Genomic DNA, 56,529 nt, shown 5'->3' on the forward strand with positions numbered 1-56,529 from the left:
CCGCAGGCACGATATCTTCAGGGCGAATGGCGGAAAACGGCGGCAGGGAAAAGGGTGTCAGCAACGGATTTGTCATAGGGCAGTCCTGATTAGCGTTGGGGCCCGCCGCAGCGGGCAGGCCTTAAAATGCGGATGAATATCTAACATGGAGCCAAGCAGCGGGAAAATCAATGGCCGGGCGTTGATAGATAGTGCCTTGGTCGGCAGAGTCAGGCGGTTAGCGGCTGCTTCTCATCCTGTTTGATCAGAGAGACCAGTTCGCGCAGCAACTCGCGAGAACACAAATCCAGACAGTTATCGTAAACCACTACAGATGCCGAAGGTATTTTTGGCAAGTTAAACCGTTCGGTGACGTCTATCAGCTCCAGCCGATCCACCGGGCTTAGCAAGCCCAGAGGCAAAGGTGCAATACCTAACCCCATTTTTGTCGCAGCAAGAATAGCGTTGAGCCCTCCCCCCTGGAAACTGTCATACCAATCTTTCCCATGTTCAAGAAGCAGATCGATAATGAGTTTTCTTAAACGACACGATTCCTTTAGCGTAATTAATGGCAATTTTTTTATTTCTGCCATCATATTTATGGCACCATACCAACCATAACTTTCCTGGCGCAAATATTCGCCACCTTTTTTATCACCATCTTGGGTGATTATTGCAATGTCTATTTTTTTATTTTCAAATTGCTGAAGAATGGAAGAGGAACCGTCTACAATTACTTTAATTAAAATATCAGAATAACGCTGTCTTAATTGGGTCAGAATAAACATAAATTGATGGTCAATAACATGATCGCTGATACCAATGTTAATTTCTTTATTCTCATTAGCCATATTTATAGATCTGATCGCAATAAAATGCGCATCCAGCAATGCCCTGGCTTTGGGCAAAAAACTTTTCCCCTCCTGAGAAAGGTAAACATTCCTGGGTGTTCGGTGGAATAACGGCTGACCCAGAATTTTCTCAAGCCTTTGAATTTTAATGGTAACACCGGCCTGAGTGATGCAAAGCGACTCCGCAGCCAAAGTAAAACTGCTCAACTCCGCCACCTTAAGAAATGCCTCGACGGTATGTATATCAAGGTAATACCCCATGATCCATAACCTCTCATTATTTCTGAAATTACATTAACGAAATTGTATCACACGAATCGTTTTGGTAAACATAGCTAGCGGTTAAATCAACATTTCTGGATATTTTTTATTACATTTATTTTACGCGATGGCGAAATGCTATCGCCTTTTTGGGCAAAGTGATGAAGGTAGATGTAAATGAAAACCATTACCAAATTTCAACCTTATACGCTACGCAATATTAACCAAGCACCACAATGGCAGAATTTCACTTCTGAAATGCGTCATTCTGTCGAAGTATTGAGCCACGTTCTTCCTTTTCGTGTGAACCAGTACATTCTTGATGAACTGATTGATTGGGATAACATCCCGGATGACCCGATATTTCGCCTGACCTTCCCACACAAGGACATGCTAAGAAGCGAAGAGTTTTCTCAGCTAAGTGATGCAATAACTCGCCAAGCTGGTGATGCAGAACTTCAAATGCTAGTGAACAAAATTCGCATGCGAATGAACCCACATCCAGCGGGTCAACTAACCCACAACGTCCCCATATTGGATAATGAGCCACTGAGCGGCCTTCAGCATAAGTATAAAGAGACCGTGCTTTTCTTCCCCTCAGCCGGTCAAACCTGCCATGCTTACTGCACATTTTGCTTCCGCTGGCCCCAATTTGTAGGCATGGATGAGCTCAAGTTCGAGGCACGTAACTCGCAGATGTTGGTGGAGTATCTCAAACGTCATACTGAAGTCACGGATATCCTCATTACCGGTGGTGATCCGATGATCATGAATGCTCGCGCATTAGGTGATTATATTCGACCATTGCTCGTTCCTGAGCTGAGTCATATAAAAAATATCCGAATCGGAACCAAATCTGTATCTTATTGGCCACAGCGTTATTTGACGGACAAAGATGCGGATGACGTATTACGTATTTTTGAGGAGGTAGTGGCTTCCGGGCGGAATCTGGCTTTGATGGCGCATTATAACCATCCACACGAAATCCAACCAGAGGTAGCACAACGCGCTCTGAAACGCATTATTTCAACCGGGGCCACCGTTCGCATGCAATCCCCTTTAATTCGCCACATCAATGATAATCCCAAAGACTGGGCGACGTTATGGACAACAGGAGTCCGATTAGGCGCAATTCCTTATTATATGTTTGTGGAGCGCGATACCGGACCTAATGATTACTTTGGAATGCCGTTAATTCGAGCATGGGAGATTTTCCAAGAAGCGTACAAATCCGTTTCTGGGCTGGCGCGTACGGTACGGGGCCCGTCAATGAGCGCATTCCCAGGCAAGATAATGATCGACGGCGTAGTCGACATAGCGGGCGAAAAAGTCTTTGCATTACAATTTCTGCAAGCACGTAATCCAGATTGGGTACGTCGACCATTCTATGCAAAATATGATCCAACCGCCTTATGGTTTGATGACTTAAAACCTGCATTTGGCGAATCTCATTTCTTTTTCGAACAGCAAACCAATACTCAGATAATGCCAGAATCTGAAGTAAGGATCGCCGTCACCTCAATCTGATTTTTTATTAATAGAAAGTAATATTATGAAAAAAATAGACTATGAAGTTTATGCATTACGCTATGCTGAGCACAAACAACGCTCGCGTAATGAAAACTTCATTTCAAGCGATGAACACGATAACAGTAACATGCCATTGGACTTTTACTTGTGGTTAATAAAGGATGGTGACACTTGCATTCTTGTTGACACAGGATTTAATGCAGAAATGGCAATAAAAAGAAACCGCCATTATCATGCTTCGCCAGAATCTCTGTTGGCACAACTAGGTATTAATGCAGAAGATATCCAGCACCTGATTATTACACATATGCATTATGACCACATTGGCAATCTTGCCGCGTTTCCTAATGCGGTGTTGTATGTGCAAGAGAAAGAGATGCATTATTGCACGGGTCGGGCCATGAATCATGAATTTATCCGTGCGCCCTACGACCCGGATAATATCGCCAATGCCATATATCGCCTGCATGCCGGCAAAGTTCGCTTTGTAAACGCCAATGAAGAAATACTGCCCGGTGTCAACATCCATCATATGGGAGGACATACCGATGGAATGCAAATCGTTAGTGTTAATACCGAACGAGGCACAGTCATTCTCGCCAGTGATGCGGCACATTATTGGCACCATTTGCGTAAAGGGACTCCCTTCCCAATTGTTATGAGCATTCCCGATATGCTAACGGCGCACCAGCGTATCATTCAGTTATCCTCAGGCCCAGACCATATTATTCCCGGTCACGATCCTGCTGTCAGGCAGCGTTTTCCGAAATGGAATGATAATCCCAATATCGTTCAACTCCACCTATCTCCACGGGATTGAAAATGAAGACAATGCAAATTGCTATCGTAGGTGCTGGTCCAAGAGGTTTAAATGTTCTTGAACGCTTTGTCGAACTGATACATAGAGAAAATTTTTCAGAAAATATAACACTGCATCTTATCGATCCGGGTATTCCAGGAGAGGGATGCCATCCTTCAATACAGCCGTCGCATTTATTGGTGAATACCGTTTCATCGCAAATTACTCTGTATGCACCGGAAAGCCTGGCTCTGGCACAGGGAGGGGAATCATTTATCGACTGGGCTAAGTCACAGAATTATCGCCGGTTGGAAAATGAATTTAAGCAAATACCTGCTGGAACCCTATTGAACGATATGGATTATTTACCCCGCAATCTGCTGGGTAAATATTTGCATCATTTCTACCAGCGCCTGTGCTCAATGCTGCCAGCATCAGTCAATCTCGTGGTGCATCGTACCGAAGTCCTGGATATCGTTCATGATGGCATCTATAAATTGACACTAAAAAACCGTCAGCCCTTGGTGGCGGATTTTGTCTTTTTAACCACGGGTCACGGCTATCGTAAACCTACAGAGGCAGATTTGGCCTTTCGCAAATTTGTCGATTCTCATCAACAACAGAACCCTCTTCTTGCGTACTACCCCACGCCATATCCGATTGCAAATCTGGATAGCGTGAAGCCTCAAGCCACTGTTCTTATTCAAGGGTTTGGCTTAACGGCGCATGATACGATCTCGGCCTTTACCCTCGGACGTGGAGGGCGTTATCAGCAAACCCCAAACGGCTTGATCTACCTCCCTTCGGGGCGGGAACCAAAACTAAGGCTTATTTCACGGCAATGCCTACCCTTCGCAGGTAGGGGCATTAACCAAAAAGGTCTGACTGGTCGCCATCAGGCACAATTTTTCACTCCACAAGCCGTCGATATCATACGCCAACAAACATTGCTGAAAACAGGCGATCCACGCCTGAATTTTGAGCAAGACCTCTTACCGCTGCTCTTGAAAGAAATGGCCTATGCCTGGCGCTGCGCCGTCGTCAAAAAAAAGGTGAGCACACAGACATTCACGCCGACTACCGAAGAGATTGCGTCAGTCCGAGCTATTATTTGGCCGCTGGAAGGAAAAACCTTCAACAGCTTCACTGAGTATGCTGCATTCTTTCGCCTGAGCATTGAACATGACTTGCAGGAAGCACTTAACGGTAACATGAACAGTCCGGTCAAAGCCGCCACAGATACTCTTCGTGACGTGCGTGAATCCTTACGCAGATCTGTGGAATATGGCGGTTTATTGCCGGCATCGCACCGTTATTTCATCGAACAATTCAATCCCATCATTAACCGTATTTCTTTCGGCCCCCCTGTCCGACGCAACCAAGAGCTGTTGGCTCTGATGGATGCGGACATTTTGACATTGGCCGGTGGCCCGGGCTCATCTATCACCAGTGATGAAAGAACAGGTAAATTCATTGTCCGCAGCATCTTTAACCAGGGGCATTGGTTGGAGCAGGCTGATGTGATTATTAGCGCTCGTTTAGACAATTATTCTCCTTTGACTGATGCTAGCCCACTCAGCTCGCAATTATTGAAACGCGCGATTATTCATCCTTTTCGTAATGGTGATTACCACCCTGGAGGTATCGCTATAGATGAAAATTTGAACCCGCTGGATGCTGAGGGCAATCCACAGAAGCAACTGTGGGCCATGGGTTTTTTGGTTGAGGGGCCGCATTACTACACTCATGCACTGCCAAGACCCCATATGGATTCACGCCAGGTCACTGATGCCGAAATAGGTGTCCGCAGTTGCTTGCGGCAAATCAGGCAACATATTGAACAAAAAAATCAGATGGTTACCTTCTTATGAAACCAACAAACTCTTCACTTGGCGCAGCCATTCATGCCGGCAATCTGCTGCCCTTCGAGCAATACCTTACGCAGAGCCGTAATGCTAAAGAAGTTGCCCTTCACTGGGATATCAATGTAATAAACCAAAATCTCGGTCAGCGAACCAATACCAGAGGGGCTCTTAACCTTAATAATCCGGCACGACGTATGGTGGGAGAAATGGCTTCAGGTATTTCCATGGCCGTTCAAATCATTGCCCCCCGGGAAAAAACTCAATCTCATGCACATTCTTTCTGGCATATTTATATTGTGGTATCAGGCCAGGGAGAAGTTTTCATTGATGAGAAAGAAAATATGAAAATACAGTCTGGTGATGTCATTTACATTCCCGCATGGAGCCACCATCAATTTATCAATCCCCATAACGACGCCCCTCTAATGTTATATGCAATGCAGAATCTTCCCGCCATGGCGGAGATGGGCACATTAATGCGGAAGGAGAGTAATGATGTCACCAACATTTACTCTGAGTAAACACTCTATATTAAAAATCCTTATTTTACGGATGGTGGAAAATGTCTGATATTTCATCACAAACAGCGCTAAGCACTACAAAAGTAATGACGCGAGTTTTTTTACCCTTTGCGTTTGGTCATTATACTTCGTTTATATTTCGTAATATCAACGCGGTATTAACCCCTTTTTTAGTCTCCGCCTTGAGTTTATCGGCCGGGCAGTTGGGTATTTTATCCAGCGCCTACTTCTTTTCTTTCTCGCTGGCACAATTACCTGTTGGCTTGGCGCTTGACCGTTATGGCCCAAAACGCGTGCAGCTCTTCCTGCTAGGTATTGCGGTAATAGGAGCCATTCTTTTTGGTGTCGGGCAGGATTTTTCAACACTTTTAATTGCACGTATTTTAATTGGCCTTGGTTTAGCCTCCTGTTTTATGGGATCTATCAAGGTGCTTTCTTTCTGGGTACCGGACAAAAAGCTACCTTCCATCCACGGTTATCTGCTCGCTGCCGGCGGTCTGGGAGCCATGACATCCACCTTACCGGTAGCCTGGCTGGCCGGATTCGTCTCCTGGCGCATGCTGTTCTTCGCTATGGCAGGCGTAACAGTCATTGTCATGCTGGCTATTGCACTTTGGGTGCCTAAAGATCCCGTTGAACACCGTATGGTTAAATGGCCAACCCTGGCTTCACTGATGGAGGTTTACCGCGATCGCGCTTTCCGTCGGGTAATCAGCCTTCTGTTATTGCCACATACCGTTGCTTTCGGTCTGCAGGGATTATGGATGGGAAAATGGCTACAGGACATTGGTCAATATGATAATAAGACCACGTCAATTTATCTGTTTATTGGCATGGGCGCCGTCGTCGTGGGTTCATTATCCGTAGGGGCTATCACCGAATGGGCCGGCAAGTACGGTATTAAACCCATGGAAGTAGGCGGTCTGGGCGTCGCGCTATTCCTGCTGGTGCAAATACTGTGCATCTTCAATATCGTTCCCTTGCTACCGGCACTGTCGATCGCCTTTACCCTCATTGGCACCATAGCAGGCCTGGAGTATACCATTGTCGCGCAAAGCGTCTCCCCCGCCATGACGGGGCGTGCTGCAACCTGCCTCAACCTGCTGATTTTATTTGGCGCTTTCTTAACCCAAACCGGCTTTGGCGTCATCATTGGCTTCTGGCCTGTCGACAAACTGGGTCATTACCCAGCGATCGCCTATCAAGTTGCTTTCGGCATAATGGTATTACTGCAGTTACCCGGGCTGCTGCGCTGGGGGTCGCGTATGGTTGTTCGGGGGACCTTACGTACACCTGAAGGTCAAGAATAATGGCCGTCCACAGGGTTTTATATGCCGGGCAAGTCTCCTCCGCATCTGCCCGTGTGCGTATTGCACTAAAAATAAAACGATTGGAATTTCAAGAAATTACTATTGGGCTGGCTGAAGGTGAGCAGCATCGCCCCGCTTATTTGCTGTTACAGCCCCAAAAGTTGGTGCCTGTACTGGTTGATAAAAACGGGACGTATATACAGTCACTGGCGATTATTGAATATTTGGATGAATGCTACCCTTTGCCCCGCTTGTTACCCAATACGCTCAGTGAACGGGCCTGGGTTCGTGCATTTGCGCAGATTTTCTGTGCCGACACGCATCCCTTACTCACGCGCCGTGTGTTCTCACTGCTGAATCAGATGAGTATGGGGGAAGAGGAAATACAGCAATGGCGGATGCATTGGCTCAGAGAAAGCTTTATCGCCGCAGAGGAAATGTTGTCGCAAAGATCGCAGAGCATGACCTATTGTCAGGGTGATCAACCGGGATTAGCCGATATTTTTCTAATACCTCAATGTGATGCAGCACATCGTATGGGATTTTCGCTCGAACTTTATCCTAACATCTGGCGTATTTATACGCATTGCAAACAATTAGAGGAATTTAAAATGGACAGGAGCAAAGAATGATCGTTGCAATTAGTACGTTTTCTTTACTACCGAATCAATCTAAAAAAGATATTGAGGCCATTTTTGTCAACTCGGCAGAAGAGTGGGCTAAAAACCCACATCTGATTTCAAAACAGTACTTTATCTCACCAGATTTAACTCATGCAGGTGGCATTTATTATTGGAAAACCATGCAAGATGCAAAAAATTGGTTGGGAGAGTCTTATAGTAAAATGATCTTGAGTTCGTACGGTAGCATCCCTCAGGTAACATTCTATGAGACGAGTTTTTTTGTTGACGTACCAAATAAAAATATAACCCTGAAGTAACTATTCGGAGAGCAGTAAAACCATGTCGTATTTGTTCAATAAGAAATACACCTGTTGGTTAATGGGTTCACTATTTTCCTGGATGACTCTGTCCGTACAGGCAAATGATACAGTAAAAGGCAATAATCCACTGAGTTGGCCGTCGCAATGTGCCACTGTTCACTATTCTGCTGAAGAAAAAGCCTTGACGCGTTTGCCAGACCTTACTCGCCAGCAGGTTACACAAGAACAATTACAAGCGATAAAAAAAATTACAGAAGGTCCTCGCGGTTGTATTTTTGGCCCTTTCGCCGTGTTATTACGCAGCCCTGAATTACTGAACCGAGTTCAGGCGTTAGGCGAACATATTCGCTTCATGTCCCAATTACCACTGCGCATAAGGGAGTTTGCCATCCTCATAACCGGGCGCGAGATTCAAGCGCCTTACGTATGGTATATCCATGAACCCATCGCATTGCGTGCCGGCATTACTCTCGAAACAGCCGGCTTCTTGGCCAAACAGCAGCATCCTCCACATTTAACGGAGGATGAACGCATCGTATATGATTTTCTGACGGAATTACATCATACCCACATGGTACAGGACGCCACCTATCTGGCTATGCGGCAACGTTTTGGCGATGCAGGTATCGTCGAACTAACGGCGCTAGACAGCTATTTTGCCTTGCTTGGCCAACAGCTCAACGTCGCCAGAACGCCCGTTCCCGAAGGGGTCATTATCCCTTTTAATCCGCCCTGGAAGGCTTAACTATCACTTACCGTTTTCTGCCCCTACACGAGAGGTTCCTCCATGGCTTTGTTTATTACTGACGAATGCATTTATTGCGATATTTGCCGTCCAGCTTGCCCGAATAGTGCCATTTCCGCAGGCAGTGATTATTATCAAATAGATCCTAATCTCTGTACCGAATGCATAGGACATTATGACGAACCGCAATGTCAGCAGATTTGTCCCGTAGATTGCATTCCCTTATTGCCTGAAAACACCGAGACGCACGAGCAATTATGGAATAAGTATCTGCGCATTTCCGGCCAACGGACTGCCTGAGTCGACAAAGGGATCGGTCGTAGCGGCTTGCCGCCGACCCATTTGCCGGGAGAAAATGGGAACGACTTCATGTCACCCCATAGGATGGGACACAAGGACGTGTCCCATAATGGCCCCCCGGTGCACCTGGCCCGAGTCTCTAAGGCAATGTTGTCAGCATCCTTAGGGCCGATCACTGCCTTTTTACTCCTCCATTCCACGCTGACAGCGACGGATTTTCGCCGCCAGCGCAGCCAGATGCTCATCGTCGGCGCGAGCGGCGTCGTGCGAGGACAGATACCCCTCGTAACGATCGAAAAACTTGGTCGATTTGGACTCTATCGGCTGCCATTGATCCAGCCCGGCGGTGCCGTGCATCGGGATCAGTTTGGCATGCACGTGATCGACGCCAAAGCCTTCGAACACCATGCCGCAGCGGCCCACGTCGTCAAACGCCCGGTCGAGCAATTGCGCCACCCGCTTGGTCGCCAGCATCAGCTCGCTGAGCGCCGCGTCCGGCAGCGCAAAGGCGTAGCTGTCAAAATGCGCCTTGGGGATCACCACGCTGAAACCTTCGGTATTCGGGTAAATGGAGAGAAACGCCATATGCGCGTCGTCCTCCCAGATTTTATGGCACGGCACTTTGCCTGCCACCATGTCGCAAAAGATGCAGCTCATCATTTCTCCTTGTGATTCACAGCGTTTCGACCAATTCGAATTCTTCAAACACCAGCCACATATCCGGTGCGAAGCTGCCTTCACGGGTGAAAAACGCCTGGTGCCCCTGCTGCCAGAACGCCAGGCTTTTATCCCCTTCACCCTCTTTGGCCGCCATCTCGGCGGTGACGTCACAGTAGCGGATCAGCCGCAGGGAGAGCGTTCTGATCACGCAGGCGGGTTCCCCACGCCCATCAAGGATGACGCTGTAATCGCCCAGCAGAGGCGACTTCTCTTGCCGGTAACTGGCATAAGAACCGCAGGTCGCGGTTTTATCCCCGCTCAGCACCCGCTGCAGCAGTTCATTGGCCAACTCGGACCCATCGCCGAATGCCCAACGCGCAGCGCCGGGGTAGCGGTTCAAAATCGCGTTTTCACTCATCGTCTTATCGCTCCCTTTAATTAGCTGCGGCAACGCAATTCAGTTTTTCCCTGCCAGACAGTTTATACTGTGCAGATTATAAGCCTTCATTCTCTTCAGCACGCTCCGCAGGAGCACAAGGAATTACCACCAGCCATGTTAAGTTACCGTCACAGTTTCCACGCCGGCAACCACGCCGACGTGCTCAAGCACACCGTTCAGAGCCTGATCATTGAATCGCTGAAAGAAAAAGAAAAACCTTTCCTGTATCTGGATACCCACTCCGGCGCAGGGCGCTATCAGCTGAGCGGTGAGCACGCCGAACGCACCGGGGAATACCTGGAAGGCATCGGCCTGCTGTGGCAACGTGACGATCTGCCGGAAGAACTGGCGGCTTACATGAGCGTGATACACAACTTTAACCGCACCGACAGGCTGCGTTACTACCCTGGCTCCCCACTGATTGCCCGTCAGTTGCTGCGCCCGCAGGATAAAATCCACCTGACCGAACTGCACCCGAGCGATTTCCCGCTGCTGCGCAGCGAATTCCAGAAAGACGAACGCGCCAAGGTGCAACGTGCCGACGGCTACCAGCAACTGAAATCCCAGTTGCCGCCACTGTCGCGCCGCGGGTTGATCCTGATGGACCCACCGTACGAGATGAAAACCGATTATCAGGACGTAATCAAAGGCTTGCAGGAAGGCTATAAACGTTTTGCCACCGGCACTTACGCGCTGTGGTATCCGGTGGTGATGCGCCAGCAGATCAAACGCATGCTCAAAGAGCTGGAAGCCACCGGCATCCGCAATATTCTGCAGATCGAACTGGCGGTAAGACCCGACAGCGATCAGCGCGGCATGACCGCCTCCGGCATGATCGTGATTAACCCGCCGTGGAAGCTGGAACAGCAGATGAAAAACGTGCTGCCGTGGCTGCACAAGACGCTGGTGCCGTCGGGCAATGGCCACCATTTGGTGAACTGGGTGGTGCCGGAATAAGCCCCCCGGGCGCGGTACGCCGCGCCTTCACCCCACCTATCGCAGCCATCGACGCAATCTTTGCGACAAACCCGTATCAGGCGTTAAACTCTTACCCTCTTCGATTCACACAATTCATGGAAATCCCAGATGACCAAACATTACGATTATCTAGCAATTGGCGGCGGCAGCGGCGGCATCGCATCGATCAACCGGGCAGCCATGTATGGCCAGAAATGCGCACTGATTGAAGCCAAGGAACTGGGCGGCACCTGCGTAAACGTGGGTTGTGTACCGAAAAAAGTCATGTGGCACGCGGCGCAGATCGCCGAGGCCATCCACCTGTACGGCCCCGATTACGGCTTCGATACTACCGTCAACGCCTTTGACTGGAAGAAGCTGGTCGCCAACCGTACCGCTTATATCGACCGTATCCATAATTCCTACGACAACGTGCTGGGTAAAAACAAAGTCGACGTGATCAAAGGGTTCGCGCGCTTTATCGACGCCCATACGGTGGAAGTGAACGGCGAGAAGATCACCGCCGATCATATCCTGATCGCCACCGGCGGCCGCCCAAGCCACCCTGATATTCCCGGCGCCGAATACGGCATCGACTCAGACGGCTTCTTCGAGCTGGACGCAATGCCAAAACGCGTTGCGGTGGTCGGCGCGGGCTATATCGCGGTGGAGATCGCCGGCGTGATGAACGCGCTGGGGGCCGAAACCCACCTGTTCGTACGTAAACACGCGCCGCTGCGCACCTTCGATCCGATGATTGTCGAAACCCTGGTGGAAGTGATGAACACCGAAGGGCCAAGCCTGCACACCGAATCCGTGCCGAAAGCCATCGTCAAGAATGCCGACGGCAGCCTGACACTGCAGCTGGAAAACGGCAAGGAATTCACCGTCGACAGCCTGGTGTGGGCGATTGGCCGCGAACCGGCGACCGATAACCTGAACCTGAGCGTGACCGGGGTGAAAACCAACGAAAATGGCTATATCGACGTCGATAAATACCAGAACACCAGCGTAAAAGGCATTTACGCGGTGGGCGACAACACCGGTGCGGTTGAGCTGACCCCGGTCGCGGTCGCCGCCGGCCGCCGTCTGTCCGAACGCCTGTTCAACAACAAGCCGGAAGAGCACCTGGATTACAGCAACATCGCCACCGTGGTGTTCAGCCACCCGCCGATCGGCACTATCGGGCTGACCGAGCCGGAAGCTATCGAGAAATTCGGCGCCGACAACGTGAAAGTGTATAAGTCTTCCTTCACCGCCATGTACAGCGCCGTGACGCAGCACCGCCAACCGTGCCGCATGAAGCTGGTCTGCGTGGGCAAAGAAGAGAAGATTGTCGGCCTGCACGGCATCGGCTTGGGCATGGACGAGATCCTGCAGGGCTTCGCCGTCGCCATCAAGATGGGCGCCACCAAGAAAGACTTCGACAACACCGTGGCGATCCACCCGACCGCAGCGGAAGAGTTCGTTACCATGCGTTGATTTGCCTGCCCGGCGTGCAATGCCGCTGGGCTTGCGGCAACAAAAAGGTCAGGTGCCTCAGGGCCCTGACCTTTTTTATAGTTGGCGGGGTGAAGTCACCCATGCGTGTCAGACCGTTAATGCAACTACCGGCAATCGCCTTTAATCCTGTTGGCATCACTATAAAGAACCTGTTTTTAACAGTTCATCAAGCAACCAGAATCCAGCCGGCCCAGGTGGGTGGCGTTTAGACCAAACGGCATCCGAAGAGATATATCGTGGCCATGTTTTCACCTTCAATTCGACCAGTCGCCCTCTGCCGTATTGCTTTACCAGGCTGCGTGGCAATTCGGCCCATCCAAAACCTTCTTCCGCCATTTCCAGGATCATAAAGTAATCTGACGCAGACCATACATTGCCGTGCGGTTTATTTTCCGACCCCACATGCGTATTCAGATACAGATTGCGGTAGCGTCCCAGATGCGCTTCTTCAACGTTTTCCAGCCGCGTTAACGGGTGTTTACGCCCCACATACAAAGCCATCTCAACGCGCACTGGCAAACGTTCCACAATGATATCCTGTGGGTAATTCATTTGTGTGGTCAACAATCCAAGATGAGCCCGGCCACTTTGCAACAGACTCAACACATCGTCACCTTCAGCATCCAGACATTCGAGCTCAATAAGCGGATAGCACTTCTCAAACCTGTGCATTAGCTTATGATTTGGGTTGAGCTGATAGACATCGGAAATAACAATAGTCAACTTATCTTCAATTACCTTTTCGGCCGCAAGCCGCAACGTCAATTCTTCAAGCCGACCTGCTGCGGCCAGCACTTCTTTTACCTGCCCCAGCACTTTATGTCCGGCAGGCGTCAATGCCGGATATCGCGACGTACGGTCAAATAAAATTACACCAAAATCCTCTTCAAGATTAGCGATCGCCATACTAATAGCAGACTGTGATTTTCTTAACTTCCGTGCTGCGGATGAAAAAGAACCCTGTGTTACGGCTTCGACAAATGCCTGAAATGCTTCATGAGAATATCGCATAGAGGTATCAATTTCCCTGATGGTAAGTATTTTGCACAGTATGTGTTACGCCTTGATAATGAGCGAGACAAACCGAAAACTGATTGAGGAGAGGTTTATAATGAGTAGTGTAACGGCCGGCTCTAATACGCGAATACTGGCATGGCTTTGTTTAATGGCGGCCATCTTTTTTGAAGTGGTAGGAACGTCATTTATGGCCTCCGCAGCTCGTGACGGTGGGTATTTTGGTTATATCATCATGGCTGCCGCCTTGGCGGTTTCTTATTATTTCCTTGCGCTTTCCATCCGAAAAATTGGCGTCGGCGTGGCCTATGCCATATGGGAGGGCCTGGGTTTGGCGTTATTAACCCTGGTCGGTGTTTTTGTTTTCAAGGATAACCTGTCCATTAGAGAATTAATTGGCCTTGGCATTGCTGTAGTGGGCATTGTCTGCGTTGCTTTGGGTGAGGAACATTAATCATGACGACTATGGCTATTTTTTTCGTAACGATTTCCGCGTTCATTGACATCATTGCCAATATGATGATTGCCAAATCACAGGGTTTCCGCAAGATCGGATGGGGCATCGGCGCTATTATTTTGGTCTGGATTGCCTTCGCCTTGTTGGGGCAAGCGGTGAAAACCATGGATCTGGCGGTGGCTTACGCCATGTGGGGGGCGATTGGCGTCACCGGTACAGCCGCGTTTGGTCGCATTTTATTTGGTCATCGACTACGCCCGATTGGCTGGTTTGGTATTGCTGCGATAACGGTAGCGGTTATTGTTTTGTCGACGGCATAACCCGGCTTTGTAAAAAATACCGGCAGAGATTAAAAGTAAAATAAATCCAAGCAGTCACCTTTGCCTGGGTGATTTTATGACGACCTGTAATGTCGTCACATGGAGTATGTCAGCAGTTTTTAATGGCGTAAGCATGTGAAAGGCAAGCTCTTTGTAATCACTCAAAACAATAGCGACACCCAGAATTATCATTACCCCTATTGACTGCTATTGACATGCGAGTGGTGATACAACAGGCAGGTAAATTAACGTCATTTCCCATCTGGGTTTTTCTGTATTTAACGTTATATGAAAATCCACACTCACTCGTTAATTTAGAGGTACCTATGAAGAAGCCACAATTATTGCAGGATGCCAGCTTCGGGAGTTCAAACCTCTACAGGACGCATGATTGGAGTTGGTTATCTGGTAATAGCGATACCGCTAACGAACCGGCCAACTATTATGAAGCATCACTATCCCCATGGGAAAAACTGGGTTCGTTGGAACATGACGAGGTTTGTGATGTCGTTGTGGTCGGCGGCGGATTGTTAGGTACATCCAGCGCATTGCATCTTTCTGAAGCAGGGTTGGAAACGGTATTACTCGAAAAAAACAGCATAGGTTCATCCGCCTCAGGGCGAAATGGCGGCCAATTGACACCGGGTTTAGCGCGCTGGGAGGCTGAAACCATGATCGACAATCTGGTCTATGAGGAAGCCAGACGATTATGGAACTTCACTTCCCATGAAGCGATAGATCTGATTGAAGAGATTAGCGCCAAATATGCATTTGATACCGACTATTCTTCGGGACATTTAACTGCAGCGATCCATCCTGGCCACCTCTCCTCTTTGACCGAAAGCGTTGACGCTCGTCACTACCTGGGCGACCGGAGTGCCTTCATTCTTGGTCGACATATGATCCGTTCTTTAGTCAACAGCCCGCTTTATCATGGCGGTGTACTGGATACGTCAGGTGGGCAAATACATCCTCTGGCCTTAAATCGGGGGATGTGTTTTGGGATTTCTACTCAAGGAGGAAGAGTGTATGAGAACAGTGAGGTTATAGGCTTGACAGAGACATCCAAAGGCACCTTGGTGCAGACCAAAAAAGGCAATGTTCTGGCACAAAAAGCCGTTGTCATTGCAGTGCATAATCACACCTTTCGTTTATTCCCGGAGGCAGGAAAAACCACCATCCCCTTCTATTCTTATATTGGCGTAACGGAACCATTAGGCAGTGATATCGACACCATACTGCCGGGCGGATATGCAGTATATGATACCCAACTGCAAGTTGATTATTATCGTGCGGTAAGAAAGAACAGAATACTTTTCGGTGGTCAGGGAACAGGACATCGATGGCAGCCAGAAGAGGCCATTAGCTATCTTGGCGAGCGGCTACACACCGTATTTCCTCAATGCAAGGGGCTGACGTTTGAAAGCGTATGGAGCGGTAGCACCGATTTCACGCTGAATGGCGCTACAGATTGCCGTAAGTTTGGGAATAAAAATTCACATTACCTGGTGCACGGCTGGAGTGGTCATGGCATAGCTCAAACGGTAAGGATCGGGAAAGCGATTAGCGATGACATTACAAAGAGCAATAAAGACTTTGAAATGCTAATGGCCATTGAACATGCTGGGATCCTCCTTGGGCGTCAGTTATCGCCGGTGGTGATACCGATGGCAAAAACTATTTTGCAGATAGGCAATGCCATCGTGCCAGGCAAGCTCATTTCGTTTTAAACGTCGCAGCACCCTTTTTAGAGGTCTTTATGATGAGGTCATTAATCGATTACCCTGTTGAAATCAGATTATTTAATACTGCCGATGTGGAGGGGATCATGTCACTGTCGCATCGGCTGGACAACATCAATGGAAATACATTAGTTTTAGAAAACGGCCAGGATCGCGCCTATTGGCGCCTTGAAGAGTATAGAAATACGGGCACCTATTACCTTCTTGCCGCAGGTAATATTGACGGCGAGTATTGCCTTACCACATATGAAAGCCATTCGCACTGGCAGTCGGTTGTATTGGAACCTCGGTTTGACGGTGAGAGAAGACAGCTGTGGCGCATCATTGATCGTCCCGACGGGCGCTATATAATAAATAGCTTGAAATATCTGGATAAGTATTTAGCGCATGTCCCGGCAGACAGTTTAAACGATGACCAAAAAAGAGTCATGATTAGCCCACCGTACGAAGTTATTGAGATGGGCTACGTTATGATGCACTGGCATCTTGTCCCTAAAGAGGAGCCAGACAGCGTCATTGGGTAACATCACCCTCTTTATTAACGTCATTTTCGCTCACTGGCTGAGGATGTAACCTTTCTACCTGCCCGTTGGTAAAGATATAAAAAATCACCAGACCAAACCGTTATTAATCATATTTAAGTTGCATTAACGCCTGCAGAAAGAAAAAATGACATAACTTTACTCAGGAAATGACTAATTACACTCTGATTTAAAAGGACATTGACTTATATATCCCATAACGAGATGCTCCCGGAGCCATTTTATTATGGCTATTCCACAATAATCGTTAAAGAGAGCTTTGCTAAATGGAACTTAAACCTAGAATATCTTTATCTAAAAAATACCTGCTGGGTGCTTTATGCAGCCTTTCGCTGGCGGCGTGTACCTCCACCAATCCCCCGCCAAGTGAAACGCAATCCACCACGCCCGATCTTACCCCGGTGACCTTCCAGTTCTGGCCGGCAGAAGGTCCTCTTATCTCTTCGTTTTCAGACGAAAAAAATGCCAACAAGGGCATTGATATACAAGGCAAAACAGGCCAGCCCATCATTGCCGCAGCCAAAGGCACGGTAGTGTATGCGGGGGATACGTTGCGCGGCTATGGCAAATTGATTGTCATTAAACACAATGATGAGCTGCTGAGCGCGTACGCGCATAACGACACGCTTCTGGTGCATGAGCAACAAGAAGTGCAGGCGGGCCAACAAATAGCCACGATGGGAAGCAGCGATGCAGTTTCAACGCGTCTGCACTTCGAAATACGCTATAAAGGGCCAGCGGTTGATCCCATCCCTTACTTGCCGGCAAAATTTCTTAACCCAATAAAGAACGCCGATAAAAAAACATTCCAATAAGTCTGCTCCCAGCCAATAAAAAACCGTCAACCTATCACCGGTTGACGGTTGTTGCTTTGGATCAAAGTCACTCATGACGGGTGTTATTGCTGCAACAACGCATCAAAAATGTTCTTTAGATGCGTGCGTTATCACTTTTCCGCCGCGTCAGGCGGCATCGGGCTTTTATGCGCCTTGTTTAACGCCTTCAAGAATACCGCTTCCATCTGCTGAACCTTTACCAAAAACGCTTCAGGCGTGCCTGGCTCGCCATAAGCCGCCAGATAATGCAGCGCCAGTTCATGCGCTTTCTGAGCCAACATTTGCTGTCTTAACATCTCGTCACTCCTTGCCTTGGTACTTTCAGCCTTATTTGACCGGCAGCGTCACGTTATCTTGCTTAAAGCCATAGCGGCTCAGCGGCATGATTTCTACTGCCGTGGGTTTGCCTTCGACCTTCACCCTCTTTTCTTCACCGGACATCAGGTAATAGTTATCCAGCGGTACGTTTTTCCGCGCAGGCAACACCACCAGCTGCGGCGCAAGGCGCACCACTTCCCGGAGGTTCATAAGTGCGCCTGAAACCAAGCCAGTTGCACCAACAGCGCTTCATCACGCCAGGGTGAACGATACAGATCGTAATGCCGGGCGCCTGACACCGTGAACAGCGACTTGACCCCTGCCAGCGCGTCATACACCTCGCGAACCTCGGCAAGGGGCGTCAGGTGATCCTGTTCGGCGAGCACCATCAGCGTGGGCTGTACCACCGCCCGGGCAAAAGGGCGCACCTGGAAATAACGCAGCTCATGCAGCGTCAGGTAAGGCATCCGATGAGCCAGGGAGGGGCAGGCACGACGTTGCTGTTGAAAAAACTGCAGCGAGGCCCGGTCCTGTATCAGCCGGTTGACCGGCACCCACAACTCCTTCTCATCGATGCGCCGGCGCACGGCTCGCTCTTCCAGCCCCTGTAAAAAGGTCTCGCGATCGGCGAGCGACATACCGCGTGTGATCAACGCCTCACCGTTCAATACCGGCATCTGGCTGACCACGCAGCGCACCAGCACATTACGGTGTGCCACGCATAACGCATGCCCACCCCCTAACCCGGTTCCCCACAGCCCGACGCGTCGCTCATCGAGGGCCGGGTTGCTCTGCACCCAACGCAGCACCACCCGAATGTCTTCCTGCTGGCGTGCCGGCGTCAGGCGCCCACGCTCACCGCCACTGTCCCCAAACCCCCGGTAGTCAAAGGTCACCACCACAAATCCTTCCCGGGCAAAGGCCTGCGCCACCTCCGGCAACACCATCCCCTGCACCCCGCCAAAGCCGTGGCACAATACAATCACCGGCGCCGGGCAGCGCGCCACCGTCTCCTCCGTGCGGGTGTACACCCGCAGAGCCAGCACGTCGTTCAAAAAAGGCAATGCCACGTTACTTACGGTCATACACATATCCGCCCCTCCCTGGGTCGCTGTCACCCGGGCTCACCCGGCGACCGGTTAAGCGCCTTAGGTTCCCGGCGCCGCTTTGCTGTTGTCTATCCTGAGCTCATACACCATGGTGGCGTTCGGCGGCACCTTCGGCGGATATCCGTCATCGCCGTAGGCCAGCGCCGGCGGCACCACCATGGTCAGCGAACCGTGGCTTTTCAGATGGCCGATGGCCTCGCGGAACAAGGGCGGATAGGCATTGAGCGGCTGGGAAAGCACGTTGCCGCTCAGTGACATGTCCTGAATGACCGTGCCGTCCGTCAGCGTTTCCTTGACCACCACATCCACCATGTCGGTGTCGCGCAGCGGCGCGTCGCCGGCATAATCCACCCGGTACCAGAACCCCGCCGGGGACTGTTTCACCCCTTTTTGCTTTTTGAAGTTCGCAACAAAGGTTTCGCCCTTTTTATGCTGTGCCGCGGCCGCTTTCGTGCGGGCGGCATTCACCGCCGCCTCCGAGTCCGCCAGCGCCCGGGTCAGCACGTCGGTAGTCAGCTGGTACTGCCCGGCGAAGGCATCTACCACCCCGGCCAGAACCGTCTGCTGATCGGTGTCCACCCCCCACGCTTTACGCTCGTTAAGCATCGTCAGGATGTCGCGCCCCAGCGCGCCGCCGGCGGCGTAGGCCTGCTGCCCTGCCGGTTTGCTCAGCGTCTCCGGTTTCGCCAGCCACTTCGCCCGCGCCTGCAACACCTCCACGTCCGACTGCACCTGATGCAGGGTCTGCGCCTGTTTGGCCAGATCGGCTTCGGCCTTGCCGGCCTGCTCGATCAGCGCGACCTGCTGTTGTTGCAGCGTGGTATTTTCCTGCTGCAAGGCCGACAGCGTGGCCTCTTTTTGTTCGATAACCAGCTGCAGGTCTTGCGTTTTTTTCTCCAGCGCCGCCCGTTGCCGCTCGTTGGTGGCCAGCTGTGCGGCCAGTGCCGCCGTCTCTTTTTCCTGGCGGGCCGTGAGCGCCGTGCGTTTATCTTTCTGCTCTGTCTGCAACGCCTTGAGCTCCGCCCTGAGCGCATCCTGCTGCGCTTGCGCCGCCGTCAGTTGCCGTTGTGCCTGTACCAGGGCTGCCGCCTTCTTCTCGAGTTGCTGCGTCAACGCCTGCTGCTGCGTCGTTAGCGCCTGCTGCGCCCGCAGCTCGTCGGTTTTTTCCGCGTCGCCCGCCTGCAACCGGCGTTTCAAGTCGTTGATCTGCCCTTTCAATGCCTTCACCTGGCCGTGCGCTTCTTGCACGGCAACGCGCTCACGCTCGGCGCTCGCCCGAGCCTCGGTTATCAGGGCGGTGGCGCGCTGTTCATCCGGCCTTCCGGATGCCGCCTGACGCAACCCGCTGACCAGCTTTTGCAACGGCGCCCAGTTGGCGGGCTTCTGCTCCGACGCCGCCTGTTGATGACGCGCGGTTTCTGCCGCCAGCGACTGGCGCAGCCTGACCAGTTCCTTTGCCTGACGCTGCAGCAGCGCTTGTTGTTTGGCCAGCTGCGCATCGCGCTCTTTCAGCGCGCGGCGCAGGGTCGGGCTGTCCGACAGCGTGGCGGGTGCCGTTGCCGGCCTGGCGGTTTTCGGCGGTGTGGCGCGGGCCGGCGCTTCTGCCGGCTTTGCCTGTGCATCGGCCGGTTGCGTATCGCGATACTGTTCGGCGAACTGCAGCAGGGCCGGAACGCCTTCATCGGCCTGAACGCGCTCGGTACCCCACAGCAACGGCAGCAACACACCCGCCAACAGGCGGTAACGACGGGTCATTTTTGCTGTTCCCCACGGTCAGCCAAGCCATTCAGTACTGCCTGGCTCACCTGCGCGCACAGGCGGGTGACTTTGTAGCGATACAACGCATCGACCGTATCCTGCGCAGTGCTATTGACCCTGGCGCGCAACCCGGCGTACTGTGCAGCGCCGCTCATCAGCCGAGAAAATTCCGCCTGATATTCGGTGTGCTGCTTGCTGTTGATGTTTTTCAGCGCCTCCAGCTCCTGCTGGCATTGCGCCATCCGTTCAGCCTCACGCTCGGCCGGTGTAGACCCCTCTTCCGCAGCCGGGGACGACGACGGAGTCACTGCCGATTTACGCGGTGCCTCGCACCCGCTGAGCAGTAAACTCAGGGCGAGCAATGTCAGCCCACCAATAGGCAGGCGCCGAACGAAAGAAGTACTCATGATATTATCTCGCTATGTGTATTAGCCCACGTTGCCGCAGCCAGTGGTACAGTTCATTATTCCGGGTTAAATGCAGTTTGCGCATCACGGTGCATTTATGACTACTGACCGTTTTAGGGTTGATACCCAATATTTTGGCAATCTGTGAAGGTGAAAAACCTCGCCCTATTAAACGAATCACGTTCGTTTCCTGCTCAGTTAAATTACCATACCCACCCGAATAATAACGTTCCAATGGAGACTCCCACCCTGACAATAAAAAATCAAGGACATAGGTAACCTTCATCACCACATTCACCACTGAGTCATTACGATATATTACGCACCTATCTTTTGAATAATTCATTTCCCTACGAATCCCACTATGACATTCGCAAATTAAAAATATAATCGGATACTCCCTTCTTATATTATTCTCCAGAGAATGACTATAGCATGAGGTTGCCATATTATAGTCCGATTCAAAAATAAGATCTGCGCATCCATGCGAGACAACAAACTCCACATCTATACCAGCGTGTAAAAAGTAGGCGGATAGTGAGAGCATTAGCCCATTACAAAAAAATAGATCCTGGTCGAAAATTCCTATTTTCAGGACATTTTTAAACCTCATAGTATTTCACTCTAGTTATTGACACTCAGTCTATTAGGCTAGAAACAATAACTTCTTTATTATGCATATCTCATTACGATATGAAAACGTTCTATGTGCCACACACTAACTCACCACAACATGAGTATATATCAATGACGAAAACCCATTTCATAACACTCCCTGTCATCGAGACAATCGGGAGTATATTCATGGCAAGAAAATCTAGTTTACTTAATCTAATGACGTATCAAACCCTCTAAAAACAATCAAGATGGTGTTTATATTCCATAGTAAAGCACCCACTATTTCCTGCTTGGTATTTTTAAATCATTTACTGCATTACCATGCTTATTTAATATTTATGCAAGGTCAATCATAATTTATAGATAATCAAGGGTAATAATCCCTGTTCCACTAAACTCTCCCTCAGCAACACTGCCGCTAGTTTTTAATTTTGACATAAGATTTACAAAACTTAGGCCTCCAGCAGCATTCAGGATAGCGCCAGTACTCCCGGTTTGCCCATTCACCAAAAGAGATCCATATAGGCTACCATCCATCCGTAACTTAACATCTGCCCCCGCATCACCGACTGCCTTAATTCTGACGGTTGCCCCGCTTCCAGTGCAGGTTACATGTATAGTAGTTTCGGCTGTCATCCCTTCAAGTTCGTCGATAGATAGGGCTCCGTAAGCAAGATAGTAAGGACCACCAATTTCGCATTTTACATCAGTCGGTGGAAGGTATAAGCAGTCCCACCCCGGGAGAGGTTGTGAGTTAGTTACACTGGTGGTGCTGTAAGCCACAGCACTACACATTGAAACATACGGCAAACTACTCTGGGATTTCACAGTACCGGAAAGTGGGTATTTGGCTGTCCATGCCTGCGCTAATTCCCCTAAGGTCTTTGCGTTGGTCGTCACTGGTTGATAAAGGGAGTCGCTAATAGTCCACGAAATGGGCCAGCTCACCCCTCGATCTGTCTGTATAGCTGGTCCGACGCGGCAGATCGACCGACCGTAGCAAGGATTGGGTGTCGTATCATTGGGATCCCAGTCGTGGATCGTATATTCAGCGCGCCACTGTCCGTTACCGCGCACATGTTCATGAACCTCCATACGACCAGCATGGGCACCACTCGCCACACACAAGACAATGAGGAAGAGAGTAAAGCAAGCTCCTCGACCTGTAAGAGCCACTCCATAGTATATTTTTAGTGCCATATATAGTCTCCTGTCTTATCGTAGGCGGCAACATTAGCCTTCCTGACCACAACGCTTGAGAACTGATTGGCCGTATGCTCCGGCACAGCTTTCAGCATGTTATTTGCTCAAATTTTCTATGACGCTTCATACGCCTGCTGCCATTGCAGCCCAATACTTTCACTCATAGTCCAACACAAAGGTAGCAATGGCGGTAAAGGCCCCACGACCAATGGCCTTGTTCTTTATCGCTTCCGGTTCACCGCGCACATAAGCTTGCAGGCTAATTACGTTGTTGCCATCGGTGAGCGGATAGGCACCGGTTTGTTTATTCAGCGGCAGCAATTGCCCCTCCGCCGTTTCCATGCCGATGGCCACCCCGGTGGCCTGGCTGCCGCCGTCCAGTGCTAGCAAGCCGGGGAGTACGGCGCTTTCCGGGCCGTTGAAGGTCATCTTCAGGGTCTTGCCCAGACTGATGTCACAATCAATCAGATGCAGCTGAAACGCTTTTCCGTTGGTACGGCCGTTCAGGTACAGGTATTTGTCTATCACCGTGCCAAAATCCAACAGGATGTTTTCATCCTCCGGCAACAGAGTGCAGGGCTCCGCCACCAGATTGCCGCGGTACAGCACGCTGACGTCCGGGGTGGCGGCGGCCAGCGCCGTATTCAGCAAACCGCCCAGGTTCAGGCCAATTAACAGGGTGCACATCGCTTTGTTCATGCTCTTCCCTTTTTTCTACGGGTATTCAAGTTGCAAGGTTGCCGCAGCCGCAAAAGCCCCTTCCTGCAGCTCGACGCCGGTCTTTTTCACCGGGGTGGCGATAAAATCCGAGGCCCCCAGATAAGAGGGGATCGCCAGCGTGCTGCCGACGTCAAACGGGGCGGTAATCCCATCCTTTTGATGCTGCAGCCGAATGCCAAACTCCGGGATATTGCTCTGCACCGCCGCCTTGTCGAACGCAGTGGCAGCCCCCAGATAGCGCAACACCTTGTCGGTACTCACGCCTTCGCATTCGTAAATGACTCTGAACGGCTGGGCGTAATTTTGGCCATCCACCTTGTTGACCCCCACCTCGCCAAAATCAATCTCTATCGGCTGGCCGCCGTTGATGGTGCAGGGAGGGTTGCTGAGTAACGTGCCAAAAAAACGCACATCACTGTCTGCCAAAATCTGCAAACTAAACACCACCCCCCCGGCAAACAGACAGGAACATACCCAATGAGTTCTGGCCATTTTTCTTTCTCCTAGGGAAAATCGATCCTGAATGTCGCCGTTGCCTCAAAATGCCCATCAGGCAATGTAGAACCGGAGCGTTTCACAGGAAACGCAAAAAAACCCGTCCCCACATTTTCTTCCACCCGTATCGGTTTATTTAGCTCTACCGGAAGCTCCCCCGTCGTCGGTGAGGTAATCACAATTCGTATCCCCATGTCATTGATGTTGGTTTGCACCGCAGAAGCATCAAAGGCCGCAGGTGAGCCACTCACTGTCCAGAGGATGGCGGGCCTCTCTGTTTTACATTCCAGTTTTATCGGAACCATTTTCACAATTCCCCTGTCAGGATATTGACCTGGCGGGTAGATGCGGTTGGTTAATATCTCCCCGAAATCAACTTCCTGCGATTGGTTCTGATTAAGGGTGCAAGGCGGCTCTTTGATTAAACGACCGGAATACTCCAGATCAATATTGGAAGCAGCAGAAACATGACCAACCACAGATAACAATCCGTAGGCGAGCAACTTACCCGTGGTGGATAAATGATTTTTAAACCCCATCGTTTATCCTCCTAGGGATATTCAAATTGAAGCGTTGACACCCCACGAAAATCCCCCACAGGAAGCTCGGAGCCATTTTTTTTCACCGGAACGGCCCATAAACTATAATTTATCGGTTTGCCTCCATCAAAAACAATCAACGCATCGCCATTAACGGGAAGTAGTCGATCTCTAACATCTATTAACCGAATACCAAAATCTGGTATATTAGTTTGGACCGCAGCTTTATCAAAACTCGTAGCCAACCCTAAATGCTTCACTGTGACTTTCGGCCATTTATCCTCACAATTAAATGGGATGGCGATATATTTTTTATAATTATCCCCATTAATTTCAGAAATAATCACCTCACCAAAATCCACCTGTAAATTTTCGCCACCGTTAACACTGCAAGGTTGCTGCTCTATTAATCGCCCCCGGAAATTCATATTATCGGCCTGTACCTCCGGGCTGTGCAGCCCCCCAGCCAATAACGTTGCCAGCAATGCCGCACACGGCATTATCACCTTGTTATTGTTCATTGATAATCCACCATCAACGTGGCCGTCGCCGCAAAATCCCCGCCCTTCAACGTGCTGCCTGCACGCTTCACCGGCACGGCCTGCAACGCCGGCTTGTCCGGGTAGGTGAAATTCACCCAATTATTGACCGTCAGCGCACTGCCGTTGGCCTTCAGGGCAATCCCCAAATCCGCCATGTTGGTTTGTAACGCACTGCGGTCAAAGGCGGTGGCGTTGCCCTGGATTTTCATTTTCATCGCATTGCGGGTGTTGTTCTTGCACTCCAGGCTGTAATCCACCGGCATGATGTAATTGCTGCCGTCAATTTTGGTCGTGAGCATCTCATTGCCAAAATCCACATCAATAGTCCGGTCGCCGTTGATCACACAAGGCAGAGGCGCGATTATAGTGCCGGTGATGTACACCGGGGTAAACGCCTGCGCCGCTAAACTGGCCAGACTGATTGCGCCAACCCAGACCGGCTTTAAGAGAACTCGCATCATGGCCCGCCTCAGTCGTAATTCAGTTTAAAATCAACCTGAGCCCGATAAGCGCCCGCCTGCAGCGGTGCCCGGGTTCGTTCCGGGCGCACGGTATAGGTCAACGCATCCTGGCCCGGCGTCAGCAACAGTGGCTGGCCGCGGTCACCCAGCCTCACATCGTGGCCGGCCATGTCGTTCAGGCGCAGCGCCATACCGCTAACCCCATGAGCCATCACCAATTGTGGGTTGTTCATGTCCGTCGTGGCGTTAAAGCTCACGCTGACCGCCGGTTGCTTGTCGCTCCAGGCCATCGCCCCAGTGCGCGCATCCCGGTTGCTGGCGGTGGCCTGATGACAATCTTTCAGCCGCAACTGGAAAGAGACCGGTTCCCCCTGGCTACCTACCTCCGGCAAGCGCCCGGTGCCAATCTCGCCCAGCCACACATCCTGATAGGCGGACGTCATCTCCAGCCGGCAGGCGCTTTCCGTCAGGGCACCGCGCACATAGAGCACGCCGTTGGCGCCATCCACGTTCCAGTTGTCCATCGCTTTAACCGGCGGCACCAGCATGGCCATCACTCCCAGGCTCAGCGGTACCATCAGCGCCAGCAACCCGGCCGTTCCGTAATATCGCCAGTCGCTGGCGGTCATCATGCTTTTCATCTGTGCGGTCTCTTTCTTACCTGACATGTACGTTTTTACCTCCGCCCCTTCCGTACGGCGGATCCGCAAACGGTTATGACTTGCTCTTGTCCGGCACTACCTGACAGCTACTCCCGCTGCAGTTGAAGGTCAACTGTGGGCGGCCGCCGTAGTCGTTGATGTAGGTCAGCACCGGGGTGTTGCCCAGGCTGGCAGCACTGGCCTTCAACGGTGCCTGGCCCTTCGGCGGCACCATGAAGGGCTCGAACCCATCCAGACCTTTACCGTCTTTCTTGGTGGTGGCGTCCACAATGGTCACGTAATACGGCGTCGGGTTGTTCACCTGGTAGCTGTTTCCCTGCTTGGTCAGCGTCAGTTGCTCCTGCCACGGCGTCGCCATGTCAGCCTTGGTCGGCATAATCCCGGCTGGGCGGTAGAACAGTTTGATGCGCGTTTGCAGCGCTATCTGCAGGGTGTTCGGTTTGTCGCTCTTCGGCGGGATCTCGCGCAGATTGAAATAGAACACCGACTCGCGATCTTGCGGTAATTGCTTGGCCGCCGGCAGCGCCTGGATTTTCACCTGGCTTGGCTTGCCCGGCTCGATACGCTGTACCGGCGGCAACACCGTCAACGGGCTCTGGATCTTGGTACCCTTCTCATCCTCAATCCAGCCCTGCGCCAGATACGGCAATTGCTTGTTCTGATTGCTGACGTTGAGGCTAACGGAGCTGTTGCCGCCATCGAAAATGACCCGGGTGCGGTCCAGAGCAATCGCCGCGTTGGCCTGCTGGGCAATCAGGGCGCACAATAAGGCACCTGTCAGTGTTGTCGTCTTTAATGTGTTATTCAGCTTCATGGATAATTACTCATCATTCATCTAATAAGGTGTCTGTCACCACCAGCTCCGGCATCGGCAAAAGTGCCGTTTGCCCGTTATTGCTGGTCGTGTCCTGTTTCTTATCATCCCTGACGTCATGTCCACCGGCCATTGGGTGGCAAGGCAGCAGCAGATTGTCGAGCACGTTAGCCGGCAGGCTGCCTGGCAAACTCACTTCACACTGCGCTGCGCCATTCCAGTGCACCTGCATCGCTTCGCCGGCCTTAATGCCGCTCAGGTACACACTGCCGCCATCATTGACGATCCCGGTTTCTTGCTTCTTCTTGTTCAGCACCGTAGCGCCAAACGGCGGCGTACTGCCGTCCGCCAGTTTGATTACCGCCATGGCTTTTTCGCCGGAAATCACGTCAAACTGGCGGTAACCAATTGCCCCTTCCGTTAACGTTGCCTGGACCACAGACTTGGTGGCCTCGGCGTTGTCACCCAGCTTGTTCAAATCAATGCTGGCCTTGTTGCGGTAGTAGCTGTTCACATCCGCCACCACCGCCTTGCCCCAGGCGTTGGTTTTCGAAGTGCTGCCATAACCGCGCACCGGCACATCCGCCACATCGCCGGTATCCAGCAGCAGACGGGTACCCCCCATCATGCCGGCGCGGTGCAGTGCGCCGCCTTCTGCCGTCATTGTCATCCCCCCCTGCGCCGACATCGCGAAGGCGCTGTAACGCCCTTCCTGATAGCTGGCGTTGGCGGTGACGCGGGCCACATCACCATCGTGGTTCATATAGCCACTCAGGTTAGCGCCGCTGCGTGAGGTACCGGCAGCCAACTGATAAGAACTGTGTTCATCGATCCGGTCGTAATAACTCGCCCGGTGGGTGTTGTCGTTCCGGTTCACCGTGGTGTTGTAGCTGAGGGTCGCCCCGTTGCCCCATGGCATCGACAGCGACAGATACATGCCGTCATCGTTGGTCTCGTTGTATTTGTTGCGGTACGCCGACAGCGACATGCTCAGGTTCTTGAACTTGCCGATGTCGAAATAACGCGACAGCGTCAGGTTGTAACGATCGTTGGCCGGGCGGTCCCAGTAGGTCTGATGGCTGTAGTTCAGGTACGTGCTGAGCCCCAGATCCCGGAACTGCTTGTTAAAGGTGATGGTGTACATCTCCTTGTTGTTGCCCACCCGACCGCCGTTGTAGCGCGCGTCCAGATACTCCCCCATGCTCATGAAATCTTCCTGGGAGAAGCGGTAACCGGCGAAGGTCACCTGGCTGTCATACTCATCAAAGCTTTTCGAATAGCTCAGGCGATATGAGCCGCCGCTCAGCGTCCCTTCTTCCGGCAACCGCGCGCGCGATTGGGTGGCGTCAAAGGACAATGCGCCCAGCACCATCAGGTCACGGCCGATCCCCAACGACAGCGCGTTGTAATCGCCGCCGCCAATGCCGCCGCCGTACAACGACCAGCCGTTGCTGACCCCCCAAGAGAACTCACCGGTTGCAAATAGTGGGCCACGGGCATGGTGCTCCATATCGGACGGTTTACCGGTGGCAAACTTGTAGCGCACAGAACCTGGTCGGGTCAGGTACGGGATGCTGGCGGTGTTCATGGTGAACTCCTGCACGCTGCCGTCCTGCTCTTCCACCCGCACATCCAATTGGCCGGATACCGCATCGTTAATGTCCTGAATACGGAACGGACCCGAGGCTACCTGCGTTTCGTACAACACCCGCCCCTGTTGGCTAATCACCACTTTGGCGTTGGTCCTGGCTATCCCCACCACTTCCGGCGCATAACCCCGTAAATTAGGCGGCAGCATGTTGTCGTCCGACCGCAGGCTTGCCCCGGTAAAGCGGAAGCTGTCAAATATCCCGGAATCCAGGTAGTCCTCGCCCAGCGTCAACTTGGAACGCAATGCCGGCAGGGCGCGGTAGGCGTAATAACGGCTCCAGTCCAGCTTTTTGTCCGTTGCCTGGCCGCTGCCGGTTTCGTGATTCAGTTGAGCCTGCCAGTCTGCCCGCAGGCGCCAGGCACCCAAGTTGCCACCGGCGGTGCCATTACCGCTGACGTTGTACCCTTTCGACCCACTTTTTTGCTGATGGGTAGTTTGGGCGTTGACGCTGTAATCAAACAGCAACCCCGGTATCCCTTCGTCCCAACGCGACGGCGGATCCCAGTCATCCGAGGTGTATTCCAGATAGGCCTGCGGCACGCTCAGATAAAGTGAGGAAGTCCCCAGATCGCCGCGCGCTTCCATGCCTTCCAGGCTGGTCAACTCGAGGCAGCCGCCGTCGTTCCACCAGGCCAACTGTTTTGCCGCATCCGGCTTCAGCCCCAACTGTTCAACCAGGTCCGGCGACAGACAGACCTGGCTGCCTTTCGGATCGTCCGGCGGCGGATAAAACGTCACCGACTGCTCCGGCAAATCATGCTTGTTTAAATGTACCGCCATGGTGTAGGTGCCCGGCATAATGAAACCGCTGCGGGAAAACTGGCTCAGGTCAATATTTTTACGATCATTCAGATCCAGCACATCGGTATTAAACTGAATGCCTTCACTGGCATAAACCACAGTTATGGAGTTTCCCAGAGCCAGAGTTACACACAACCCCAGCACCTGAATGCGAAATAGCTTCCCAGCAGGCAAATACATGTCTGAAGACCTTTATTTATCAGTAATATTTATTGGCATTGAATACTCTGGCGATAATCAGTAATAGTCCATTTTAAAGCGTACCGTAGAGAAGTAATTCCCTGCCCGTAGCGGTTGATTATTACTGACTAACTTCATTGAATAATTAATTAGCATGCGGCCAGGAGTAATATCCCCTACCGGTAGAGGCCCGCCGGGAATAGCAACATTTCCCAGGCTGTCAGCAATTTGCAGCGCTACGCCTTTAGCCTCCCCCTGAACACCAAATAATTTCCCATCCGCATCACCGTCAAACGTCACCCGAAAATGCTTCCAGTCGGGTAATTTATTATCCGGCCGCTCCAACACACAGTTAATGAGCTCAACCGTGAACGGACGTGTTAGCCCTTGCCCATCCCGAATAATCTGGCTGACCGGCACCGTATCCATATCAATGGTCTGGTCGCGGCTACCTGCGGCAATGGCGCACGCAGTATCAATAATGGCCCCTTCCATGTTGACGCGCCCCCAGCCTTGGCTGGCGTTCGCCACCTGGCTGCATCCACTGGCCAGCATTAACGTCAACAGGGAGGGAACCACTATGCACCGTATTACCTTGCTCATACATTTTCCTTTGTCCTGACTGTCCCTGTAAAAAGCATGCGGGCTACCCCGCATGCTGTTACACCTCACACCAATAGCTGGGCTTACTGGTAAGCCAGAGTGAAGTCCGCCACAGACTGGAATGTACCCGGAACGATAGTTGCACCGGTAGCTTCAGAGCCTTCTGCGCCCTTGATCATGTCGCCCTGCAGGTAAGCCGCGAAGCTCAGGGTGTTGTTACCGTTCTGCAGTTCCTGCACGTCGGTTGGTTTGCCCAGTTCAATCACAGTGCCGGCACCGTCAGTAATGGCAATGCTGGCGCCCTGCGCAGTACCGGTGATGCCCAGGCGGCCGTCGTTAGCTTCAGAAGAAGCGCCGGTGAAGGTCAGGCTAACAGTGTTGTTTTTGCCTTCTTTCTCGGTAATCAGCTCACAGTTTTCCAATTTGATTTGGAAGTTTTTAGGCGTAGATTTACCGCCGTCTTTCAGTGCTACGTTAGAAACCTGGCCCAGATCGACAATCTGATCAACCGTCTCAGGGGTAATAGAACAAGGCGCATCGATGATGGAACCGGTAAAGGTTACAGTGCCGTGACCCTGATCTTTAACCGCGGCGTTTGCCATCATAGAGGTTGCGCCAAAAGCCAGTACTGCTGCCATCATGATTTTGTTCAGTTTCATTGTTAACAATTCCTTTATTTCACAATTGAGATAGATAATGTGTTCTCACGGCAAATGCTGTGTATTGAATAACCTTTTTCCATAAGTGTTTATGCAACTTCGGTTGACGATTAACCCCCAGCCAAAACCATTAAGTAAAGAACCTTTCGTTAATAAGAAGGATCCTGCGTTTAAGCAAAAACTAATGGTTCCCCGTGGGGTGCCGAATTACTGCTTCCTTAGCATCGCGCTCCCAAGAAAAACGCTTACGGTAAAAGGTAACAGCGCAATAAAGTAAACAAATGCGTAAGCATAGATAGTCATGATGTTGTTCCCTGCATTATGTCAGTTCGAAATTCACGCCCTACGTTTTGCCCCACCTGCTCACCAACACGTTAACTTCAGTTGTTCTGCAGCTCGCCGTGACAACGAGAGAAATAGTAACCCGTCACAAAAAAATTTTATACTTTATACTGTTTTAATAATGAAATTAGATTTTTATTCTGCCAATAACATTTTATAAGATATTTATCATTAAAGTTGATCACAAAATATCCTCAAGCCGAATATTTACACTTGTCTAAATTTAAGAATTTAAGCTAATAACAAATTTATTAATATTATTCTTGACGAGCAAAGAGGAAAGGGATAGATCTGTGTCCATTATTTTTTAAGAATGATCCTAATCAGGAAGAATATCAAAATGAAATACATCATTGCGTTATCAATTGTGTTTACCCCAGCCACAAGAACCCTGATGCTATTAAACGACGAGCAGCGTTCGATTCTGTTATCTAACCAGGCATCGCGCTTGTTGCTTGAAATGGTGACCAATAACCATTCCACGTTAAGCAGAGAAGATTTACTCCAGAGAGTATGGGAAGACTATGGATTTAAACGCTCCAATAACAGCTTAAACGTTGCAATTAGCGAGATACGAAAGTGCTTTGAAGTATTGGGGCGAGACCCCCAACTGATTACGACGATACCCAAGGTAGGGTTTAAATTTAACGCCACGGTTGACCCGCGATTTGATGAGGGGGAAGAAAAAGATAATGAAGCAGAAGCGCCCCCTGCCTTGCCCGTCAATATCAATACAGAGGAAAAGCGTAACCTTGACCTACCAGCCAGGAAAAATAGCTTTTTTTTTAATAGCCTCATCGCTTTGACTCTATTGGTGATTATTTGTTTTTTTGCTTACTGGAAATTCTCCTCTTACATTCGCGTAAACACACAACCCGTCACCTTATTGTATGAATACAAAAAATGTAAGGTTTATGGGTTGGGGCTGAGCAGCGGAAACGCAAAAGATGAGTTAACCAAGATGGCTAGAGCAGACCTCCAGTTGGCCAGGAACGATCTACAGAGCGAGTCTATTGACTGCGCCCGAACCAATTTCGATATTTATTACAACAAGACCAGGCCGAATAACCAACTGTCAAAAGTCACCTTAATCGGCGCTTGCGAGCGGGACGACAACGGTAACCAGGGCCAGTGCATAAGCATCATCGGTCATTACGGTGAAACACAATGAAAAAACAACACTTCATCGCAGGTCTCTTATTCTCTGTCATCATCATTATCGGATTAATTATTAAGACGCAATACAATCACCCAACCTATGAATTACGCTGCAAAAATGAGATGTTTCAGCGTAAAACTATCAGCAATGGTGAAACACTGGTGTTGCATACTAACTTTTTCGTTTTTTTGTACAAAGATGGCAGAGGTAGCATCACGCAAAGAGGTGAATTAGTGAAAGATGGCACCAAGTTCCTGGTGCATCGGGAGCTGCCTTTTAGCTACATCGATTCGGATAATGATGGCATGTATACCTTCACAAGGCTCAAGGGCGTTAAATATCCTGACGATAATGTTCCTGACGCTTTGGCCAAATATTTTCCTTACTTATTAGAAGACGCCACGGTGCCACCACTTCCACGGCATATCCAGTTAACCCAACTGAATAATGACTTGTTTCTCATCAATGAGCTAACGGCGCCTTATTTGCTCTGCCAGCGTTTTTGATTTAACCGATAGTGGCGCAACCCTACCCAATATTTCGGGCGCAGGATCCTATGAGCACACCCTGCTTTTCAAGATCACACCAATAATGGCAATGCCGTTACTGACGTCGCTCAACGTATTGGCATCCGGTCTGGTGGAGCAGTAAGCCAAGTCGCTATTCACAACAGAAAAAGCACTGCCCGAAGCCGGGCAGGCTTCTTTGATTACCTTGACGCATTTTACTGCCGGGGCCGACGCCTCTTGGGTGCAGCCAGCCAACAGCCCTTCACTCAGGCCAGCGGTCATTGCCTGCCGGAGTAGGAGAGCAACGCAAGGCAACCCTCTGGAAAAACACAGGGCGCGGCAACAGCCTTCAATACCCCTACTTCGACGCCATATATATGTCATCAACATCAAAATATAAATACATACTTTATATATCCCATCAAAGAAAATCTTATCCAACAGCTGCAAGGTAGCATAAAAAACTGAAATCATTATATATCCTCGCCTTAAAATCCATTATTTCTAACTTTTTAAATTACTATTTTTAACCGAATACCTTACTGATATTTTGTATAGGCCACTATTGCATGCAGTGGAATGATTACGTTATCAGCGCTCACAATTAAAATAAGCCCCTGCCCTATGAAAAAAACTTATTTAGCCTTGGCGACAATGTTACTGTCGCACGAGTCCCTCTCGGCCATTCCTAATGCCGGCCAGGTTATGCGCGATATTGAACATGAGCGCCCCACCTTGCCGGCCCCCGCAGAGTTAACGCCAAAATTAAAAAGTATTCATGGGGCAAATATAAACCATGGGGATAATAACGCACCTAAAATACTCGTCCATGGATTTTACATTGAGGGCAATACCGTTTTAAAAACTTCAGACTTGCTTAATAAGCTAAAGAATTTTAACGACAAAAAACTCTCGCTGCAGGATCTCCAGGAGGCCGCTCAGGTAATCACGCACTATTACCAGGAGAAGGGCTATGTCTTGGCCAAGGCTTACTTACCCAAACAAGACGTGACTGAGGGCTGGATCCGTATCCGCATTGTCGAGGGGCATTTTGGCCAGCTGCACCTGAATAACCGCACGCGCGTTAGCGCAAACCTGCTGCAAAACGCTTTCGCCGGGATAAAAAGCGGTGAGGTGATCTCGGATGCCGCGCTTGAGCGCGGGTTACTGCTGTTAAGCGACATTCCCGGCATTGAGGTTAACAATACCTTGCGCCCCGGCAGCCAACCCGGAACGGCTGACTTGCTGGTTGAGGCCACCCCAGCCCCCCTATTCAACGGCTCTCTTACGGCCGACAACTTCGGCGATCGTTATACCGGGGAATATCGGCTCGGGGGCAATATCTCTCTGAATAACCCGCTCGGCCTCGGTGACCAGGCAAGCTTGCGCCTGTTGGGCAGCAACAAGCATCAACAATATTACCGTGCAGCCTACGACCTCCCGGTGAATGCCGGCCCGGTTCGCGTTGGCGCCGCCTATTCGCAGATGCGCTATCGCCTGGGGGAAGATTTTGCCGTGCTTGACGCACATGGGCGCGCAGAAATTACCAGCGTATATGCTTCCTACCCGGTCATTCGCGCGCGCCTGTTTAACCTGTCGGTGCAACTGCAGTATGAAGACAAGAAGCTCCGCGACGATATCGATCTGTTTGAAAAGCGCAGTAAGAAAGATGTCGGATTATCAACCTTAACCCTGAACCTCAATAATCAGGATCGCTGGTTCGGCGGCGGACAAAGCGCGCTGTCTATCAGCTATGGATTAGGAAGATTAAATATCGGCGATGAGCAGGATCGCCTCTGGGATGAATACAGCGCCAAGACTCTGGGGCGCTTTAGCAAAGTCAATATTAATGCGCTTCGTCTGCAAAACCTCGGGGATCGTTTCCAGTGGATGACGCAAATCAATGCGCAATGGGCATCGAACAATTTGGACTCCTCGGAAAAATTCAGCCTGGGTGGCCCTTATGGCGTCCGGGCCTATGACGCCGGCAGCGGAAACGGCGATGAAGGCATACAGCTCAGTACCGAACTTCGCTACGCCTTAACGCCCGGCTGGCAGTTGAGCACCTTTATCGATCAGGGTGCAGTCCGGATCAATAAACACCCCTGGTCACCCGAGAATAACACCGCCCGCCTGACATCCGTTGGAGCCGGCATCGCATGGTTTGGCCGCCAACAGCAAATCAGCCTCACCACGGCATGGCCAATAGCACAAGAAAATACGGCCGCCACCCCCACGCATACACCCAGAGTTTGGCTCCAGACATCCTGGAATTTTTGATTGTCTGGAATAAAACCCGCACTGCTCGGGAAGCAGCACTTTATGAAACAAGGAAATAATAATGAATAAAATCTACGCATTAGTATGGAACCCTGCGCAAGACTGCTGGAACGTGGTCAGCGAAAACAGCAGCCGCCGCGGCAAACGCAGCAGCAAGCGCCGGCTGGCGGTGGCGCTGTCGCTGCTTGGCCTGGCGGCGTTGGAGCCGGCCTACGCCCTGCCGACCGGGCAGAATATCGTTGCCGGTCAGGGTTCTGTCTCTACTAACGGCCAGCAGATGACCATCAATCAGCAAAGCGACAAGCTGATCACGCAGTGGGACGGTTTCAGCGTCGGCGCCAATGAAGGCGTGAAGTTCAACCAGCCGGGCAGCAATTCGGTGGCGTTGAACCGTGTCGTGGGCGTCAATGGCAGCGATATTCAGGGGAAAATCGACGCCAACGGCAAAGTGTTCCTGGTGAACCCGAACGGCGTGGTGTTCGGCAAGAACGCCCAGGTGAACGTGGGTGGGCTGGTAGCCTCGACGCGTGACATCAGCAATGCCGATTTCCTGGCGGGTAAAAACCGCTTCGTCGGCCAATCCCAGGCGGAGGTGCGTAACGACGGTACCCTGACCGCCGCCCAGACCGGCAGCGTGGCGCTGCTCGGTGCCCGCGTCAACAACCAGGGCATTATTCAGGCGAAGATGGGCAGCGTCGCGCTGGGTGCCGGCGATGACATCACGCTGAACTTCGACGGCGACAAGCTGCTGAACCTGCAGGTAGACGGCGCGGCGGTGAATGCACTGGTGCAAAACGGCGGTTTGCTGAAAGCCGAAGGCGGCCAGGTATTGATGACCGCCAAAGCGGCTGGCAATGTGCTGCAGAACGTGGTGAACAACCAGGGCAACATTGAAGCCACCACGCTGAACAACCAGGCTGGGCGCATCCTGTTGGATGGCGGCAATAGCGGCATAGTGAATGTTGACGGGCGCATGGACGCCAGTGCGGCTGCCGGCAATGGCGGTTTGATCGAAACGCGCGGCGCGACGGTGAAGGTACAAAACGCGGCGCAAATTACCACGCGTGCGGCTAAGGGCGTTACCGGAAACTGGAAACTCAGTACCGCCAATGTTGACGTCACCTCAACGCCGTCTTCCAATAACGGTAACGGCATTATCTCGGGTGGATCCATCAACTCCGGCGGTTCAATTAACGGCGGCGTCGTGATTGGCTCTTCAGTGGGTTCCGGTGGTTCCATCAACTCTGGCGGCTCCATCAACTCCGGCGGCTCCATCAATGGCGGCATCGTGATTGGCTCTTCGGTGGGCGCGGGCGGTTCAATCAATGGCGGCACCGTCATTGGCTCTTCAGTGGGACCGGGCGGATCCATCAATTCCGGCGGTACTATTAATGGCAACGTTATTATCAATTCTTCGGTTGCATCCGGTGGAACCATTAACGGCGGCTTAGTCATTAACAACTCACCTTTCTCGTCTTCTGTTTCAGGGACAGTGGGAAGCGCGACCCTCGCCAATAACCTGGCTAACACCAATATCGAGCTGGCAAGCACCCAGGGATCGCTGTCCGTGTCTGATGCCGTTACCTGGAATAGCGGTAATGCATTAACGCTGAAGGCTGAGAATTCGTCGATCAATATCAATAAAGCCTTAACCGCGACCGGCGACAACGCCAAGGTCGTGATCGACACCAAGCAAAATATCAACCTGAACGACAACATCACGCTGAGCGGCGCAAAGAGCGGCTTAACCTTGAATTCTGGCACAGGTTATAACCTCGCAGACAAGGCAGCCGTGACCCTTTCGGGCCAAAATGCTGCCTTCAACGCCAATGGTAATGATTATCAGGTGATCCAAACCGCGGCGCAGCTGCAAAACGTTAACCGCGATCTGAAAGGCCGCTACGTTCTGGGGAATAAAATCGCCGGGAATGGCAACTTTGCGCCGATCGGTAAAGACAGCGCATTCAGCGGCACCTTTGATGGCCTGGGGAATACCGTCAGTGACTTAACCATCACCCACGCCGGGCCTAATGTGGGGTTATTTGGCGTTTCAACGGGCAGCATCAGCAATATGAAGCTGTCTTCCCTTACGGTTAACAGTACCGGCAGCGGCGCCAAAGTGGGTTCTCTGGTCGGCCTGAACCAAGGCAGCATTAACAATATTCAAGCCAACGACATCAGGGTAAATAATGGTTCTCAGGTTGGCGGCCTGGTGGGCGTTAACGATAAAGGCACAATATCTGGCGCAAAGGTTTCAGGTACCATCGCCGGTAATGGCAACACTCTGGCCATCGGCGGCCTGGTCGGCAGCAACCTTGGGCAAGAAGCCAAAGTCATTAATAGCCTGGCTGATGTCACTGTTAAGGGAACAATGCATGACAGCGCCAATGTAGGCGGTTTAGTTGGCGTGAATGATGGCGGCGCGATTGCTAACACGACCAGTCGCGGCACGGTATCAGCCTCCGGTTCTACATTGAACGTGGGTGGTCTGGTCGGTGCCAATAACACGGGCAGCATCGCCAACGCCGTCTCTGAAAGCCAGGTAACGGGCAATAAGGCAAGCTATGTCGGCGGATTGGTCGGGCTTAACCTGAGCGATATTATCAATTCCAGCGCCCGCGGTGATGTCAACAGCACCGGGGCAAGCGCGGCCGGCGGTTTGGTCGGGTGGAATTTAAGCGGCAAAGTGCTGAATGCCTGGTCAGGCGGCAAGGTAACGGATCTCGGCGGCCGTGCTATTGGCGGGCTGGTTGGGCAGAACAGTTTTGGCACCCTGACGAACGTGCAATCCAAAGGCACCGCTACCGGCGGGGATAACAGCCAGGTTGGCGGCATTGTGGGGGCCAACAACGGCGGTACCATTATGAATGCAACCGCCTATGCTCAGGTTACCGGCGCAAACAAAGCGAGCGTTGGCGGCCTGGTGGGCCATAACGACAGTGGGACACTCGCCAATGCTTATGCCTATGGGAATGTTGTTGCAGGCACCACCGGCAATGTCGGTGGGTTGGTCGGCCATAATGCCAACGGGACGCTTAACAATACTTATGCCTATGGGGCGGTTTCAGCAGGCAAAGCCGGCAATGTTGGCGGGTTGGTCGGCGTTAATGATACCGGCGCGATTATGAATTCGCGGGCTACCGGTAAAGTCGTGGCTACCGGCAGCACGACCAGCGGTGGTTTGGTAGGGCATAACATTGCAGGAAGATTAGCCAATGTTTCTGCGGCAGGGATGGTCAACGATCTGAACGGCACCCATACCGGTGGGCTGGTTGGCAATAACGACAAAGGAACCATTGAAAACTCCAATGCAACGGGAAGCGTGACCGCCGGGGCAAACAGCCGCGTTGGCGGACTGGCAGGCACCAATAACGGCGGTGTGATCCGTAATTCCTATGCCAATGGCTACGTTTCTGCGGGCGATAATAGCTACACCGGTGGCCTGGTTGGGTTTAACAATGGGGAAATCGTCTCCGCCAGTAGCAGAGCGAACGTTAGCGCAGGCGCAAATAGCCTGGTGGGCGGCCTGGTTGGGCTCAGCGATGACGCCGCACAAGGCAAAATCACCTCATCCTGGGCGAATGGCAATGTCAGAGGGGGAAATAGCAGCCGTGTCGGTGGCCTGGTAGGCAAAAATAATGGCACCATCGCCTCTTCCTCTGCCTATGGCGCTGTCAGTGGCGGTACCAATGCCTTCCTCGGTGGTTTGGTGGGGTTGAATACCTGGAAAATTTTGCAGTCATCCGCAAGCGGAAGAGTTAATACGTTAGCGAGTAATTCCGGCCAGGTTTACGGCGGTTTCGTGGGATACAACTACGGTAACCTGCAAAATAACTGGGTGTACGGCGCAGCCGCGCAAGTGCAATCGATAGGTGTAAACCATAAACCGGGAGTAGAAGAGTAACAACAACCCGGCAGGCAACACGCCTGCCGGATTCTTTTGCATTAAGAGGTATAACGAAACTTGGTACTTAATGGTGGAGCGTAACTTTTCACAACGATAATAACATCGGCACTCGATTACAGTTTTAATAGTACTCGATAAAGACGACGCTAGAACCGGAAAAAGGTCCCGCAGAAATCGCCATATCTGTATTCACTGTACTGGTAATTTCACGAGTATTGCTACCCAGTTTCATTTGGTGCCAACCATTTACATCGCCGGCTATACTAAGCTTGGAATACATACCATTGAGCAGATCAACGGTATCTTTCCCAAGGTGGAGTTTTACAGACATCGGTGCAGTACATTCTGTCGTGATTAATGAACTGGTTGTGTGCAATCCGGTTCCTATAACAAGTTGACCATGAGCAAGGGTAATATTGGGTTGTACGACAGAGCACCATTCATTTCCCGGCGGGGCGTAGGTACATGTGCCAGGGGGGAAGATAATTGAGCCCCAACTAACGTTTCCCATACCTTTCATTACCACACCAACGCATTCACCGCCGTTGGGAGAGCCACTATGCTCGCAAGAAATGGGTAACCATTTCTTGTTATACAAGGAACGCGCAGTGACCCCATGTGAAGTGCCAACAGGTGTAGTATATAGGGTACCGCAAGTATTTGCGCTCGCTCCGGACGCTCCCGCCCCCCCCGCACCATTATGTTTATGGACTGCTCCAATGTAATTTAACGCACTGGTTGACAGAGTTTCTGACATAGGCCCAACCTCTCTCAGTTCCCATTGCATGTTTGTGTATACCGCATGCTGCGCCCCCAGAATGGTGGTTGTCATTCCCGTTAATACCGGCCATTCACCAGCTATACCAGGGAGTGCAATTAAATAAGTTACCCCTGCGATAATCCTATTTTTCATAAAATATCCATTATAAAGCCCAAAAAAAGCATTATTTAGATGTGTTAACTTATGACATTTCCATTTCACTGTGATATAAAACAATCATCCATCTATCATTAAAAACACAACCAATATGGAATTTTACCCAAGAAGTAAAATTACACATCATAACTACAAGTAAATATCCATAATTTAATTTCGAATAAAAATGGATTTAAAACCCCTAAAAATATACTACGTTACTTATAAACTTAAGCGTTACCGAAACCTACGCCTGGGGGACATGCCCAGCTTGCGCTTCTTATTAATACCCATAAAATTCCTTTCCTTCATTATGTTATAATGTTTCCAAAATGAAAAAATGCTTAACCCGGTTAAAAAGATGAGCAAAAAAATAAACATAAAAATCCATTTTATAGAGAAGGTAATCTAACTGAAGAGGTTCATATTCTCAGCAGCCAACTGTACAGGTCACTCCTGCGCATAAAGTTTAACTTTCGCATTACCGACTGCTTGTGTGAATGAACGGTTTTCACGCTAAGATGCATAAACTTTGCGGTTTGCGTTTGGTTAAGCCCCAACCGAAGATAAGAGATGACCTCTGCCTCCCTGCTGCTGAGTTGTCTTCCCAGACAAAACTGACAAGGTTCAGATATCATGTGGACGTAGGTCATTTTCCACAATTTCTCATCGAGAAGGTGAAAGAGTGTCTTAATACTGGCTCGGCTGTCTAAAACCCCCAGCTCTCGGTCACAAACACTCTTTCGCCGCGCTTGAGTGTGTTTTTTTTTCCGCACAGAGATATACATCGGGCGGAAGCCCACCTCAGAGTACGTCGTATCACAATAGGCAATATTCTCAGGTTCAGTCAGAGAATTTAACACCAGATCAGCTGAAGTGCTGTTATTTTCACCCTCCTGAAATTCAACATTCGCCCCCCGCAAAGAGAAATACTCCAACAAAGCAAACTTCAGCCCCTCAACGAAGAACCTGTTGGTATCCATGATTGCTATTCTTATTTTCCTTTCCATTTTCTCTCCCGTTAAATACTTACTCCTGTTTACATAAAGCGCGGATCATCAGGAAAAAATGCCAATGCTTCCCGCTGTAGCCTTTCAGCCTGCGTGTTGTTCCCCTGATGCTTCAATATCAAATACAAACTGGCGTATACATTTCTATCTATATGTTTTTTCAAATAGCCGGTGGCCCACTGGGCGTACCCGGATAGCAATGCCTCATCCTGTGTTTGGTTGAATAACAACAATGCATAGACCTGCTGATCAAACTGCCGGCGTTCACCTTGCAGCAAACTGGCAACAGGCGACATAGCCGCTACTTCACGCATATCGGTAAAATTATTCTGTTCGGCACGCGTCAGGGCCATGCCACCCAGCAACCCGGCCAGCATCACGAGCAGCGTGATCAGGGAAGCTATCGGCAACAAAATGGCCGGGATTTTCCGCCCTATGCCGGTTAACGCGCCGCACTCGCTGGCGGGGGTAACCAGACGATCCAGCATCGCCAGCAACAGCAGGAAAATGGCCCAATGCAGCGTCGATAAATAAAACGGATATTCGGTCTGAGTATGCAGAGCCATTGGCAACAAAACAAAACAGAGCGCCAGCGCGATCCCCTGGTCGGCAGAGAATCTGTTGCACCAGGCTTTATATGCCAGGCGCAGGCCGGCGAACAAAAGCAGCAACATGCCAAGCAACGCCGGCAATCCGCCTTCAACCCACCAAAGCAAAAGCTCGTTATGAGGATGGGCAGCCACTCCAACTCCCAAAGTGGATTGCCCGAGTGCGGCGCGGAAGTGCTGAAAACTGTACTCAAAACCACCATAGCCCCAGCCGCTCAGCGGCTTTTCAACTATCATCGCCAACGTGGTATTCAGCATGACACTGCGGGCGCTGTCTGATCCCACATGGCTAACGGCGCCAACCTGGTTACACCAGGCCAGCACCGCAATGCCAATAACCGTGCCAAGCAACATCATTAACACCGCCGCCCCGCTACGCTGCGGATACTTTCTGGCGTAAACCGCAATAAACAGCAATGCGACAGCAGCGCCGCCCAGCCAACCAATGCGCGATTGCAACCAAACCAGTAAAGCGGGAAACACAGCCAGTAACAGGGCTAACAGCATCAGGCGAAACTTTTCATGCTGCCTTGATTGCAGGTTAAAAACGGGCAAGAGAAACAGCGTCAACGCCAAAGCCAGGCCGGTAGCGGTGAAACTGGCCAGCAGATTAACCTGCTGGAATACCCCATAAGGGCGGCCACCGATGAGCGGATACGGGATCCAGCCCCCCAAACCAAACAGTTGCAGCAGCGCCATAAACGCTTGTATCACCACTGCCAGCAAAATGGCGTAGAACACCCCATGATACGTACGGTTTGATATGTCCGTTTGCAGCCAGGAAAAATAGAATATCAGGCCACCCAATAACCCAGCCCAGCGCCATAAGGCGGCTTCCAGCCATTCTGGCCGGGTAAACAATAAAGGAACAGCCAATAATGCCAGGGCGAGAAATAACAACTTCATCGTAGGCGTTATTATGATGCGTTGTTTGTTGAACAAGATGCCCAGCCCAATCACCAGGCTCAACAATGCCATCATACTCCAGCTCAGGGTAGTCTGCGGCAAGGCTAACCCCACTCCGCCCATATTGGGAATGTAGAGGTGCATAAGTAGAGTTATCCAGGTAAATAATATACCAACCACCCATTCTTTTTTAATATTCTTCAGGCCCCACATATACATCCTTAACTCATTAATTTCCGCCTGTTAAAAAAATAAATTTCAGGAAGAATCACGCAGGGGCTATAACCAGAACGGCAACGCCATTAAAATCGCCAGGTAAAACCTCACCTGAAGCAATCAACTCTGCCTGTATATTCAATGCGGTTCCTGCAGGGGTTGCCGTAAAGGAATACCCTGTATACATGGGTACGCCATTGATGGTTATTTTTGCTTTCAAACTTCCGTCAGGGCGCAGGTTGACAGTACTGCCGGCCCCTGTCCCATCGACGACTCTGATGCGCATATCCTGGGTACAAGACGCATGTATCACGGTCTGTGCAACCAGCCCATTCGCGCGGTCGGCGTTAACAGCCCCATAATCTATATTCATATTGCCTTCCTCAATATGACATAGAGCAGGATCAACAGTGGGTGATCTACATCTCACCCCAGGTAGTGGGGTAAATGCTCCGCCACTGAGTACATACCCTAAATATATACACTTCATTGGCGAATTCGTCACCCCCCATATATATTCGCTCCCAATGAGACCATTTGCATATAGAGCAGAACCCAGATCCCCCATGGTTTTAGAGTTTGATATCCATGGATACTGATACGCGCGATATAACTTACCCCAGTTTCCCCCTCCTGACATATAAGTCCACTGCACCGCAATCCCACAGGTTGTAACCTTATAGCAAGGATTAGCTGTAGTATCGTTCACATCTGCTGATGTGATTTTGTATTTATATATTGACGTCGGGAACTGATAGATATAAACAGCATCCGTAATAATTTCAGCGTGCAATAACGGTGAAAATAAAAAAAACGTAAAAAGGTAATGAATGCGTTTAAAAAAACAAAAAAATATCAATTGCACACCCCACTAAATTAAACAACCGTTAATTTACCATCGAAAACAACCTCAACATCATCAACGACAATACGCCCCAGAACTCACTCATAAAGTAATGTAAATGTCGCCACCGCAGAAAATGCCCCAAGCCGGATGGTTTTATTCGCGATGGCTAGCGGTTCGCCACGGACATAGGCCTTGATAAGGACAATATTATTGCCATTGCTCAGTAGATTGTCTTGAGTCGCGGTTTCTAAAAGTAAAGGTTGCCCCTGCGGCGTTTCAAAACCTATTGCCACCCCCTGCGCCTGGCTGCTTCCATCAAGCGCCAGCAAACCTGGCAAGCTCGGATTCTCGGTTCCACTGAAGCGAACTTTCACCACCTTACCCAGGCTGGTATCGCAATCTGCCAAACGCAGTTGAAAGGGCTTGCTGAGGGTTCGCTGGTTTTGGTACAGGTATTTGTCTATCACAGTACCGAAATCCAGCTGCACGCTTTCGTCCCCAGGCAGGAGGGTACAAGGTTCCTCCACCAGGGCGCCGTGCAGCCGCATATTCTCCGCCGCCGGCGCCGGCAGGGTGACCGCGCCGGCCAGCAGGCCAATAAGCATTTTTTTCATTATGCGCATGCTGCTTCCTATTGATAATCTGCCAGTAACGTCGCCGTCACCGCAAAAGCACCGGCCTTCAGCTCTACACCCGGTTTTTTGACCGGCACCGCCTGCAACACCGGTGGGTTCGCCGCATCAATATGCATGCGCTTGTTCAGCGCGAAAGGCTGGCCGTTTTGTAACAGGCGGACCCCCAAATCGGGAATATTGGTCTGCAACGCGGCAGTATCGAACCCGGTAGGGCTGCCGGATATCATCAACCCCATATCCAAACCAGTGATACCCTGCTCACAGCTGATGCGATAATTCACCATTTGCATATAGTTCTGGCCATCGACCTTGTTCACCCCGACACGATCGCCAAAGTCCACGTCAACCTGCTCGCCATTGTTGATGGTGCAAGGCGGCGGTGCATTTAAGGTGCCGTAAAACGCCATATTCGGTTCAGCCTGAACCGACAGGCTCCCCAACAGCAACGCAGCGGAGAAACAACGCAACAATGTCATTTTTTTGCCTCTTCCTCTGTTCACTGGTAGTCCACCATCAGGGTTGCCGCAGCGCTGAATGCGCCAGCTTTCAATGCGCCACCGGCCCGTTTCACCGGCACCGCCTGCAACAATGGCTTGTTCGGGTAGATGAAATTCACCCAGCTGTTAATCGGCAATGGCTGGCCGCCAGCACGTAGTTCGATCCCCAGGTCGGCCTGTTCGGTCTGCAACGCGCTGTTATTAAATGCCGTCGCGCTGCCTTCAATTTTCATTTTGAATGCATTGGTGGTGTTGTTTTTGCACGTCAGCGTGTAATCCACCGTTTTCATATAATTACTGCCATCTACCCGCGTGGTGACCAGATCGTTGCCGAAATCCACTGCAATGGTCTGGTTGCCGTTAATCACGCAGGACAATGGAGCGATAACCGTGCCTGTGATATTGATGGTGGTAGCGGCATGGTTACTGACGCTGAACAGCGTTGCTGAAAGCGCCAGACCGCAAACCAGCGCCTGTTTCGCCCCCACATATCGGCTCTCTGTCCGTTTTAAAATGCGCATCGCTCGCTCCTTATCAGTCATAACTCAACCGAAAATCCACCGAAGCCGAATAAGCCCCCGCCACCAACGGCGCACGGGTACGTTCCGGCGCAACATGGTACGCCAACGTGTTCTGCCCCGGTGTCAGCAGCAACGGCTGCCCACGACTGCCCAGCCGCACGTCCTGCCCCAGCGGGTCGGTCAGGCGCAATGCCAGCCCGGAGACGCCCTGCACTTTCACCAACTGCGGATTGTTAGCGTCCGCCGGCGCGCTGAAGCTCACCGTCACCGCCGGCTGATATGCCGCCCAGGTCAGCGCGCCGGTGCGGCTGTCGCGGCTGCCCGCCGGGCTGCGCAGACAATCCTGCAACCGCAGCTCAAACCCCACCGGCGTGCCCCGGTCACCGACGTTTTGCAGCCGACCGGTGCCAGTCTCGCCCAGTTGGATGTCCTGCCGTGCACTGCTCATCTCCAGCCGACAGGCGCTCTCGGTCAGCGCGCCATGCACATACAGCGTGCCGTTGGCACCATCGGTATACCAATTGTCCACCGCCTGCCCGTGAGCATTCGGCAGCAACAGCAGCATGGTGCCGAGCGTGATCGGCGCCATCAGCGCCAGTGCCCCCAGGGTGCCGTAGTACTGCCAGTCGCGGTAACTCGGCAGGTGTTGACTCAGTGTTTTGCTTATCCGTTGCATCGTCTTATCTCCTGTTCACCTGCCCAGATTACGGCGTTATGACTTGTTCTTTTCCGGCACCACCTGGCAGGTGCTGCCGCTGCAGCTGAAGGTCAGTTGCGGCCGGCCGCCGTAATCGTTGATGTAAGTCAGGACCGGCGTGCTACCCAGTGCTGCGGCGCTGACGCCCAGTGATATATTGCCCTTCGGTGGCACCATCAGCGGTTCAAAGCCCTTCGCCCCTTCGGCGCCTTTCTTGCTGCCGGCATCCACAATCGTGATGTAGTACGGCGTCGGGTTATTCACCTGGTACTTGTCGCCCTGCTTGCTCAGCGTCAGCTTCTCCTGCCACGGCGTGGCCATCTCCGCCTGGGTCGGGGTGATCGCCGCCGGGCGGTAGAACAGCTTGATGCGCGTCTGCAACGCTATCTGCAGGGTGTTCGGTTTGTCGCTCTTCGGCGGAATTTCCCGCAGGTTGAAGTAGTACAGCGTCTCACGGTCCTGCGGCAGTTGCTTGGCCGCCGGCAGCGCCTGGATTTTCACCTGGCTCGGCTTGCCCGGCTCCACACGCTGCACCGGTGGCAGCACCACTAGCGGGCTCTGCATTTTGTTGCCCTGTTCGTCTTCCAGCCAGGCCTGCGCCAGGTACGGCAACTGTTTGTTCTGGTTGCTGATGTTCAGGCTGACCGAGTTCTGGTCGCCGTCAAAAATCACCCGGGTGCGATCCAGCGCTATCGCCGCCTGCGCCTGCGGGGCCAGCAATGCGCCCAGCAGGGCGGCGGTGGTCAGGTACTGTTTGTTGATGACAAAATGCGTTTTCATAAAAAGTCTCTCTTGCTGATTCAAATAGGGTGTCTGCACTTACTGCGCGTCTGGCTCGCCGGCCGGCAGCGCCTGGCACGGCAACAGCAGGTTGCTCAGCGTGCTGTCCGGCAGCGTCTTCGGCAGGCTGATGGCGCACTGCGCCGCGCCGTTCCAGTTCACCGTCATGCGGTCACCGGCCTGAATGCCGCTCAGGTAGACGCTGCCGCCGTCGTTCACAATCCCTGTTTCCTGCTTTCTCGTGTTCATCACCGTGGCACCGAACGGCGGGGTAGTGCCGTCCGCCAGAGTGATCACCGCCATCGCCTTCTCCCCGGCGATCACGTCAAATTTACGGTAACCGATCGCGCCTTCGGTCAGGGTGGCCTGCACCACCGATTTGGTGGCCTCGGCATTGTCGCCCAGTTTGTTCAGGTCGATGCTGGCCTTGTTGCGGTAGTAGCTGCTCACATCCGCCACCACTGCCTTGCCGAACCTGTTGGTGTTGCTGGTGCTGCCGTAACCACGCACCGGTACCCCGGCTACCCCGCCGGTATCCAGCAACAGACGGGTACCGCCCGGCATGCCGATGCGGTGCAGCGCGCCGCCCTGTGGCGTTAAGGTGGCGCCGCCCTGGGCGGAGAAACCCAGCGCACTGTAGCTGCCTTCCTGGTAACCAACGTTGGCGCTCACCTGAGCAATATCTCCCTGGTGGTTGTAATAACCATTCAGGTTGGCGCCACCGCGTGAGTGGCCCGCGTTCAGTTGGTAGTTGTCGTGCTCGCCAAGCCGGTCGTAATAGCCCACCCGGTGAGTGGTGTCGTTACGGTTCACCGAGGTGTTGTAACTGAGGTTGGCACCGTTGCCCCACGGCATCGACAGCGACAGATACATGCCGTCGTCATTGCTGCCGTTGTACTTGTTGCGGTACCCGGCCAGCGACAGGCTCAGGTTTTTAAAGCGCCCGATGTCGAAATAACGCGACATCGTCAGGTTATAACGGTCATTGACCGGCCGATCCCAGTAAGTCTGGTGGTCATAGTTCAGGTACAAACTGACCCCTGCATCCCGGAACTGTTTGTTGAAGGTGATGGTGTACATCTCCTTGCTGCCACCGACCCGGTTACCGTAATAGCGCGCATCCAGGTACTCGCTCATGCTCATGAAGTCTTGTTCCGAGAAGCGGTAGCCGGCGAAGGTCACCTGGCTGTCCAGCTCGTCGAAGCTCTTCGAATAGCTCAGACGGTACGAGCCGCCGCTCAGCGTGCCGTCCTGCTGCGGCAAACGCGCCCGCGACTGGGTGGCGTCAAACGACAGCGCGCCCAGCGCCATCAGGTCGCGGCCGATACCCAGCGACGCCGCGTTGTAATCGCCGCCACCCAAGGCACCGCCGTACAGCGACCAACCGTTGCTCACCCCCCAGGAAAACTCCCCGGTGCCGAACAATGGGCCGTTGGTGCGGTGCCGCCAGTCCGACGGCCGGCCGGCGGCAAACTTGTAGCGCACCGAGCCGGGCCGGGTCAGGTACGGAATACTGGCGGTGTTCATGGTGAACGCCTGCACGCTGCCGTCTTGTTCCTCCACCCGCACGTCCAGCTCACCGGATACGGCATCATTGATGTCCTGAATGCGGAACGGCCCCGCCGCCACCTGGGTCTCGTAAATCACCCGGCCCTGCTGGCTGACGGTGACCTTGGCGTTGGTCTTCGCCACCCCCACCACTTCCGGCGCATAGCCGCGCAGGTTCGGCGGCAGCATATTGTCGTCCGATACCAGGCTGGCACCGGTAAAACGGAAGCTGTCGAACAGGCCGGAATTCAGGTAATCCTCCCCCAGCGTCAACTTGGAGCGCAGCGACGGCAGCGCGCGATAAAGGTAGTAGCGGCTCCAGTCCAGTTGCCGGTCGGTACCCCGCCCGCCCGTTTGGCGATTAAACTGCCCCTGCCAGTCGGCACGCAGTCGCCAGGCGCCCAGGTTGGCACCGGTGGTGCCGTTGCCGCTCAGGCTGTAGCTCTGCGAACCGTCGCGCTGCTGACGCTGGGTCTGGCCATTGAGGTTGTAATCAAACAGCAACCCCGCAATGCCTTCATCCCAGCGCGACGGCGGGTCCCAGTCCGGTGAAGAATATTCCAGATAGGCCTGCGGAATACTCAGGTACAGCGCCGCAGTGGCCAGGTCGCCGCGGGCTTCCATGCCCTTCAGGCTGGCGATATCCAGACATTCGTCCTGGTGCCACCAGCGCAGCCCTTTCAGTGCGTCGGCCTTCAGCCCCAGTTGCTCCACCAGCGCCGGTGAAAGACAGGCCTGGCTGCCTTTCGGATCATCGTCCGGCGGATAAAAAGGGACGTTCTGCTCCGGCAGCTCATTTTTATTGATGTGAACCGTCAGGCTGTAGGTCCCCGGCATCATATAACCACTGCGGGAGAACTGGCTCAGATCGATATTTTTCCGGTCGTTCACATCCAGCACGTCGGTATTAAACTGAATGCCGTCGTCGGCAAAAACCGGCGCGGCAGAACTTATCGCCAGACAAATACAGGCCCTTAATAACTGAATGCGGAACCGCGTCCCTGCAGAAATAAACACCATAGCCATCAACCCTGTATTTAATAATTTTTATTCGTGTCAGTAATAATCCAGCTTAAAACGTACGGCGGTGGAATAGGCTCCGGCCCGTAATGACTGGCTATTGCTCACCAACCGCAGGGCATAATTCAGCTGCATGGACCCTATTGAAATATCACCGAGCGGTAAAGGCTTCCCTGGCGTGGCAATATTTCCCTGTCTGTCGGCAATTTGCAGGGCAATGCCCTTTGCTTCACCCTGCACACCAAATAATGCACCGTCCGCTTCACCGTCAAAAGTCACCTGAAAATGCCTCCAGTTCGGCAATGTATTATTGGGCCGGGTTAATACACAGTTGATTAATTCAATGGAGAAAGGTTTGGTTATCCCCTGACCATCGCGAATAATATCGGAAAACGGTACCGTTTCCATATCAATAACCTGTTCACGACTGCCGGCAGCAATGGCGCAGGCCGTATCGATAATGGCCCCTTGCATATTGACGCGTCCCCAGCCCTGAGTCGGGTGGGCGGCCTGAGCGCTGCTGATAGATAACAGCAGGGTCAATATGCAAGGGGGCATTACTTTCCCAGGAAAGTGATTCATTGAATATTCCCTATTCACAAACGTATTTTCCGGTAAAAAAGCATGCGGGATATCCCGCATGCTAAATTCATTTAATCAAAGCAAGGCTTATTGGTAAGCCAGGGTGAAGTCAGCGACAGACTGGAAATCACCTGGGGTCACTACTGCGCCAGAGGCTTTGCTACCCTGCAAATAAGCGGAGAAGCTCAGGGTGTTGTTACCGTTAGCCAGAGTCTGTGCATTAGAGGCTTTACCCAGTTCAATCAGTTTGCCTGAACCGTCGGTAATGGCGATGCCTGCACCTTTAGCGGTACCGGTAATACCCAGCAGCTTGCTGTCTTCAACAGAAGAGGCACCGGTAAAGGTAATAGCGACCGAGTTATTTTTACCGACAACAGGCGTACCCGACCCAGCGCTCAATTCACAGTTTTCCAGTTTGATCTGGAAGTTTTTTGGCGTGGACTGGCCGCCGTCTTTCAGCGCAACATTAGAAACCTGGCCCAGGTTTACAGTCTGGTCGACGGTTTCAGGGGTAATAGAGCAAGGAGCATCGATGATTGCGCCTTTAAAGGTCACAGTACCGTGGCCCTGATCTTTAACTGCAGCGTTAGCCATCATAGAAGTTGCGCCGAAAGCCAGTACTGCTGCCATCATGATTTTGTTCAGTTTCATAAAAAGCCCTTACATTCCTTTATAATAAGAAGATATCGATAATTAATTAACAAGTTTCTTGAAGAGGAGGAGAGAAAACCGCGATTAACCCAAGTTCTTTCTTACCAACCTTATTTTCAACCAGCTCACCGCCAGCCACTACAATGTATCGCAACCCTCCACACATCGAAACAATATAGTGTTAATCGATAAAAAAACGGGATTTAATAAAAAATAAATGCCAATATATATAATTAACATCTAAAAATGACCGATTTTACATAAACATATATATGTTCATAAATATTTATAGACTTAATATTAATTAATTAGTGACAAATAAGCAGATTAATCCTATACCCTTACCAGTCGGGTTATTGAAAAAAGGAAATTGTGATAGCAAAATCAGCCTTCCCAACAAAAAGGAAGGCTTACGAAAAATGATTTTCGTTATAAACAAGAAGATTAAATACAATGAATATGAAGGCATGCTGGAAGATATCGACGATCCAGAAAATACGATTTTACTGGTTAAACCCGCATGTAGACTCTTGTCTATCTTTGTGAGGAATAATGACATGCTTATTAAGCGTAAACAGCTGCTTGATGAGGTGTGGGAGGATTATGGACTCAAAGCTACAGACAGTAATTTAAATAACTATATCTCTGGTTTGAGAAGATCGCTGGCAAAAATCGATTCAGAGGAACTGATCATCACCTATCCAAGACAGGGGTTTAAATTCGTCGCAAAAAAAATAACCCGACAGGATCTTAACGCTGCTCTATTGGAAAAAAACCTTATGCAGGACAGTGATAATGATACGGAAGAAACAAAACCCGAACTCCCCATGGCAGAGTTAACGTCGCCGCCTGCCTGGTGGAAAAAGATCGCTTTGAAAAAAATGGCCTTCATCGCAGTTATTCTGGTTTTCCCGTATTTATTAAGCATGGCCTACAAGCAAATCCCAGTCAGTAACATTACCAACCTGGGGCAATACAAGAACTGCGACATCTACTCAATCAAGTATAACGGCATGCAGCCCAAAGAGATTGAAAACGTGATCGCCAAGCATTACACCTGCGAGGATAAGGCTAACATTTATTACTACTTCAACATCAAAAAGGAGGGGTTGTCATCTCACGCATCGGTATTTGCTTACTGCCCACTGGATGTTTCTGCCGCTTGCGAGCTCAGCTATGTAAAAAGTTAGAGGAAAAGAGGGTTAGCGAAGTACATGAGTGAGAAGAAACAATAAAAATGCACACAAAAATCGTCGTAGCAAGATAATCCCGTGCAAAAACGTCCTGCAGTCAGGTTAACAGATTACATCGCCAGGTCGGTTAACCCCTAATAATCCCATAATAGCACCCCGTCCACCTTCGACGTGCTATTATGGGCCGTTACTCATTTGGTGGTTTTGGTACAAATGAATACAGGTGCCCGGTTACCGGTAAAAACAAAACTGCTATTGCTTAGCTGTTCAATTTTCAACAAAAAATATTTACTATTTATTATAGGTATCGTTTTGCTCACGTCATCCTGCTCGATGTTATCCGCAGGCTGTTTTTTGACGTCTTTAACGGTAAAGTAATAATAGCCACTTTTATATCTGTAATCGGCTTCAATCACTCGTGACACTGTATAGCTTCCTTTTTCACCTGTCGCATGCCCGTTGATGATAAACGTTGCCTCACGAAATCCCGAGGGCACCACATTAAGCAATATAAGGCTCTCTTTTTTCTCGTCGTCAATCGGCCGGAACACTTTGATGACTGATTTACATTCAGGGACATTATGAAAATCGAAGAATAGCCACGTCACCCCAATAATAACGAACAGTGATAATAGCGAAATAAAAATACTTAAGTATCTTTTATAATTACTTTTTATTAATGATTTCATGAACATTCTCACACTGGGTTTCTACCCCCTTCAGCCTTGAAGAAGGGCAATAAGACAGAAAAGATATTGCGTTTTTCATGCCCGTTCTGCTGACCAACATCTGGCTGTTAAAATAGTAAATGGTCGCAGGGACATTGCAGTTAAATTTTGCTGACTCAATTAAGGGTTTTACCCCATCCAACTCAGCGCTGCTATGCTTGACGTAATGTGAGGCTGTCAAAACACTTACGGTGCAGCTTCTAACCTTACCCATTGGGCGATAGACGACAGGATCATATTTATCAAAGAAAGGGTAAGCCGCTACCATGATGAGCGCTACGGCCAGTAACGACAGCGCGATTAACCCCAAAGGTTTCCACTTTTTCTCTACCACGGCGGCCGGTACAGCGCTGCTCTCCGGGGACACTGTGCTCTCTTCCCCCACAGTGTTGACTTCGTCCGCAGAAAACATAAACCCTTGTCTTGGCACGGTGACAATGATTTCACTCTCGCCAAATGAGGTGAAAATTTTTCTGATCATCGAAATATAGTTATTCAGGTTACTATTTGACGATGATTTCCCGTACTCATCCCAGGCATTGGATAAAAGAAATTCGCGGGTAAGCAGCAGGTTGTTATTCTTAACCAATAAAGACAATACCCTGCACAGCGTAGCGGTGAGCATAACGGGCTCTACTGTATCATCCAGTAACTCTATCGTGGATTTATCTTCATGGAAGATAATTCTCTTATTGATTATAAATTTCATTTATCCATTTATATCCCATCAAAATAACGGAAAAAAAATAAAAAATCTTCCCAACCCTCCAACCTTTCGTTAAAAATCAAACTAGGAAAATTCTTAAATCACAATGCTACAACAAAACAATAAAGCCTGTCCAAGGATATTGATGGCACAACGCGGCTCCCCCTAAGTGCTTCGAAAATCGCCTGGTGATCACCAAGCATTATGTCATGAATTAAAAAGACTTTATCGTTCAAACCGCTCTTTGAGGGGTAAGCAAACCGCCCCATTGATAGCTAAAGGCGATGTGCTGCTTATGTTATTTCCTGCCAGTGATCGTTGTTTCCACATTGTTGCGGGCCACGCCTGAATTCTACGTTCACGCTGGGTTCCAAGATAAGGGTTCGCGTTGCCTGCCGGTATGGGGTGCCACACTGTCGTGTTCATCATCCCCCCACCACATCATAACCGAAGTCGATTGCATCAAATGCCCCGCCCCGGACCAAACTCAAGGGCCGCACATCAGACCAGCAATGCTTCTCTGCTTTCTTACGATAAATCGAATATGTTCTCCACCTCGACCCAATTCCTGTCTGATCGCTGCCTAAGAAGAAACGTTGCGTTGATCTCGCTTTCATCCGCAAAACACGCTTCAGTACAACACGATACAATGGCATTATCCTGCGATAAATACCATTATAAATGGAAAGGTTTTTTATCAGAAAAGTATATTTCAGGTAAAAAATTTATATATTTCTTTCACTAACAGCATCAATTTTGCAACAACCAATAGTGACAAGAAATGATATCTACAAGCTTAAGCAAGCTGACGCGCAGAGACAAATAAATTTTCATAAAAAAAACAGTACCTTATCCTAATTGTTTTTATCAACAGTCAAACAGGCAATTCAAATAGATACTTATTTTATATACAAGACGAAATAAACTTATAATTACTTAGTTTTCCATGCAGGGTAAACAAAAAAAAACCATCAACCCAAAGCAATATTTCAATTGCAATCCAACAGCAACCATAATGCTTCACCAGATAATCCTGCATGGTATTTTACTTCCCCTGGGCTCGGTAATTTATTTGCGTCACTTAACATTTTAGATGTACAGGCGCACAGCTGAAACCAGGTCAATTATCTAATCAGTATTATAAAGCCTTTATATCTATGGAGTGCTAACATGGAGTTCCCAAGAAAAATTTCCTGCCTTTCGGCAATGGTATCGGTTTTTCACTGGTGTGGCGATATTAAGGATAGAAATAAGGTCAGGCGCTTCAATATTCTGACCTGTTTCTATCGATGCGGAAGTTTCAAAAAACCGCATGCTCGGCAGCCAGTTCCCCACTTATCGGGCCTGGTTGAAATGATCCCTGATAAACACCGGCAGGTCATTCGATGGCGGCGTAAAGGGCACCTGGTACATCATGTCGCCGACAAAGCCCCGGTGATAGGTGGCATGATTCACCAGGTGCAGCACGATTTCCTCCTGCGTCATCACGCCCTCCCCCCCACCGACAAACTCGAAATGGACGGCTTTCGTCAGATCCTCGTTTGACCAGCTATCCACCAGATCGATATACCAACGGTCCATTTCCTGCACCGTCTGCCACAAATCCTCTAGCGCCGGCGTATGCTCGGTATTGCGCGCGGTATAGCCGTGCTTTTTCCCCTGCAGATGGTGCCTGAAAATATCGTCCACCACATAAATATGGTTCAACGTATGCACCATATTGCCAAACCGCGTCGGGCGCTGTTTCAGGGCTTCACCCTCCGGCAAGGATCTGACGTTGCTGAACGTCAATGCATCCGCCCAGGCTTTGTAACGCACCAGCATTTTCAATGTGTTGAGGGCCGAGGCCGTCGGCGCTGTCTGAACGGCCGTTTCACTGAGAAGCGAGTTATTCGTCACCACTGACATGCTGTGAACTCCTGATTTCAACATTTAACGTTTTTTAAAAAAGCGTCGATTACCCTGCGCCAGTCACCTGATTGTGCATCAAAAAAGCCAGGTTGCCTCGGCACCTGGCTTTTTATTTCATTATTGTAATCCTATGCCATTTTTTACTGAGCTCGGCGGCACGCCATATTTGGCAGAAAATGCCCGCGAAAACGCCTCCACGCTGCCAAACCCAACCTGATAGGCCACCTGCTTGACGCTTCGCCCTGACATCAGCGCTTTTCTGCCCAGCGTTAAACGCCATGCCGTGAGATAGGCCCCCGGCGTTTCCCCCACAACCGTACCGAATCGCTCGATAAAATGGCTGCGCGACATACCGGCGATCTGCGCCAGTCTTTCAACCGACCATTTGCAGGCCGGTTCGTCATGCATGGCGACCAGGCTGCGGTGCAGGGCGGGATGGGCCAGCCCGGCCAACATGCCGGCTTTCACCGCACCGGCGGCAATAGCGCGCCTGATGACCAGCACAATGATGACTTCGCACAACCGGTCTTGCACCGACACCGTGCCACAACGGGGGGATTGCGCTTCGCCAATGAACAAATCGGCCACGCCCTGCAGCGCCGGCGTATCCGCCAGCAAGAAGTCCATTCGGTCAGGCAAGGTGCCGACCAGCGGGTTCAGCTCGCCGGAAAAGTCGACGCCGGCGCTGACGATGACGGCAAACTCACCTTCCGGCGGCGGCCCGCCGGCGACGTTAAAACGGATATGCGACGCCCCTTCACCCATCTCACGCGCAGCGACGTAGAGGTTGGCAGAGTCTGTCGGGCCGGAAAGCACCCTGGCTTTCAGATCAAATGCCCTGAGAAAGGCGGCCAGCCGGTCATGCTTGTGCATATTTGTACTTTTCATCATGAAATTTGGACATTACCCGTCAGAAAGTACGCTAGTTTGCAGGCAACCGTCAAAACCTCATGGAGCCCCCACATGCGCATCGCGTTACTGCATACCTTTGAAACCAATATTGCGCTATTTACTCAGGCCGCGTCCCGCTTCGGCTTGCCCGCAGATGCACTGGTTCACGCCGTTCGCGCCGATCTGCGTGCCGCCGCGGAAGCGGGAGCGCCGGACCTGGAACAACAGGTCTGCGCCGCGCTTGAAACGCTCAGCCAAACTGCCGATGTGGTGGTGCTGACCTGTTCCACGCTCTCCAGCGCAGCTAAAGCGCTCGCCGCAACCTCGCCCGTCCCGATACTCAGAGCGGACTATG

The 56,529-nt window shown here is 51.1% G+C and carries 61 protein-coding genes (2 of these 61 cut by a window edge); 22 read left to right on the forward strand and 39 right to left on the reverse strand.

Annotated elements, in window-relative coordinates; all coding sequences use genetic code 11:
- A protein-coding gene (prlC, locus tag V2S86_RS23405; protein ID WP_330764351.1) for an oligopeptidase A crosses the window boundary here: on the reverse strand, positions 1–76 show its 5' portion. Its footprint begins 1,967 nt before the window's first position; 76 of the gene's 2,043 nt are visible here — the first part of the coding sequence; it begins with the start codon at positions 74–76; its stop codon lies off the left edge, out of view.
- 133 nt (positions 77–209) lie between these two features.
- Positions 210–1,091, reverse strand: a complete 882-nt coding sequence (locus V2S86_RS23410) for a LysR family transcriptional regulator (RefSeq protein ID WP_004951576.1) — start codon at positions 1,089–1,091, stop codon at positions 210–212.
- 177 nt (positions 1,092–1,268) lie between these two features.
- On the opposite strand from V2S86_RS23410, the gene V2S86_RS23415 reads away from it, so the two are divergent.
- The 9 genes from V2S86_RS23415 to V2S86_RS23455 are packed head-to-tail and all read left to right on the forward strand — an operon-like array spanning position 1,269 to position 9,104.
- On the forward strand, positions 1,269–2,618 hold the full coding sequence (locus tag V2S86_RS23415; RefSeq protein ID WP_004951580.1) for a KamA family radical SAM protein: 1,350 nt from the start codon (positions 1,269–1,271) through the stop codon (positions 2,616–2,618).
- Between the two features lie 25 nt (positions 2,619–2,643).
- Positions 2,644–3,441: an N-acyl homoserine lactonase family protein gene (locus V2S86_RS23420; RefSeq protein ID WP_110605957.1), complete on the forward strand. Its 798-nt coding sequence runs from the start codon at positions 2,644–2,646 to the stop codon at positions 3,439–3,441.
- A 2-nt stretch (positions 3,442–3,443) separates the two neighbouring features.
- Entirely contained in the window at positions 3,444–5,291 is a 1,848-nt protein-coding gene (locus V2S86_RS23425; protein ID WP_330764352.1) for an FAD/NAD(P)-binding protein, read from the forward strand.
- Positions 5,288–5,806 carry a cupin domain-containing protein gene (locus V2S86_RS23430; protein ID WP_020457647.1) on the forward strand — a complete coding sequence of 173 codons (519 nt, stop codon included), beginning with the start codon at positions 5,288–5,290 and terminating at the stop codon, positions 5,804–5,806. Before V2S86_RS23425 ends, V2S86_RS23430 begins: the two co-directional genes overlap by 4 nt.
- Before the next feature lie 41 nt (positions 5,807–5,847).
- Positions 5,848–7,116, forward strand: coding sequence for an MFS transporter (locus V2S86_RS23435; protein WP_110605956.1), 1,269 nt, complete (start codon positions 5,848–5,850; stop codon positions 7,114–7,116).
- The gene (gene maiA / locus V2S86_RS23440; protein WP_330764353.1) at positions 7,116–7,748 is read left to right on the forward strand and encodes a maleylacetoacetate isomerase; all 633 of its coding nucleotides are present in this window, start codon (positions 7,116–7,118) and stop codon (positions 7,746–7,748) included. The genes V2S86_RS23435 and maiA overlap by 1 nt, the downstream gene beginning before the upstream one ends.
- Positions 7,745–8,056, forward strand: coding sequence for a YdhR family protein (locus V2S86_RS23445; RefSeq protein ID WP_110605955.1), 312 nt, complete (start codon positions 7,745–7,747; stop codon positions 8,054–8,056). The genes maiA and V2S86_RS23445 overlap by 4 nt, the downstream gene beginning before the upstream one ends.
- Before the next feature lie 22 nt (positions 8,057–8,078).
- Positions 8,079–8,804, forward strand: a complete 726-nt coding sequence (locus V2S86_RS23450; RefSeq protein ID WP_330764354.1) for a carboxymuconolactone decarboxylase family protein — start codon at positions 8,079–8,081, stop codon at positions 8,802–8,804.
- A gap of 42 nt (positions 8,805–8,846) precedes the next feature.
- The gene (locus V2S86_RS23455; protein ID WP_071824751.1) at positions 8,847–9,104 is read left to right on the forward strand and encodes a YfhL family 4Fe-4S dicluster ferredoxin; all 258 of its coding nucleotides are present in this window, start codon (positions 8,847–8,849) and stop codon (positions 9,102–9,104) included.
- Positions 9,105–9,287: 183 nt separating this feature from the next.
- Here the strand turns inward: V2S86_RS23455 and V2S86_RS23460 are convergent, their stop codons facing one another.
- Both V2S86_RS23460 and V2S86_RS23465 read right to left on the reverse strand, forming a co-directional pair.
- A complete protein-coding gene (locus V2S86_RS23460; protein ID WP_330764355.1) occupies positions 9,288–9,761 on the reverse strand; it encodes an HIT family protein in 474 nt (157 codons plus the stop codon).
- 16 nt (positions 9,762–9,777) lie between these two features.
- Positions 9,778–10,182 carry an ASCH domain-containing protein gene (locus V2S86_RS23465; protein ID WP_330764356.1) on the reverse strand — a complete coding sequence of 135 codons (405 nt, stop codon included), beginning with the start codon at positions 10,180–10,182 and terminating at the stop codon, positions 9,778–9,780.
- A 135-nt stretch (positions 10,183–10,317) separates the two neighbouring features.
- On the opposite strand from V2S86_RS23465, the gene V2S86_RS23470 reads away from it, so the two are divergent.
- On the forward strand, positions 10,318–11,160 hold the full coding sequence (locus tag V2S86_RS23470; RefSeq protein ID WP_330764357.1) for a 23S rRNA (adenine(2030)-N(6))-methyltransferase RlmJ: 843 nt from the start codon (positions 10,318–10,320) through the stop codon (positions 11,158–11,160).
- A gap of 129 nt (positions 11,161–11,289) precedes the next feature.
- Entirely contained in the window at positions 11,290–12,642 is a 1,353-nt protein-coding gene (gene gorA, locus V2S86_RS23475; RefSeq protein WP_330764358.1) for a glutathione-disulfide reductase, read from the forward strand.
- A gap of 159 nt (positions 12,643–12,801) precedes the next feature.
- On the opposite strand, the gene V2S86_RS23480 is transcribed toward gorA, so the two are convergent.
- On the reverse strand, positions 12,802–13,674 hold the full coding sequence (locus V2S86_RS23480; RefSeq protein WP_330764359.1) for a LysR family transcriptional regulator: 873 nt from the start codon (positions 13,672–13,674) through the stop codon (positions 12,802–12,804).
- 100 nt (positions 13,675–13,774) lie between these two features.
- Between V2S86_RS23480 and V2S86_RS23485 the strand changes: the two genes are divergently transcribed.
- The 5 genes from V2S86_RS23485 to V2S86_RS23505 all read left to right on the forward strand — a co-directional run bounded on the left by V2S86_RS23485 (position 13,775) and on the right by V2S86_RS23505 (position 17,553).
- The gene (locus tag V2S86_RS23485; RefSeq protein ID WP_330764360.1) at positions 13,775–14,131 is read left to right on the forward strand and encodes a DMT family transporter; all 357 of its coding nucleotides are present in this window, start codon (positions 13,775–13,777) and stop codon (positions 14,129–14,131) included.
- A gap of 2 nt (positions 14,132–14,133) precedes the next feature.
- The gene (locus V2S86_RS23490; protein ID WP_330764361.1) at positions 14,134–14,454 is read left to right on the forward strand and encodes an SMR family transporter; all 321 of its coding nucleotides are present in this window, start codon (positions 14,134–14,136) and stop codon (positions 14,452–14,454) included.
- Positions 14,455–14,780: 326 nt separating this feature from the next.
- Complete coding sequence (locus tag V2S86_RS23495; RefSeq protein ID WP_330764362.1) at positions 14,781–16,184, forward strand: NAD(P)/FAD-dependent oxidoreductase; 1,404 nt, start codon at positions 14,781–14,783, stop codon at positions 16,182–16,184.
- A 29-nt stretch (positions 16,185–16,213) separates the two neighbouring features.
- On the forward strand, positions 16,214–16,720 hold the full coding sequence (locus tag V2S86_RS23500; protein ID WP_330764363.1) for a hypothetical protein: 507 nt from the start codon (positions 16,214–16,216) through the stop codon (positions 16,718–16,720).
- A gap of 284 nt (positions 16,721–17,004) precedes the next feature.
- Positions 17,005–17,553, forward strand: coding sequence for a peptidoglycan DD-metalloendopeptidase family protein (locus V2S86_RS23505; protein ID WP_442995958.1), 549 nt, complete (start codon positions 17,005–17,007; stop codon positions 17,551–17,553).
- A gap of 131 nt (positions 17,554–17,684) precedes the next feature.
- Here the strand turns inward: V2S86_RS23505 and V2S86_RS23510 are convergent, their stop codons facing one another.
- The 17 genes from V2S86_RS23510 to V2S86_RS23585 form a co-directional block, all read right to left on the reverse strand.
- Complete coding sequence (locus V2S86_RS23510; protein ID WP_330764364.1) at positions 17,685–17,870, reverse strand: hypothetical protein; 186 nt, start codon at positions 17,868–17,870, stop codon at positions 17,685–17,687.
- Positions 17,871–17,901: 31 nt separating this feature from the next.
- Positions 17,902–18,102 (reverse strand): hypothetical protein, encoded by a 201-nt coding sequence (locus V2S86_RS23515; RefSeq protein WP_330764365.1) that lies wholly within the window; start codon positions 18,100–18,102, stop codon positions 17,902–17,904.
- Complete coding sequence (locus V2S86_RS23520; RefSeq protein ID WP_330764366.1) at positions 18,099–18,977, reverse strand: alpha/beta hydrolase; 879 nt, start codon at positions 18,975–18,977, stop codon at positions 18,099–18,101. Before V2S86_RS23520 ends, V2S86_RS23515 begins: the two co-directional genes overlap by 4 nt.
- A 63-nt stretch (positions 18,978–19,040) precedes the next feature.
- Positions 19,041–20,756 carry an FKBP-type peptidyl-prolyl cis-trans isomerase N-terminal domain-containing protein gene (locus tag V2S86_RS23525; RefSeq protein ID WP_330764367.1) on the reverse strand — a complete coding sequence of 572 codons (1,716 nt, stop codon included), beginning with the start codon at positions 20,754–20,756 and terminating at the stop codon, positions 19,041–19,043.
- Positions 20,753–21,166 (reverse strand): hypothetical protein, encoded by a 414-nt coding sequence (locus V2S86_RS23530; protein WP_330764368.1) that lies wholly within the window; start codon positions 21,164–21,166, stop codon positions 20,753–20,755. The genes V2S86_RS23525 and V2S86_RS23530 overlap by 4 nt, the downstream gene beginning before the upstream one ends.
- Positions 21,167–21,170: 4 nt before the next feature.
- Positions 21,171–21,779: a helix-turn-helix transcriptional regulator gene (locus tag V2S86_RS25505; RefSeq protein WP_442996300.1), complete on the reverse strand. Its 609-nt coding sequence runs from the start codon at positions 21,777–21,779 to the stop codon at positions 21,171–21,173.
- Between the two features lie 362 nt (positions 21,780–22,141).
- Complete coding sequence (locus tag V2S86_RS23535; RefSeq protein ID WP_330764369.1) at positions 22,142–22,567, reverse strand: MrpH family fimbial adhesin; 426 nt, start codon at positions 22,565–22,567, stop codon at positions 22,142–22,144.
- Positions 22,568–23,143: 576 nt separating this feature from the next.
- The gene (locus V2S86_RS23540; RefSeq protein WP_330764370.1) at positions 23,144–23,686 is read right to left on the reverse strand and encodes a fimbrial protein; all 543 of its coding nucleotides are present in this window, start codon (positions 23,684–23,686) and stop codon (positions 23,144–23,146) included.
- A 15-nt stretch (positions 23,687–23,701) separates the two neighbouring features.
- The gene (locus V2S86_RS23545; RefSeq protein WP_330764371.1) at positions 23,702–24,199 is read right to left on the reverse strand and encodes a fimbrial protein; all 498 of its coding nucleotides are present in this window, start codon (positions 24,197–24,199) and stop codon (positions 23,702–23,704) included.
- 11 nt (positions 24,200–24,210) lie between these two features.
- Positions 24,211–24,741 carry a fimbrial protein gene (locus tag V2S86_RS23550; protein WP_330764372.1) on the reverse strand — a complete coding sequence of 177 codons (531 nt, stop codon included), beginning with the start codon at positions 24,739–24,741 and terminating at the stop codon, positions 24,211–24,213.
- Between the two features lie 11 nt (positions 24,742–24,752).
- Entirely contained in the window at positions 24,753–25,262 is a 510-nt protein-coding gene (locus V2S86_RS23555; RefSeq protein WP_330764373.1) for a fimbrial protein, read from the reverse strand.
- On the reverse strand, positions 25,259–25,744 hold the full coding sequence (locus V2S86_RS23560) for a fimbrial protein (protein ID WP_442996184.1): 486 nt from the start codon (positions 25,742–25,744) through the stop codon (positions 25,259–25,261). Before V2S86_RS23560 ends, V2S86_RS23555 begins: the two co-directional genes overlap by 4 nt.
- An 8-nt stretch (positions 25,745–25,752) precedes the next feature.
- Positions 25,753–26,385: a fimbrial protein gene (locus V2S86_RS23565; protein ID WP_442996186.1), complete on the reverse strand. Its 633-nt coding sequence runs from the start codon at positions 26,383–26,385 to the stop codon at positions 25,753–25,755.
- Positions 26,386–26,458: 73 nt separating this feature from the next.
- A complete protein-coding gene (locus V2S86_RS23570) occupies positions 26,459–27,220 on the reverse strand; it encodes a fimbria/pilus periplasmic chaperone (RefSeq protein WP_330764374.1) in 762 nt (253 codons plus the stop codon).
- A gap of 13 nt (positions 27,221–27,233) precedes the next feature.
- On the reverse strand, positions 27,234–29,852 hold the full coding sequence (locus V2S86_RS23575; protein ID WP_330764375.1) for an outer membrane usher protein: 2,619 nt from the start codon (positions 29,850–29,852) through the stop codon (positions 27,234–27,236).
- 57 nt (positions 29,853–29,909) lie between these two features.
- Positions 29,910–30,407: a fimbrial protein gene (locus V2S86_RS23580; protein ID WP_330764426.1), complete on the reverse strand. Its 498-nt coding sequence runs from the start codon at positions 30,405–30,407 to the stop codon at positions 29,910–29,912.
- 131 nt (positions 30,408–30,538) lie between these two features.
- Positions 30,539–31,114, reverse strand: a complete 576-nt coding sequence (locus V2S86_RS23585; RefSeq protein WP_330764376.1) for a fimbrial protein — start codon at positions 31,112–31,114, stop codon at positions 30,539–30,541.
- A gap of 682 nt (positions 31,115–31,796) precedes the next feature.
- Here V2S86_RS23585 and V2S86_RS23590 point away from each other — a divergent pair.
- Both V2S86_RS23590 and V2S86_RS23595 read left to right on the forward strand, forming a co-directional pair.
- Positions 31,797–32,627 (forward strand): transcriptional regulator, encoded by an 831-nt coding sequence (locus V2S86_RS23590; RefSeq protein ID WP_330764377.1) that lies wholly within the window; start codon positions 31,797–31,799, stop codon positions 32,625–32,627.
- Positions 32,624–33,121, forward strand: a complete 498-nt coding sequence (locus V2S86_RS23595; RefSeq protein ID WP_330764378.1) for a hypothetical protein — start codon at positions 32,624–32,626, stop codon at positions 33,119–33,121. Before V2S86_RS23590 ends, V2S86_RS23595 begins: the two co-directional genes overlap by 4 nt.
- A 48-nt stretch (positions 33,122–33,169) precedes the next feature.
- Here the strand turns inward: V2S86_RS23595 and V2S86_RS23600 are convergent, their stop codons facing one another.
- Positions 33,170–33,598, reverse strand: a complete 429-nt coding sequence (locus V2S86_RS23600) for a hypothetical protein (protein ID WP_330764379.1) — start codon at positions 33,596–33,598, stop codon at positions 33,170–33,172.
- Between the two features lie 150 nt (positions 33,599–33,748).
- Here V2S86_RS23600 and V2S86_RS23605 point away from each other — a divergent pair, with 150 nt between their 5' ends.
- Positions 33,749–35,404 carry a ShlB/FhaC/HecB family hemolysin secretion/activation protein gene (locus V2S86_RS23605; protein WP_330764380.1) on the forward strand — a complete coding sequence of 552 codons (1,656 nt, stop codon included), beginning with the start codon at positions 33,749–33,751 and terminating at the stop codon, positions 35,402–35,404.
- Between the two features lie 61 nt (positions 35,405–35,465).
- Positions 35,466–39,308 (forward strand): two-partner secretion domain-containing protein, encoded by a 3,843-nt coding sequence (locus V2S86_RS23610; protein WP_330764381.1) that lies wholly within the window; start codon positions 35,466–35,468, stop codon positions 39,306–39,308.
- A gap of 124 nt (positions 39,309–39,432) precedes the next feature.
- On the opposite strand, the gene V2S86_RS23615 is transcribed toward V2S86_RS23610, so the two are convergent.
- From V2S86_RS23615 to V2S86_RS23670, 12 genes are all read right to left on the reverse strand, one after another.
- Complete coding sequence (locus V2S86_RS23615) at positions 39,433–40,224, reverse strand: hypothetical protein (protein ID WP_330764382.1); 792 nt, start codon at positions 40,222–40,224, stop codon at positions 39,433–39,435.
- 425 nt (positions 40,225–40,649) lie between these two features.
- Complete coding sequence (locus V2S86_RS23620) at positions 40,650–41,237, reverse strand: helix-turn-helix transcriptional regulator (protein WP_330764383.1); 588 nt, start codon at positions 41,235–41,237, stop codon at positions 40,650–40,652.
- A 29-nt stretch (positions 41,238–41,266) separates the two neighbouring features.
- The gene (locus V2S86_RS23625; RefSeq protein WP_330764384.1) at positions 41,267–42,895 is read right to left on the reverse strand and encodes a PglL family O-oligosaccharyltransferase; all 1,629 of its coding nucleotides are present in this window, start codon (positions 42,893–42,895) and stop codon (positions 41,267–41,269) included.
- 124 nt (positions 42,896–43,019) lie between these two features.
- Positions 43,020–43,832 (reverse strand): MrpH family fimbial adhesin, encoded by an 813-nt coding sequence (locus V2S86_RS23630; RefSeq protein WP_330764385.1) that lies wholly within the window; start codon positions 43,830–43,832, stop codon positions 43,020–43,022.
- A gap of 77 nt (positions 43,833–43,909) precedes the next feature.
- Positions 43,910–44,437 (reverse strand): fimbrial protein, encoded by a 528-nt coding sequence (locus V2S86_RS23635; RefSeq protein WP_330764386.1) that lies wholly within the window; start codon positions 44,435–44,437, stop codon positions 43,910–43,912.
- 8 nt (positions 44,438–44,445) lie between these two features.
- Entirely contained in the window at positions 44,446–44,925 is a 480-nt protein-coding gene (locus tag V2S86_RS23640) for a fimbrial protein (RefSeq protein WP_330764387.1), read from the reverse strand.
- Between the two features lie 20 nt (positions 44,926–44,945).
- The gene (locus V2S86_RS23645; protein ID WP_330764388.1) at positions 44,946–45,467 is read right to left on the reverse strand and encodes a fimbrial protein; all 522 of its coding nucleotides are present in this window, start codon (positions 45,465–45,467) and stop codon (positions 44,946–44,948) included.
- A gap of 13 nt (positions 45,468–45,480) precedes the next feature.
- Complete coding sequence (locus V2S86_RS23650) at positions 45,481–46,143, reverse strand: fimbrial protein (RefSeq protein WP_330764389.1); 663 nt, start codon at positions 46,141–46,143, stop codon at positions 45,481–45,483.
- Positions 46,144–46,179: 36 nt separating this feature from the next.
- Entirely contained in the window at positions 46,180–46,944 is a 765-nt protein-coding gene (locus V2S86_RS23655) for a fimbria/pilus periplasmic chaperone (RefSeq protein WP_330764390.1), read from the reverse strand.
- 39 nt (positions 46,945–46,983) lie between these two features.
- Complete coding sequence (locus V2S86_RS23660; RefSeq protein WP_330764391.1) at positions 46,984–49,512, reverse strand: outer membrane usher protein; 2,529 nt, start codon at positions 49,510–49,512, stop codon at positions 46,984–46,986.
- 36 nt (positions 49,513–49,548) lie between these two features.
- Positions 49,549–50,070, reverse strand: a complete 522-nt coding sequence (locus tag V2S86_RS23665; protein WP_442996164.1) for a fimbrial protein — start codon at positions 50,068–50,070, stop codon at positions 49,549–49,551.
- A gap of 111 nt (positions 50,071–50,181) precedes the next feature.
- The gene (locus V2S86_RS23670) at positions 50,182–50,745 is read right to left on the reverse strand and encodes a fimbrial protein (RefSeq protein WP_330764392.1); all 564 of its coding nucleotides are present in this window, start codon (positions 50,743–50,745) and stop codon (positions 50,182–50,184) included.
- Between the two features lie 419 nt (positions 50,746–51,164).
- Here V2S86_RS23670 and V2S86_RS23675 point away from each other — a divergent pair, with 419 nt between their 5' ends.
- A complete protein-coding gene (locus tag V2S86_RS23675; RefSeq protein ID WP_442996165.1) occupies positions 51,165–51,935 on the forward strand; it encodes a winged helix-turn-helix domain-containing protein in 771 nt (256 codons plus the stop codon).
- A gap of 194 nt (positions 51,936–52,129) precedes the next feature.
- Here the strand turns inward: V2S86_RS23675 and V2S86_RS23680 are convergent, their stop codons facing one another.
- The 4 genes from V2S86_RS23680 to V2S86_RS23695 all read right to left on the reverse strand — a co-directional run bounded on the left by V2S86_RS23680 (position 52,130) and on the right by V2S86_RS23695 (position 56,156).
- On the reverse strand, positions 52,130–52,627 hold the full coding sequence (locus tag V2S86_RS23680) for a hypothetical protein (protein WP_330764394.1): 498 nt from the start codon (positions 52,625–52,627) through the stop codon (positions 52,130–52,132).
- Positions 52,605–53,375: a winged helix-turn-helix domain-containing protein gene (locus V2S86_RS23685; protein ID WP_330764395.1), complete on the reverse strand. Its 771-nt coding sequence runs from the start codon at positions 53,373–53,375 to the stop codon at positions 52,605–52,607. Before V2S86_RS23685 ends, V2S86_RS23680 begins: the two co-directional genes overlap by 23 nt.
- A gap of 1,332 nt (positions 53,376–54,707) precedes the next feature.
- Positions 54,708–55,280, reverse strand: a complete 573-nt coding sequence (locus tag V2S86_RS23690) for a DinB family protein (RefSeq protein ID WP_330764396.1) — start codon at positions 55,278–55,280, stop codon at positions 54,708–54,710.
- Positions 55,281–55,400: 120 nt separating this feature from the next.
- Positions 55,401–56,156, reverse strand: coding sequence for a helix-turn-helix transcriptional regulator (locus tag V2S86_RS23695; RefSeq protein ID WP_330764397.1), 756 nt, complete (start codon positions 56,154–56,156; stop codon positions 55,401–55,403).
- Between the two features lie 90 nt (positions 56,157–56,246).
- Between V2S86_RS23695 and V2S86_RS23700 the strand changes: the two genes are divergently transcribed.
- On the forward strand, positions 56,247–56,529 hold the beginning of the coding sequence (locus V2S86_RS23700; RefSeq protein WP_330764398.1) for a hypothetical protein. 365 nt of this gene lie beyond the right edge of the window; the window shows 283 of its 648 coding nt (coding positions 1–283); it begins with the start codon at positions 56,247–56,249; its stop codon lies beyond the right edge, outside the window.

The sequence above is a fragment of the Serratia sp. C2(1) genome (assembly GCF_036352655.1).
GTDB lineage: Bacteria > Pseudomonadota > Gammaproteobacteria > Enterobacterales > Enterobacteriaceae > Serratia > Serratia inhibens.

Bases quoted from the DNA above. Each gene is read 5' to 3' on its own strand.
- V2S86_RS23695 (WP_330764397.1), bottom strand. From the start codon at position 56,156: ATGCACAAGCATGACCGGCTGGCCGCCTTTCTCAGGGCATTTGATCTG.
- V2S86_RS23410 (WP_004951576.1), bottom strand. From the start codon at position 1,091: ATGGGGTATTACCTTGATATACATACCGTCGAGGCATTTCTTAAGGTG.
- V2S86_RS23640 (WP_330764387.1), bottom strand. From the start codon at position 44,925: ATGACATTGTTGCGTTGTTTCTCCGCTGCGTTGCTGTTGGGGAGCCTG.
- V2S86_RS23690 (WP_330764396.1), bottom strand. From the start codon at position 55,280: ATGTCAGTGGTGACGAATAACTCGCTTCTCAGTGAAACGGCCGTTCAG.
- V2S86_RS23570 (WP_330764374.1), bottom strand. From the start codon at position 27,220: ATGAAGCTGAATAACACATTAAAGACGACAACACTGACAGGTGCCTTA.
- V2S86_RS23675 (WP_442996165.1), top strand. From the start codon at position 51,165: ATGATTTTCGTTATAAACAAGAAGATTAAATACAATGAATATGAAGGC.
- V2S86_RS23590 (WP_330764377.1), top strand. From the start codon at position 31,797: ATGAAATACATCATTGCGTTATCAATTGTGTTTACCCCAGCCACAAGA.
- gorA (WP_330764358.1), top strand. From the start codon at position 11,290: ATGACCAAACATTACGATTATCTAGCAATTGGCGGCGGCAGCGGCGGC.
- V2S86_RS23540 (WP_330764370.1), bottom strand. From the start codon at position 23,686: ATGAACAAAGCGATGTGCACCCTGTTAATTGGCCTGAACCTGGGCGGT.
- maiA (WP_330764353.1), top strand. From the start codon at position 7,116: ATGGCCGTCCACAGGGTTTTATATGCCGGGCAAGTCTCCTCCGCATCT.
- V2S86_RS23575 (WP_330764375.1), bottom strand. From the start codon at position 29,852: ATGTATTTGCCTGCTGGGAAGCTATTTCGCATTCAGGTGCTGGGGTTG.
- V2S86_RS23670 (WP_330764392.1), bottom strand. From the start codon at position 50,745: ATGAAACTGAACAAAATCATGATGGCAGCAGTACTGGCTTTCGGCGCA.
- V2S86_RS23665 (WP_442996164.1), bottom strand. From the start codon at position 50,070: ATGCCCCCTTGCATATTGACCCTGCTGTTATCTATCAGCAGCGCTCAG.
- V2S86_RS23645 (WP_330764388.1), bottom strand. From the start codon at position 45,467: ATGCGCATTTTAAAACGGACAGAGAGCCGATATGTGGGGGCGAAACAG.
- V2S86_RS23465 (WP_330764356.1), bottom strand. From the start codon at position 10,182: ATGAGTGAAAACGCGATTTTGAACCGCTACCCCGGCGCTGCGCGTTGG.
- V2S86_RS23490 (WP_330764361.1), top strand. From the start codon at position 14,134: ATGACGACTATGGCTATTTTTTTCGTAACGATTTCCGCGTTCATTGAC.
- V2S86_RS23650 (WP_330764389.1), bottom strand. From the start codon at position 46,143: ATGCAACGGATAAGCAAAACACTGAGTCAACACCTGCCGAGTTACCGC.
- V2S86_RS23610 (WP_330764381.1), top strand. From the start codon at position 35,466: ATGAATAAAATCTACGCATTAGTATGGAACCCTGCGCAAGACTGCTGG.
- V2S86_RS23605 (WP_330764380.1), top strand. From the start codon at position 33,749: ATGAAAAAAACTTATTTAGCCTTGGCGACAATGTTACTGTCGCACGAG.
- V2S86_RS23620 (WP_330764383.1), bottom strand. From the start codon at position 41,237: ATGGAAAGGAAAATAAGAATAGCAATCATGGATACCAACAGGTTCTTC.
- V2S86_RS23625 (WP_330764384.1), bottom strand. From the start codon at position 42,895: ATGCACCTCTACATTCCCAATATGGGCGGAGTGGGGTTAGCCTTGCCG.
- V2S86_RS23680 (WP_330764394.1), bottom strand. From the start codon at position 52,627: ATGAAATCATTAATAAAAAGTAATTATAAAAGATACTTAAGTATTTTT.
- V2S86_RS23445 (WP_110605955.1), top strand. From the start codon at position 7,745: ATGATCGTTGCAATTAGTACGTTTTCTTTACTACCGAATCAATCTAAA.
- V2S86_RS23580 (WP_330764426.1), bottom strand. From the start codon at position 30,407: ATGCTGGCCAGTGGATGCAGCCAGGTGGCGAACGCCAGCCAAGGCTGG.
- V2S86_RS23420 (WP_110605957.1), top strand. From the start codon at position 2,644: ATGAAAAAAATAGACTATGAAGTTTATGCATTACGCTATGCTGAGCAC.
- V2S86_RS25505 (WP_442996300.1), bottom strand. From the start codon at position 21,779: ATGAGGTTTAAAAATGTCCTGAAAATAGGAATTTTCGACCAGGATCTA.
- V2S86_RS23595 (WP_330764378.1), top strand. From the start codon at position 32,624: ATGAAAAAACAACACTTCATCGCAGGTCTCTTATTCTCTGTCATCATC.
- V2S86_RS23425 (WP_330764352.1), top strand. From the start codon at position 3,444: ATGAAGACAATGCAAATTGCTATCGTAGGTGCTGGTCCAAGAGGTTTA.
- V2S86_RS23485 (WP_330764360.1), top strand. From the start codon at position 13,775: ATGAGTAGTGTAACGGCCGGCTCTAATACGCGAATACTGGCATGGCTT.
- V2S86_RS23495 (WP_330764362.1), top strand. From the start codon at position 14,781: ATGAAGAAGCCACAATTATTGCAGGATGCCAGCTTCGGGAGTTCAAAC.
- V2S86_RS23555 (WP_330764373.1), bottom strand. From the start codon at position 25,262: ATGAACAATAACAAGGTGATAATGCCGTGTGCGGCATTGCTGGCAACG.
- V2S86_RS23615 (WP_330764382.1), bottom strand. From the start codon at position 40,224: ATGAAAAATAGGATTATCGCAGGGGTAACTTATTTAATTGCACTCCCT.
- V2S86_RS23510 (WP_330764364.1), bottom strand. From the start codon at position 17,870: ATGTTAAGACAGCAAATGTTGGCTCAGAAAGCGCATGAACTGGCGCTG.
- V2S86_RS23480 (WP_330764359.1), bottom strand. From the start codon at position 13,674: ATGCGATATTCTCATGAAGCATTTCAGGCATTTGTCGAAGCCGTAACA.
- V2S86_RS23565 (WP_442996186.1), bottom strand. From the start codon at position 26,385: ATGAAAAGCATGATGACCGCCAGCGACTGGCGATATTACGGAACGGCC.
- V2S86_RS23635 (WP_330764386.1), bottom strand. From the start codon at position 44,437: ATGCGCATAATGAAAAAAATGCTTATTGGCCTGCTGGCCGGCGCGGTC.
- V2S86_RS23470 (WP_330764357.1), top strand. From the start codon at position 10,318: ATGTTAAGTTACCGTCACAGTTTCCACGCCGGCAACCACGCCGACGTG.
- V2S86_RS23505 (WP_442995958.1), top strand. From the start codon at position 17,005: ATGGAACTTAAACCTAGAATATCTTTATCTAAAAAATACCTGCTGGGT.
- V2S86_RS23460 (WP_330764355.1), bottom strand. From the start codon at position 9,761: ATGAGCTGCATCTTTTGCGACATGGTGGCAGGCAAAGTGCCGTGCCAT.
- V2S86_RS23685 (WP_330764395.1), bottom strand. From the start codon at position 53,375: ATGAAATTTATAATCAATAAGAGAATTATCTTCCATGAAGATAAATCC.
- V2S86_RS23655 (WP_330764390.1), bottom strand. From the start codon at position 46,944: ATGAAAACGCATTTTGTCATCAACAAACAGTACCTGACCACCGCCGCC.
- V2S86_RS23660 (WP_330764391.1), bottom strand. From the start codon at position 49,512: ATGGTGTTTATTTCTGCAGGGACGCGGTTCCGCATTCAGTTATTAAGG.
- V2S86_RS23430 (WP_020457647.1), top strand. From the start codon at position 5,288: ATGAAACCAACAAACTCTTCACTTGGCGCAGCCATTCATGCCGGCAAT.
- V2S86_RS23600 (WP_330764379.1), bottom strand. From the start codon at position 33,598: ATGATTTCAGTTTTTTATGCTACCTTGCAGCTGTTGGATAAGATTTTC.
- V2S86_RS23450 (WP_330764354.1), top strand. From the start codon at position 8,079: ATGTCGTATTTGTTCAATAAGAAATACACCTGTTGGTTAATGGGTTCA.
- V2S86_RS23455 (WP_071824751.1), top strand. From the start codon at position 8,847: ATGGCTTTGTTTATTACTGACGAATGCATTTATTGCGATATTTGCCGT.
- V2S86_RS23550 (WP_330764372.1), bottom strand. From the start codon at position 24,741: ATGGGGTTTAAAAATCATTTATCCACCACGGGTAAGTTGCTCGCCTAC.
- V2S86_RS23520 (WP_330764366.1), bottom strand. From the start codon at position 18,977: ATGACCGTAAGTAACGTGGCATTGCCTTTTTTGAACGACGTGCTGGCT.
- V2S86_RS23585 (WP_330764376.1), bottom strand. From the start codon at position 31,114: ATGAAACTGAACAAAATCATGATGGCAGCAGTACTGGCTTTTGGCGCA.
- V2S86_RS23560 (WP_442996184.1), bottom strand. From the start codon at position 25,744: ATGATGCGAGTTCTCTTAAAGCCGGTCTGGGTTGGCGCAATCAGTCTG.
- V2S86_RS23525 (WP_330764367.1), bottom strand. From the start codon at position 20,756: ATGACCCGTCGTTACCGCCTGTTGGCGGGTGTGTTGCTGCCGTTGCTG.
- V2S86_RS23515 (WP_330764365.1), bottom strand. From the start codon at position 18,102: ATGAACCTCCGGGAAGTGGTGCGCCTTGCGCCGCAGCTGGTGGTGTTG.
- V2S86_RS23435 (WP_110605956.1), top strand. From the start codon at position 5,848: ATGTCTGATATTTCATCACAAACAGCGCTAAGCACTACAAAAGTAATG.
- V2S86_RS23415 (WP_004951580.1), top strand. From the start codon at position 1,269: ATGAAAACCATTACCAAATTTCAACCTTATACGCTACGCAATATTAAC.
- V2S86_RS23545 (WP_330764371.1), bottom strand. From the start codon at position 24,199: ATGGCCAGAACTCATTGGGTATGTTCCTGTCTGTTTGCCGGGGGGGTG.
- V2S86_RS23500 (WP_330764363.1), top strand. From the start codon at position 16,214: ATGATGAGGTCATTAATCGATTACCCTGTTGAAATCAGATTATTTAAT.
- V2S86_RS23530 (WP_330764368.1), bottom strand. From the start codon at position 21,166: ATGAGTACTTCTTTCGTTCGGCGCCTGCCTATTGGTGGGCTGACATTG.